This window comes from Psychrobacter maritimus (assembly GCF_904846345.1).
GTDB classification, from domain to species: Bacteria; Pseudomonadota; Gammaproteobacteria; order Pseudomonadales; family Moraxellaceae; genus Psychrobacter; species Psychrobacter maritimus.
Map to the genome: position 1 here is coordinate 173,014 of NZ_CAJHAJ010000003.1, position 57,671 is coordinate 230,684.

The following is a 57,671-nucleotide window of genomic DNA, read 5'->3' on the forward strand; positions in this document are numbered from 1 at the left end:
AAAGCTTAATATGAAAAGTATAAAAGCCAATCCTACTAAAATCCATGCCGTTTCTGGACTGGCAAGATATGTAGAACCTGATAGCCAACTTAGCACCGCTTGTAACCGTTGATCGCCAGATATTTTTACCAGGCTTAATAATCCGCCCATCAATGCGGCAATGGCCACACCAACTAATAATAAATAAGCCGGATTGATACGACGGGCAAGCCATAAGATCAAACTGAGCACGATAAAAGCACCCAATAATCCTGATAATATAATACCTGTATAGCCAAAACTGGGCAGGAAAACAAAGGCCAGTACCACTCCTATCGCTGAGCCTGAGCTAATACCGAGTACTTCAGGGCTGGCCATCGGGTTACGTGTCAAGGTTTGTAGCAGCACGCCAGCAGTGGCTAGCATTATGCCAGTGGCGGCTGCGCTTAAAGTACGAGGCAATCTAAAATCAACAATTAAATGTCCTAGCGTACTAAGCTGCCAGCCATTTGAAGTAGCCGTAAAGATAAGTACGCCTATGAGCAACAGTATTAAGGCGATACTCCAACCCATTAAATGAGTGTCACGGCGTTCTGAAACTAAAGTCGGAATAACCTCATCGGTATGTTGAAGACTTTGGCTCACGATTAACCATATCACCAATGGGGCACCAAGAATGGCCGTCATTGCATCAGCAGGAATATTTAGGCTTAAATAATGTTGTAACAGCGTCGTAGCATTACTGGTGATCCATAACAACAGTGCCCCAAACACATAACCTAATAGCAAACGGTAACCAATACGCCTTACTGAAAACACATTCACCAGTGTAGCAGCCCCTAAGCCAATAAAACCAATAGGCCCCACGCGACTGACGACAAGGGCGGTCAGTAGTGCCACCAATCCCATCACCAATCCACGAATGAGGTTGATAGGAACGCCCAAGCTTTTGGCTTGCCTATCATCTAAGCTCATTATTTCTAATGGTTTTAATAAAGGCATTAAGCTAATAAAGGCGACCACACTAGCGATGCTTAATACGGCAGATACTTGCCAGTTATTCTGCGTGAGACTGCCCGCCGCCCACACCATGACGTTTAAGGTTTCTTCAGCATAATAAATCAATAATAAACCAGTAATAGCGCCCAATAAAATATTGGTCACCAGTCCACCTAGTACCAATACCAAAGGATTCATGCGACTAGGCGCAGCTAGAAGAAAAACAATCGCCATACTACCAAGTGCGCCAACAAAGGCGACCCAGAAACTTCCCCCTAACGCCAAACTAGGCAGGAATAACGTGACAATGAGTAGTGCCATGTTTGCACCGCTACCGACTGCCAATGTTGTGTCTGAGGCCAGAGTATTTTTTACCAGCTGTTGTAATAAAATACTGACCAATCCTAAAAGACCACCAGCGGTTAATGCTACCAACATGGTCGGTAGGATTTGTAGCTGGATACTCATGTCCGAAAGCGATAGCTCAAATGAGGGTATGAATAATTCTAAAAAAGGCAGGTGCCAAAGTTGATGTACGACTGCATAACTGCTCACTACTGCTAGCAGCATTAAGAAAACGACTATCATATAAATACGGTTAGCAGACAAAAAATTATTTTTATTAATCATAAATCGGTATTGCCTACAAAAGTGACATTCGTTAAGCGATCGGCTAAAACATTCATAGAAGCCACGCCACTATTGTTCCATGTCGCAGGCAGTAAGGTGATACAACGGCCTTTTTTGCTAGATGCATGCTCTTGATCAAAGGAATAACCCAAGCGCTGCCACACTAAGCTGTCTTCTAATTCAAGTTTGAGAAGGTCACTAAGAGGTTCAACGACCACAAGGCAAGTATCGGCATCAAGCTGCGCTAAGTCTCCTAGCATAATGGGCGTAAACCCCCATTGATTGCCATCTGCCAATGCCACTAGCTGTAGTCCCATCGTCTCTAAAGCAGGTTGAAACAAGCTATTATACGAAAACATACGCAAATTATTGGTGTCGGCAAATTGCACGACAGCCAATTTTTTGACATGAGGATAACGCGCATGAAAAGTCTGTCCCGCTTGTAAGATTTGTTTCTTACTGGTGTCTAAATAATCTTGCGCGGCTTGCGGTTTATTGATAGATCGGCCCAATTCTAACGTTGGTTCTATAAAGTCCTCCCACTTTGCAGTTTTGTTAGGACTGGTCAATTCAATAGAGTGGATAGGCAAATCGCCGTACATAGGACGCAGGTGCGCATAAAAATCGTTGTCTATGACCAAATCCAAATCTAACTGAGAGAACATTTCAGGGTTGGGCTGATAGCGTGTTCCTACGTCGAGAGTTGTATCAGGTATAAGAGGCTCACCGACCCATTCTCTATAGAAAGGTTTATCGCCCATAGCAACTGGTGGGTATCCCATGGCAGTCAGCGTCGCCGCAATACCCCAATCGGGCGTCATGACTTTAGGCGTTTTTTGACTGTTTTTAGGTGACACTGCTTGTGGTGCTTGTGAGGTGGCGTCAGACGACTGGCAACTGCTTAACAATAAACTTGAGCATAATGCCACACATAGCCCGAACGAAAAGGTGAGCGCTTTCATATAACTGCGACTTTATGAGTAGTGGTAGGATGGGTTAGTAGGGTAAAATCGACACCAAATATCGAGCGCAGTACATCCTTTTCCATGGTGTGTTTGACATCATTCATATGGCACAGCTTGCCTTGTTTTAGGGCGATAAATTCATCACAAAACCTTGCTGCTAGATTTAGGTCGTGCAGGATAATCACAACACCTAAGCCTTGCTCATCGACCAATTGACGAATCAGTTTTAACACTTCTATTTGATAGACCACATCCAGCGCTGCTAGTGGCTCATCCAATAGAAGATACTTTGTTTGCTGGGCAAGGCACATCGCCAGCCAGACGCGCGCACGCTCACCACCTGACAACGTCGATACTTGGCGATCTCTAAAGGCGTCAACTTGAGTGAGGGCGATGGCTTTTTCTACTTGTTGACGGTCGTCGGCAGTCGGCTTTTGCAGCCATTTCTGATGAGGGTATCTGCCTAACATCACAAGCTCATAGACTGTAAAAGCGCCCGCATCAGGTAGGTTTTGCGGTAAATAGGCAAGATGCGTGGCCAGTCTTTTAGCAGAAAAACTTCGCAAATCTTGTCGTTCTATTTCAATGCCACCTTGCGTGGGCGTCATTTCTCCTGCCATGGCTTTTATAAGGCTAGATTTTCCCGAACCATTATGCCCAATGAGCGCATACAGTTTATTTGGTTGGATAATAAAAGAAGTAGGATGAAGCAAAACTTTTTTTTGACGTATTAAGCTTAAATTATTGATGTGCATCATAGTGAGCAGTCGAAAGTAAATGGGGGATTTTAAAGAAAAGTAGATGGTTAATGCAAATGATTTTCATTTTATTTATGAACATACGGCAATTATTGAGCGCGCCAATAGACTTTTATGACCATATCTTGACGAGATAGACCAAGGGTTGCTTTTAATTGTTTTCTTAATGACTTGATGTCCGCCGCTTCAAGCGCACCCCATACCTTGCCAATCTTAAGAGGCAATGTCATTAATCTTGCATTTAGTAAGCTCATGATTTGTTCAGGAATTTCGGTTGTTGGCGTCTTAATGATATGAAGTAGATTGTCTTGTAGAAAACACTCATCATGACCTAAGCACGGGCAAAGGTTTAGAGTATGTAAATAACTGATGTCTTTTGGATCTTCAGTAATAGCAATGACAAGGGGTGGTAACGGATTTTGCCAGTTCTCTAATAGATTGGCGACTGTAGGTAGAGAGGTTTCATCACATATTAATAAGCATTGACCCTCATTGAGGTGTTCTGTTTTCTCAGGATAGTCGCGCACCGTTTTTATTGGCATACCGCAAGCGAGAGAACGTGCCCAATTGCCACCTGGTGTGTCGCCATGGATATAAACATCTATCCAAGCTTGAACAGACAAGCTGATTGGATCTTGCCATGCTTTTCGCAGGGTGTAGTAGCGCTGTAAAGGCTTGTCGTTATTACTTGACTCATCATTTAGGGTGGAGAAAACGTCAGAGTTTAACTCAAATAAATAAGCATACCCGGGATGATTGAGTGGGATATTATCGGGTGCTGTGACCATCAGTCGATACATATTAGAACTGACATAATAACTATCAATCACGCTAAAGTATTGTTCTTGAAGTTTGATTGTACGCTTACCAAGCTTAGTAGCGGATGACTGCAATAACGCTATATATTGTTCATGTAGTGTCTCAGCGTCGCTAATAGGCACAAAAAAGTTGATAAAGTATTGATGATTAATACTAGAAATGTTTTCAGCGAGGCTGTTATCTGTAGAACTGCTATCTTTTAACACATTAGAGTTATTTTGATAGCGATTCATCGTCATAACATCTAACAGAAGACCGTCAGGATACAGTTCTGTTATTGATACTATATCGTACTCGCCGACTGAGGCAGAGGTAAAGGCATTGATAAACATCGCAAGTTCATCTTGATGCTCTTCATTGAGATGATGAATGAACATGGCTTTATCAGCAATGGCTAATGGGGTTTTATCGGTATCATAACGAGTAAGCGTTTCAGCCATAAAGGGTCATCCAAGCCAAAAAATCATATAACGGTTACTTCATATAACCGTCAAATAGATAGCATCTGAAAATATAAGGATGTTACTGATAATCATTAACATCTAGATTATTATTACGTTAATTTGATTGTATGTCAACGTATTTATAATCATAAGCGGGCTATTGTCATAGGATTATTGACATTTTTCTTTCAATGATAAGCGATGGTGATGATTATTTCTGAAATAATACGAATCTTTAAAAGCGTGTTTAGCCGAGTTAAAGTCAGAGATTAGGAGGGTAAGGAGCTGTCTAAATGTTTATTTTAAATTCCCATGAAGTCGCAGTTACCACTGAGTTATCAGGATAGTTTATTTTATTCAAACCCCGATATTAATAACGTTACCTAAGAAAAGTAAATTTCATAATCCAGCCCTCTACACTATATAGATAATAGCATATAGAGCTTTTCTGACTTGTCAGAGTAAGATTTTTTCATGGCATAGGCAGGTATTAATGATATTTTAAACACCATAATATTGAGGGATTTACTAGCTAATAAGTTATAGTTTCAATAAGAACTTAATCTACTTTAGCGTTAACTATTTCTAGTAACGATCTCAATTTCAGAACTGAGTCTTTAGCTTGATTTGAATCCCAATGTTCATCTAGCTACTTAGCAAATATATTTACTCTTACTATAAAACTCATAGCATCAGTGTATTTATACCGACTCTAATACTTGCTGGCAAGCTTGAGCTAAATAAGGATCAACCGTATCTTGTTTAAGCAACCATTTAAGATAGCCAGCACCCTCAAAACTAGTAGCTAAATCCGCAATAGCCTCACCTTTATGTTTACCAAAACTTAGATGCGTAGGTATACGAGCTATTTGACTAAAATTATATAAGCTCTCTACATCACTTATCTCATGACCTTGACTATTGGCTAAATCAATCAAACTACCAAGTACCAGCTCAGTGAAGTAAATATCAGCAATAGCAGCATGAGCATCCCTTGCTTGAGCACGAGCTATATCACGGTGAAAGTGGTAGAGGAGGGATACTAGCTTATGGCTCTCAAGTGTAGGAAGAAGACAGTTAGCCATGGCATTGGTGCAAATCAAATTAGGAGTATGAGTTACGCCCGCATTTTTAAGAACTGCCATATCAAAATCAATATTGTGACCAATCAAGTACTCAACACTGTTAGGTAGTCTAAAATCTGTGTGAGGTGGTTGATCCGCTACATCTTCATCACAGATATGTGATATCGCCATAGATCCCAAACTAATTTCTTTCAGGGGGTTAAAGCGCTTCGCTCTCGGCTCCTGCAACACAGTTACTTTACCATCGTTAATATCAACAATGGAGTAGGCTGCTTCAGTCATGTGCGGTTCGATAAGCCCTGTAGTTTCGGTGTCGAGTATGTATGTGGTCATAATTAGCCTTAGTAAATATGAGGAGCTTAGCAATCTGTTATAAGTGGTCTATTAATAGGTTTGAAGGGTGAAATAAGTGGTTCCCTTGGTGTATAATTTTAACTCAGCCACCGCCTAAACATCTCATTATTTATTCGTATTGAATCTCCGTCGATACTCACTTGATGTCAAACCAACAATGCGCTTAAATATCTTACGAAACGCACTGACATCACCATAACCCACCTTCCACGCAATTTGCTCGACAGGCGTTAAAGAGAACTGTAGATAATCTTTTGCTTCTCCGATGCGTAATCGCTGACAGTATTCGGTTGATGTCATACCCGTTGCCTTATGAAAACGGCGTAGAAAAGTACGCTCTTCTAACTGCGCGCAATTGGCTAAGGTAGATAAATCAATATCTTTGGCTTCTGTTTTTTGTAGCCAATGCTGCACCTTTATTATGGCCGCGTCCCCATGGGTGAGGTTGGGCGAGAATGCGCTGTAATAACATTGTTCGCGCCTTGAGGGATCGATTAACAACGCACGAGCGGTCTCATTCATCACTTGTGAGCCAAGAAAGCGATCTACCATCCTCAGTCCCAAATCTGTCCAAGCCATTGCGCCACCAGCGGTCACAATATCACCGTCTTCGATAATAATGCGATCCACATCCAAATCGACATCAGGGAAACGCTGCTTAAAATCCTCTACATAACCCCAATGCGTGGTCGCCTTGCGTTTGGAGAGTAATCCTGTTTCGCCCAATAAAAAAGCACCGGCACAGACGGATGACATGATTACACCTCCTGAATGCTGATCTCTCAGCCAGTTCAGCCAAGGCGCTGCTGCTTGTTGTTCAATCGGTGCCTCTAACGTTGGCGGGATAATGACAGCCGCTAATTGTCCAACGCTATCGGGATTACTAGAAAAAGTGCAGGTAGGCAGCAGATTAGTATCTTTAATCTCCCAGTGACTCACTTGTAGAGGAAGATCAGTTGTATCTTGGCGCTTGGCGGCGATTTTACTGGCAATGACGAACAGATCAGTCAGACCAAGGATGGCCGCCATTTGTGCCTTCTCATAAACGACTAACCCAATTTCAATAGCATGTTTTTGATTCATATGTCGTTATTAACCTCTTATATGTCGATGCAGCCACTCGTTAGTGTAGCACAGTGCTTGTAAAATATACGTCTATACAGTCACTGCCATAACCAAAGAGGCACTATCATGAACACACAAGCACTGATTGTTGTAGACATCCAAAATGAGTATTTCGCGCAAGGTAAGTTATCACTCGTAGGTATTAACGAAGCCGCTGATAATGCTGCTTTGGTGATTGCGTCTGCTAGAGAAAAAGGCCATACCGTCATTCATGTTCGTCATGAAATGCCTTCTGCTGATGCACCAATCTTTACGCCTGGTAGCGATGGTGTGGTGATTAATGAGAAAGTAAAACCTGTAGAGGGTGAAGCCGTCATCACTAAGCATTACCCCAATTCGTTCCGTGAGACTGCTCTGAAAGAGCTATTGGATAAAGAAGGTATCAAAGAGGTGACCGTGATTGGCGCCATGAGCCATATGTGTGTGGATGCCACCGTTCGTGCGGCGGTGGACTTTGGTTACACCACGACCACCATCCATGATGCATGTGCTACGCTTGATCTTGAATTTAATGGCACGACCGTACCCGCCGCTCAGGCTCATGCCACCATCATGGCAGCGATTGAGTTTCTATATGGCGAAGTGATTGATACCCAAACTTGGATTGCGCGTTAATCCAGAGTTGTTAATCAAATCGTGATTTAGTCATGAAATAGACTCTTAAACCCTATTCTCATTAAGAAGAATTTCCTCAATAAGGTAGCTATTATGAATATAGTAAAATCGCTGACCGGCACCACACTGTTAAGTGGCGTGATGTTGTTAACGGCATGTACCACCTTTGCTAGTCCAGCAGCAAATTCTAACGCGGTAAAACAGACGGCTGCCAACACCGTTCAATTTCAGCAAATCCGTAATGCCACGATCAAGCTTGATTATGACGGCACCACTTTTTTAGTGGATCCGATGCTAGCGGCTAAAAACGCTTATCCAGGGCTTGAAAATACAGTTCATAGTGAAATCCGCTATCCAATGGTAGATTTGCCAATGTCTATTGCAGAGGTACTTAAGGCGGATGCCATTATTTTGACCCATTTGCATGCTGATCATTGGGATGATGCCGCACGTAACCTTGTGCCTCGTGACATGCCAATTTTTACCCAAGATGCAGCTGATGCGGCAACCGTGCGTAAAGATGGTTTTACTGATGTCAGAGTATTAACAGAGCAAGGCGTTGTGTTTAAAGGTACTAGAATCAATAAAACCATCGGACAGCACGGTACTGATGCAATGTACAAAATACCAGCCCTTGCCGAAGGACTTGGCAAAACGATAGGTATTGTATTCCAGAAGTCAGGCTACAAGACCGTTTATGTAGCAGGGGATACCATTTGGGATAAGGAAGTAGAAGATGCACTGACTCGCTACAAGCCTGATGCGGTCGTCCTCAATACAGGTTATGCGAAGATGACTGGTTTTGTCGATGATTCTATCATTATGGGCAAAGACGATGTATACCGTGCGTATCAATTCTCGCCTAATGCCCAGATCATTAGCGTGCATATGGATACGGTCAATCATGCCACGCTAACTAAAGCAGAGCTGCGCCACTTTATTGAGGAAAAACATCTGGATAAACAACGTACGCTTGTTCCTGATGATGGTCAGTACTACAAATTCTAGAATTGGTTTTAGATAAGTCGTTTTTCAAACCTTCCTTGTATGGCAATACCCAAAGTGTGTTGCCATACATCATCAATACGGTATAACTGAGATCGTTTATGAATATTCCAAATAATTCTGGCAACGCCCCTTTTGTTCTTTCGGTGCTCGACAATGCCTTCACGGGTGTTGGTCACACGATAGAGGGCACCATTCAAGAGATGATCGCTCTTGCGAAACTGGCGGATAAAAGAGGCTTTGAGCGGTTTTGGATGTCTGAACATCATGCTACCGAATCATGTGCCTTTGGTAGTCGCTGAACAATTTGGTATGCTCGATGCGATGGCGCCAGGACGAATCGATCTGGGTTTGGGAAGGGCGCCAGGTACGGATGGCGCAACGGCGTCAGCTTTGCGTCGTCATCACGCGGCGAACGATGAGTTTCCTCAGCAAGTCGCAGAATTGTTGGGCTTTTTAGAAAACAGTTTTCCAAAAGAGTATCCTTATAGTGAGGTTCATGCGGTGCCAGGTCCATGGCAAGTCCAGCAAAACCGAGTACCACCATCAAAGACCGCTGCTGATGTCTGGATCTTGGGGTCCTCGACTTACTCAGCTCATTTGGCAGCACAGCTTGGCAGACCATATGCGTTCGCTCTACAGTTTGGCAGTGCCGACATACTAAATGCCATGCGCATTTATCGAGAGAATTTCCGTCCTTCAAAAATTCTAGCCAAGCCATATAGTTTGGTCAGTATTGGTGCGATTGCAGATGAAGATCCTGTAGAGGCACGTCGCCAATCAACATCGTCTGCCATGGCAATGTTAAGAATGTTCCAGCGCAAACCTTTTGCTTTACTGCCACCTGATGAAGTGGCGGCTTTTCAAGGCAATACGTAAGGGCATCAGATTATTGAGCAGTATACCGATCAAACCCTGCATGGCACTGCTGCCAAGGTCGCAAAAAGTTTAGAGAGTCTTCAGGAGCAGACAGGAGTCGACGAGGTCCTGTTGGTTGTTCAAGGTTATTCGCGCCGCGCCCAATCGCGTACTGTTGAGCTAATCGCAGATCACTATGGTATGCCAAGTCACTAGATCCTGTTGAGACTAGCAATATTCAAAGCTTAGCAAAGCGCTTAATGCCTAACTATTAGGCTCAATCGACTCAAGGAGTTTTTTTATGTATGCCCAAAACAGCTGCTAGTCTGTTACTTGAAAAATCTCCTAATTTTCTAAACAAAACGAACGTAGTAATTCCTTCCTATTCCGCCTTTTTCTCATAAGATGTAGGAATAATTATTGTCGTTAAATTATGAATCGTTAATTGAGTTGCCAATAAAGAGGAGTGCCATAAACCTTGGCAAAATAATCAATTAGCGTTCTTACATTTAGAGAAATATGACGAGTATGAGGATAAAGAGCAGCGACATGCTGAGGTGTGGTTTTGACTGCCGTACTATAATTAGGCAGTAGCTTAATAAGCTCACCATTCTTCAAATACTCACCGATAAGCCAATCTGGAAAAAGCACGATTCCCATCCCTTTGAGTGCAGATACCAATAAAGATTCTGCATTATTAGACATCAGTAAAGCAGGCGCTAAGAATGGCGTCCAATCTTCACTTTCTGCTTTGAAAAGCCAACGATTGGGCCCTGTTGAACCTTTATATACTAGACATTTATGATGCGTCAGATCTGCTGGTGTTTGTAGCTTACCGTGTATGCGTATGTATTCCGGAGAAGCGGCAAGATGATAAGTTTGCTCAGCAAAGATACGCGCATGAAAGGCGGAGTCATTTAAGGTGCCAATTCTGAAAATAACATCTGTTGCGTAATGATGAGGATCAATAAAGTCATCAGTTAACGTCAAATCTATCTGTAATTTAGGATATTGAGCACTAAGCTTTGGCAGCCAAGGTGCGATATGTCGTTGTCCAAAAAAGACAGGGGCGTTGATTCTTATTAGACCACCCGGTTCTAATGTCCTATCTTGAAGCTCCTGCTGTGCTGCACTCATGCTTTCGGTTATGGAGTGTGCATAGCGCATAAACACACGGCCCGCTTCAGTTGGAATGACAGCACGTGTATTACGATGAAAGAGCTGTTGCCCTAAAGAGTCTTCTAACTGTTTGATGATACGAGACACTTTAGAAGCTGACACGCCTTCTTTTCGAGCCACTACAGAAAAGTTTTGAGCATTAAAAACCTCTATAAAAAACAGCAAGGTTTTTATATTGATCGTATCTACCGTATTCATTTGTACAACTTATGCAAAGGTCATTTCTGTATTATAGCGTTTTTTAATGGATATAGGCTACGGTACACTACGCCGCATTGCTCATTAAGGATTGCTATATGCAAATTTTATTAATACTCATTGTTGTTTTAGGCGGCATGGGGTTGTCCGTTGAAGCGGGATTATTGGGGCCTTTAGGAAGTGAGGTAGGCGAGCTGTGGGCAACGTTGAGTATTTTTGGCGTTGGCGCTGCTCTGACATTTTTTTTGATGTTGTTTTTTAGTCCGCGAGATAGCCCTTCCTTTTTCTCACAGCCACCTTTACTGCTGGTTGGCGGTATTTTGGGTCCTGTTTATGTGGTGGTATTAACCGTGGTGACACCGGTCATTGGCATTGCGTTGACGATGATTGGCATACTGGCTGGGCAAGTGTTTCAAAGTTTAATAATAGATCATTATGGTTTATTCGAAACTATGGAGCGAAAAATAGACAGTAAACGCATTATCGCTTTATTTTTTATTATTGCTGCACTTATCTTTATGGCACAGGGGTAAAAAACAATGCTTATTTTAATGATTGTATTGTCGATAATTGGCGGCGCGGCTTTGAGCGTTCAAGCGGCATTGAATGGCCGTCTTGGCGGCAATGTTGGCGTATTTAAAAGTGCTTTTTTAACCTTTTCTGTGGGTGCGGTAGTAACTGCATTGCTTATTTTATTTTTTGAGCCAAGTCATACTGTCACGTTGATGGATGTCCCTAAATGGCAACTGCTTGGAGCCTTATGTGGCGTTCCTTATATCGTCATCATGGTGGTTGCAGTCCAGCGTATTGGTACTGCGGTGGCAACGGTAGCGGTTATTTTTGGTCAGCTGAGCATGAGCGTACTGATCGATAATTTTGGCTGGTTGGGTAACGAGGCGATTAGCCTTTCGGTCAGTAGAATGGCGGCTTTGGTTTGCTTAGCTATCGCACTTTGTTTTATTTATGCCAGTAGTAAGTCTGAGCCTAAAGAGGCTCAGTAGTTCATATGTATTGATTATTTCTAGACATATTTTTTACTTTGTAGCTATGAAGAACTGGGTGTATTACTGCTAAACCTTTTTATAATGATAGTCGCACACTGTTCAGGTGCTTCCATTGGCAGAAGATGTCCATTGTCATAAAGCTCAATGAGTCGGTCAGAAGGGACGAGATCTTCCCAAACTTTACGAACCTCATCGCTAATAAACATAGAAGGTTTGCCAACAATAATGGTGTAGGGAACATCAAGAGTGTTCAGATCTTTTAAGGCTTCATTGACGAAAGGGGTATCAAAGTAGCTTGCCATCTCTTGCTCAGGTGTAAACAGCAGACTATATTGACCTTGTTCATTTTCGACAAGACTGTTCTTTGCAAAGACATAAAGATTGTTGTCATCAATACGTTTGAAGGGGCGATGTGCCCGTAGATAGTTGTAATATGACTCAATACTTTCCCAATCCGCTTGTTTGGCTCGTGTGCTTTTAAAAGGCTCTTGATCTACCTTCAACTCGTTAGGTACCGAGTTCATCATGAGGGTCTGTGACTTGGTAAAAGTAACAGGCTCTATTAAATAAAGCTGTGAGAATAGTTCGGGACGCTTTGCCGCCGCAATGGCGGTGGCAGTCGCGCCTTGAGAATGTCCAAGACCGACGATAGGCTTATTCTGTGTATTCTCTAAAAAATCAATCAATATATCGGCATCTTGTTCGCGGGTTAGCTTCTTCACAGTGGGTAAATCATACCAATAGCCACGCATAGCAAGACTGGTGATAGTGAATTGCTCACTAAGCTTGGTTAATAGTGGTAGGTAGACACCAGTCGTAAAGCCATTGCCTCCATAAAAATGCGCAGGAGGCAGCTTTGTATTTTTATTATTATCAACCAAAGCAGACAGGTCATAATAGCGTGCTTTTTTGCTATCTAAAGTCATCGTACGTTCGAATGTTTGCATGGTATTGTTCTTATTATTCGTTAATGATTAAAAGCTTACTTCACCTTTTACGGTATCAACTTTTATAGTAGTGGCAGATACGCCATTATTAGTAGCCACAGCCAGTTAAAATGGCTGTGGCTACTAATGTCGCTATCATAGTTGTTAATAAAGGGCGCTTGAATACAGGTACTAGTATAGGAAGTAAAGTAGTAAACATAAGTGACTCATAATATTACAAACTATAGAAAGTTGATTATTCAAATGACTGCAAAATATAGGATAGCTAGTAAAAAGCCTGTGTAGCTGCATTAATAACGGAGCTCTTCGCAATTAATTTGCCTTCAGGGTTAGTGCTTAGTTCGATTCTCTGAGAAGTCGAAAAGGTGAGCAGCGATTATAGTAAAGGAGTTAATAGTGTATATCAATGAGAATGATTGTCATTATTTAGTTTAATAGGTTGAGATATTTAACTATGTAACAATTTTCAGCTAGTAGTTTCGTTCTAGTCAGCTTTCAGCTTAAACCTATTTAGATAGAGAGGATGATTCGTAAGCGAAAATTAATATCAGAAATATATTTATTAATATTATTGATAGTAGTTATCGTTTGCATTATCATTACAGTTTTATTTCATAAGCTTATTAGACTGATATGAGTTCAACAAGTTTCAATGTGCCATCACTTAAATTAACGTCAACAGTTATGGGTTGTGTTGTCGCAATACATTTGATGACGGCAATTGTATTGGTGATGGTCAAAACCCCTGTGACTACTATTAAGCCACTTAAAATAACGCCGCCTATAGAAATACAGTTGGTGTCAGAAGTTACGACAATTGCAGAGCCGGTGACGGCAGTCGCAGAAGTCGAACCTATTAAAGCCCCTAAACCACAATCTGTTAGCGTAGCTGAGGAAAAACCAGAGCCTAAAAAAGCAGTGCAACCAGTGGTGAAAAAAGAGACAGCAAAGCCTAAAGTCGGCACTAAACCTACTACGACAATAAATACGACAACAAAAATAGTAAAGGACAAGCCTGTCATCAAACAACCAATAAGATCACAAGAATCGGACGCAGCAGCTCAAGAAAGCGCTTTAGCAGCCGATAACGAACGTAAGATATTGGCAGCACAGGCTGAAAAGGCTACTCAACAAGCGCATGCCAAAGCTATGCGAGAGTCTCAGGCTGTAGCGGATGCCAAAGCAAAGGCAGATCGTGAAGCGCAAGCCGAATCCGATGCTAAAGCTGCAAGAGAAGCCGCACAAGCCGCTGCTCGTGAGAAAGCCAATCAACAAGCCGCCGCCGCAAGTAATACCCCCGTCAATTTTACTGCCACTAACGCTAACTGGGCCTCAGCACCGAATTTTAGTTTTCCTGCTCGTGCCAGACGAGCTGCTAAATCAGGCGAAACCTTTAGGGTGGTCTTGATATTACAAGTTAATAAGCAAGGCGGCATTGATAATGTGAGCTTAGCGCAATCTTCTGGCAACGCTGCACTCGATAGAGAAGCTCAGCAACAAGTACGTTCTGGTAAATTTAAACCCTTTACGAAACATGGCGTACCAGTGGTGGGTAATGTGACTTTACCCATCAGTTATGCAGTGCCGTAAAAGTTAGTTATTTACCAAGTCTATTATTTTCAAAGCATCACTATTTATAATTTTTCATGATAAGTCGATATGCGGTACTCGCAACGAACTTATATGATTACATAACCTATTAAGGAGTCTGATATGGACTTTACAAGCTACTGGCAATATAGCGATTTGGTGACCAAAAGCTTGTTTTTCTTGCTATTGGTCTTATCGGTGCTCTCTTGGGTAACTGGTATTATTCGTATATTACAAAGCCGAAAATTGGCCGCCTGTGTTGCTGATGATTTGAGTCAGCAGGTTGAGATAAAACGTTCAGCTGTGAATAACTCTGATGCTGCTATGCGTCGATTAGTCATTGAGCAAGCATTATTAAAGCATATCGGGCGTTACCGTTTTGCTAGCGAACGCGGCCTACCTATTTTAGGCACAACTGCAGCGATCGCGCCATTTATTGGGTTATTTGGTACAGTGTGGGGTATTTTTCACGCGTTACATAACATCGGTACCAGTGGGCAAGCAGGACTTGGACAAGTGGCAGGGCCAGTTGGCGAGGCGCTCATTATGACAGGTCTCGGTATTGCCGTCGCAATTCCAGCAGTGGTGTTTTATAACCTTGCCGTACGTATCAATAGACGGGTAATGTACCATGCCAATGATAGAGCCCATGATTTATTAGCGCAGTCTGTTGATTTAGCAGCAATGCAACCTTCAATGGAGCTTCATAATGTAGCTGAAAAGCAGGGTATAACTACTAATGTCACTGGTAGTAAGAGTGCTCATAGCAATAGTAGTATTTATACTGATAAACAAGAGGCTTATCAACAGTAGCAGTTCTAGCTTTCATTCATAAAACGGTTATAAACGCTAGGGCTACATAGCTTTTGTTAAAAAAAGCAAACGTTTATGACTTTATATAAGACGGATACATGATTGAGAATATTATGGCATTTCAGTTAGGTGATGATGACGTCCAAAGTATGAATGAGATGAATCTCATTCCACTGATTGATATCATGTTGGTATTAATGATTATCTTTTTATTAACAGCGACTGTATTGAATCCAACAGTACCGCTCGATTTACCCAAAACTAGTGCGTTAGTCAATGACCAGCCACCTGAAGTAATCCAAATCAGTATTGATAAAGATGCTGGTATTTTTTGGGATAGTGATCCTATTAGTATGGAAGAAATAGAGAGGCGTTTACAACAACAAAATGATGCTGGTAAAGATCCATCGGTACAACTGCGGGCAGATAAAGACAGTAAATATGACACCGTTGCTCAAGTACTGGCTGCAGCGAGTAAAGCAGGGCTAAGTAAGATAGCATTTGTAAACGAATAGGAGTCATTTATCATAATGTGCTGAGACCATCCTGAATTCTGTGTAACTGCCATTTAGATTAAATGCTTACTGATACGGTCATCAAACATAATAATAAAAAAATGTAACAATAAGCTTTATTTCCCGCTTTGCTTGGATAATATAGCAAGGTTTTTCTTATCTATTATATAAAGCAAAAGTAATAGAGTGATTTCAAATATAGTTATTTATTGAGTCAATACAATTTGCCATTTCAGAACGCTCAATTAAACTATCTTCAATTAAAAAGGGTGTAATTGAATCTCAAAAAGCCTGACTAACATGCTCTACAATAGGGAATAAGCTTGTATCGTTCTCATAAATTCTTTGGTTGAAACCTTGGTCTTTCATAATTTTGAGGAGTTGAAACGATGTAATTGATGAGCGTAAATTATTATCAGTGGGATAATTTTTTAAGTAATCAATTATATTATTAGAGTTACTACTAAAAATTCTTATCGATTTTTCCAATAATATTACGTTGAGATTCAGAGTTAAAAGAAAAAGCAATAACCTCAAAATTTGTCAAAATTGAATAGCTTTTTCAACATCAATCTCTACATTAATGTTTAAACCTAACTTATGACATAAGTCTTCAAATAATTTTTGACGTTTACCGCTCTGGTCAACCTGATGTTCGATAAAATCTTGAGGGTTAGGTGTTGTATTTTTGGCGCTCAAACTTAGTTGGGATAGTTGAGTGAATGATAATGGAGATACGACTTTAAAGGTACAATCTGTTCTCTATATTTGATTAAATGCTTTTATCAATACACCTGAAACCTCTAGTGATGATAAGGTCCATACATCCGAATTGTTGTGACTAGATTTGCATTGATGAAACTCTCTCTGCCCATCTAAACCCTCGACAATTAAATCAACACATGTCTCATCTTCTCCTAAAGGCTCGATAGTGGCAGACCGCACTTCCTCTTCCGCTAGCTTCAATAATTGCTTAGCAACCCAAATTGCTTCGTAGCTATTACCAAATTTATCTGCAAACCCACCACCTTCTACTTTTTAGCATGAATTTTGTCCATTACACCGAAATCTTCAATCAAAAAAACCAGATAGCATATGCGATCTGGTTATTAAGTACTCTTCAAATTATTATCTACCAACGGTAAGCTGCCCACCAGAAAAGCTAATACATGATTCGCAGAACCAAGATGACTGTTTTCTGATATAAGGAATATCAGCTGGTACATCAAGTTGATACGGCCGTCCACAGTACTCACAGTGAACATCATCTAAGTAAGCCTGGCACTCCGCTAATACGCCAAACAGAATATGATAATCGATATGGTATTGTCTGCAGAGTATTTCTATATACTCTACATACCGCCCATCATGCCCGTATGCCCAATAGTCTTCACATAGCTGTATGTCGGACTGATCTACATAAGGGCTAAAAATAAGTTTTAAGCTCATGGTTATCTCCAAACCAAGTGGTTGACATTAATCACAACGAATAAGGGACATCGTAGTGATTCATAATGGCCAAAAATTTGGTCTCAAGATTCGTTAAGGTATAACGATTCAGCGCTAATCCTTCATTTAGCTCACGTTGCACCCATATCCTAACCGCTTCATCATTATAGAAAATGGGGTTAACGCCTAGCATCTTTGCTAACTGTGAACCCTGTTGTATTTGCAGGTTTACCATGAGCTTGGTAGATAGCGATATCGCTTCGGCGCTTAACCAAATTGAAGCGTGCAGCGGTTTAATAAATGTGTTCATGTATAATCTCCTATAGATTAATATTTCTTTCTGCTGATCGTAATGACTTCCTACAGTTGAAATTATACATACATTTTGAGCTATTGCAACTTAAAATAACCTTCTATAGAACTTTTTGCTACTTAACAGGATATTCAATCTATTTGAGAAACTATAGTTTGCTGCATATTATTTGGTGTAATAACTGATAAGCGCAGCGTTATCTTGGGTTCTAAAAGAAGAGAGGTTTATTCTTCTTCCTTAACTATCTCATAAAGGTCGCCCACTTCAATATCCAAATATAAACATAGCTTCTCGACAACTTCTAGATCCACTCTTGTGGCTTCTTCGTTATACATGCGTGTGATTGTGCCTCTGTTGACATCAGTATCTCTAGATACATCAGCAATCTTTAGTCTTTTCTCACCCATAATTCTAGATAAATTGCACTTCACCATAACCTCCTCCATATTAAAATAATCTACTGTAGATAAAAATGTCTTGCAAAAGATTATTTTTAGTGTAAATTATGTTCTATAGCAGGTTATAAAGCTATTAGACAATAACACTTTAATCTTTAGTAAGGATTTTACTATGAGTTATACCTATTTAACAACCGAAGAGCTGTCACAACGCATTAAATATGACAGCAAGACCATACGCAACCAGCTTAAAGATGCGGTATTCATTGAGGGCGTTCATTACATCAAACCATTTGGAGGTAGAAAAATCCTTTTTATATGGCAAAAGATTGAAGAGTTGATGCTGACAGGCTATGACGATAACATTCCGTTTGCAGCGGGAGCATAATCATGGCGAGTATCAATAGCCGAAATGGCAAATTATATGTGGATTTTCGATACATAGGCCAGCGCTGTAGAGAGCAAACCTTATTAACAGACACTAAGCCTAATCGCAAGCGCCTAGAAAACTTCGTTAGCAGAATGGAAGCTGATATTCAATTGGGGAGTTTTCGCTATGAAAACTATTTTCCACAAAGTAAAAAGCTTGAGCAGTTTCAAAGCTTAGAGCTTATGAGGTCAACGAATAGCCATAAGGACTCAAACTCAGGCTTTGATAGTTTTAGCAAAGTTTGGTTAGAGGAGAAAAAGCCAGAATGGCGGGACTCTCAAATAAGTAATGTAGAGGATATATTTAGAATTTATCTACTTCCTCATTTTAGCAATGTACCGCTAAATACCATTAGCAAAGCTAAAATCATGACTTTTCGAGGCAAGTTAGTCAAAGATGGTAATAAGGGACGAACTTTATCAGCGTCTCGCATTAATCATATCATGACGCCATTACGTATGGTGCTGACCGAAGCCTCTGAGCGTTTTAATTTTGACAGCCCTTGGAAGAATATAAAACCACTCAGTGAGCCTAAAAGTAATGTCAGTCCTTTTACCTTAGATGAGGTCATGCTCATTATCAATAATGTGAGAGCAGATTATAAGCCTTACTATATCGTACGCTTCTTTACAGGTATGCGTACAGGTGAGATTGATGGCTTGCCCTGGAAGAATATAGATTTTGAGCGCCGACAAATCATCGTTGATCAAGCAGTCGTTAATGGTGTTATAGGTAAGACTAAAACTACAGGCTCAAATCGTATCATCCAGATGAACCAGCTAGTTTATGATGCATTGCTTGAACAGAAGAGCCTAACTAAACATCAAGGTGGGTTCGTTTTCTGTACAAAAATAGGTACTTCTTTGAATCATCGTAATGTGACAAAGCGAGTTTGGTATCCGTTACTACGATATTTAAAGCTTGATAAACGTAATCCTTATCAAAGTAGACATACCGCTGCGACGCTTTGGCTTGCTGCTGGTGAGTCGCCTGAGTGGATTGCTGCCCAAATGGGTCATAGCAACACGAAAATGCTATTCACAGTGTATTCGCGATATGTGCCGAACCTAACTCGTCAAGACGGAAGTGCGCTGGATAAGCTTTTGAAAGACCGAGGTATACTACAAAACATATGAAAAAGCCTATATTTAACAAAAAGACATCCAAACAGGTGTCTTTTTTTTTGTATTAACGCTGGATGGTTTAAATGAACGGAGCTACAGTTATCTAAATGGCTTGTAACGGTTGCAGAATAATGGCTCATGAAAGTAATATCTCTAATAATATTAAGGATTGGCTAAAGACACATATCCTTGATTTCGCCGATACCAACAAGGTTGAAGGCTTAATAGTTGAGTTGAAATTTCTAATTGATATCTTACCTAAGCAGTATAGATTAGAGTTGCATAGTGAGTGTCATGTTCTATTTGAGTGGATAAAAACAAATTCCATAAATAGTACTTTGACAGAGTTGGAAAAATTAGAAATCTACAAAAACGGAATAAATCACAAGATTTTTCTAAAAAATATTAAAAAACCTCATCAAAACATGAAAGAGTTATATCTAATTACTTTTCTAGTAAACCGTGCAGAGTCTTCTAAAGTAAACGTTATTCGCGCCCTTTACTTTTTTCTATGCCTAAGAATGACTGTGCTAACGGACTATGATAGTCGAATTGAAACTACACTTGATGAGTGCAGGTTTTTGACCAATAAAACTCGCGAATTTCTAATTCCGTTTTTACCTGATGTAAATGAATATAGCTCTATGCAGGATTTATTAAGTGCATTTGAGTCAGTTCAGTCAGAAAACCTATATGAAGAATGGTTAAAATCAGACGACAAGGAATTAGAAGTGTTTGTAGAAAAAATTCGTAGAAAATTGCATCAAGACGAAAAGGATCAAGAATGGACTGATAACGAGCTCGTTAATTACCGATTATGTAAGCACCTTTATGAATTTATTTTACCACTCGAAAATATACTACTCAAAAAATCAGGGATTACTCGAAACATATCTCGATCAGGAAAGCCTACTGTTATATCATCGGATACTTTTGTTGATGAAGCAACAGGAGATAGCACCTCAACAATCTATAGCGTAAATATAATACCAAATGAAAATCAAACTCTAGAAACCTTTGAAGCTGATGAACGGCAAGACGACGATATTGAAGCGGTATTTGAAGTCTCACTTGATAGGCCAATATCTTATCACTTGGACATTGTGAATGCCCAACAACAAGTAAATATGCGACGTAAACGCTCTATGTTATTAAATACAGATGTGCAGGTAGCTAAAAGTTCAGAGATAAAGATATTGTTTAATGAGTTATTTATAGTTCTAGAAAATTGTAATGTTGATTATTCAACCAATAGTAACACTACTAATAAGCTAACTATCGAAGAAATGGAGGCAGTATATATATTGATGACTTTGCTTACTGGGAGTAGTGAATATATTCAATACAATGGTATAAATAAAAGAAATGAGTATTACGATCGACATTGTATTGAGTTCAATTTTTCACCAGCAAGATCAGTGTTAGATCGACAATATAGCAGTGATCTATCAGCAGTTAGTAGTGATAAGCTAGAGTTAACTTTACCAATAGCAGTAGCAGTTTTGATAAAGAATATGGAAAAGTATATTGTTGGTACAAAAAGAGAAAAGAAAAGGTTTTTTAGTGAACTTGAAAAATTATCTGAAAATAGAGTTCGGAAAATTAATAAGAAAAATAATATTCGGTTATCATTGAATAAATTGAGAACTTACTTAAAACATGTGCTTTTTCATTCAGGTACAGATACAGCTGTCGTTGATATTATAACCCTTTCTCCTATACATCACCTATCTGCTTTACCATATTTTAGCATCACGAAAGCTGATATATATTATGCGCAATATCACTACTATGACCATCTTAAAGAAATATTATTTTTGGAACCTAGAGTTTCATTAGAAAAAAAATTAATAGATAATAATAAGCTCTCAAAGGTTGACTTAGTTAATTTTCCAGATGACAGGCATATCTATAAAGCAGGGCTACTAATGGGAACAAAACTAGCTCTTCTAAGCTCTAAAATTAAATCAGAACTAGTGCTTCCTATCATTAATGAGCTCAAGACCTTAAGATCTTATAAGGATTTCACTATAATAAATTTTATAGATTTTCATAACAAATTGATGGATTACTTATATATTATGTTGGGTTTATCATCTGGTTATCGTCCCGTTATTGAGACATTTGGGCGTCTAAAAGATATCGATATTGATACAGGTATGTATTTTATTTCGGATAAAGAAAATAGAATGAATGCGCAGGGACGATTTATTATCCTTCCTGAGATAGTAAGACTTCAATTACGATATTACCAGAGCTACTTATATAAAAATATGAAGCTCTTTAATGTTAAGCATTATCAACTGGGCAAATTAATACAGGCAGTTTATGAAAGTAGTGTTGGCCTTATTATTTATCTAGAAGTCAACGAATATGGCGAATTTAATTTCGTTAAAAATCAAAATAACACCTTTATTTCTAATAGATTCAAATTGTATGCTCATTTACCATTAAACTGGTATCGTCATCATATTAGATCGTTGAAAGACTCTAACCATAGCATATTTAGCAGCAATTTAGCTCAACTGAATGACGAAGTAGTTAGTAGTTGGATGGGACATACTGATCAACTTGGTTTCGATTATTACGACACCTTTAGCGGATTAAAACGTTCACAACAAGCGGAGCTCGCTGAACTGATCGATAAAAAATTAAAAGAATATGGCTTTGAACCCATTGAACTAAATGAGGCGAAAAATGTCAAAGAATAGTTTTTCAGGTATTGATAAACGAAAAGTAGAACGAGAGAAAAAACTGGTAGGGGCAAAAGATAAAGCTCTTAAAATAGCTTTGATTCATATTAGAGTTGATGAGCTTGCCAATAAGCCTAATCCACAAGCAGAGTTCACCAGAAGATGGAACAAATTTGATCAATCACTTAAATCAACGAAAATTTTCCATAATCATACGTTCTATGGGAAGAGCTATAACTACGCTCTTCAAGAGGTTCAAAAAAAACTTGACTGTTATGATTTAGATACCAGTTTTCCTAAATATATTGTCTTTGAACAGCGTCCAAAACTTTTTAGAGATAGTGATTGGTTTCAAGAAGCAAAAAAGGTGAGAACCTTCTACCAGCTATGGATGAATAGTTTTGAGAATCATAAAGAAGTTAATATTTATGACGTTTTTCTATCTTTAGTTTTTCACAATGCCATACTACAAGCTCCTTTGCTTGAATTTATTATTAAAAAATTAATTGCTGGAGATCTAAAGATTCAAAGTATTTATAATCTACCTTTTGTTAGAGCTGATTTTAATAAAAGAGGTTATAGTACTAATGTCAGGAATAGCAAGATAAAAGATGAAAAGTACACGTCACAAAATGTATTTCTATCACCTATTTCAGCCACTTTATTGCGATCATACAGACTAGACGATATTTCACTAATAAATGGTTTTTTAAAGCCTGATGGTTCTATCGACATCAAGGTATTTTATCAAAAATTACTCGATCATCAAAAATTGTATCAAATACTACCTAATAACTTAGAAGACTTTTTGAAAGCTAGCCTTTATGTCTGTGAAAATCACGAAAATTTCAACTTGCCAGAGTACTATCTATACTTATTGTTGGGCATTAAAAAGACATACTCACTACCGGTTGATAATTGGCAATGTATATTATATGAACGACCAAAACCATCTGATATAGACATCTTAGAAGATTTCGATACCCCTCAACAACATCAAAAGAACTCTAAATATAATGAACATAAACAATTGGCATTACAAATTTCTAGACTGTTCAAGCCTGAGAATGAAAAAAAGGATAAGAAAATATCAGGAAGCGTATTTGATAAAAGGTTGAGAGCGAATTTAGTACTATTAAAGCAAGAAAAAGCTCCTATCAATGAAGTCGCACTGCTTACCTGGTTTGTACATAAGCGATTATCCAGCCAACCAAGTAGTATTCAAACCTATAGCAATAACATTACGAATAGGTGGCTAGCGTTAACTTATGGACAGAACATAGATAATTTTGATGAAGCTGACTTTGAATCTCTCTATGCAGAAATTATAGCATTGAGTCGTACTACATCAGCAAAAAATGAAACTGCTAAATTGCTAGACGATTTTCATGAGCACTTAGTCAATGTTTATGGCGCAGAGCCAGTTGAACCAATGTCAGTTGGAGCTGTAGCTCATGTAAAAGCAGGGTATATATCAGAAACTATGTTTCAAGCAATTCTATATGCATGCAAAAACCTAAATATTAATAAAGAGAAAAAAGATGCTATTTATATTGCTTTAATTCTTGGCCAACGATTTGGCATGAGAATAGGAGAGATAGCCAAGCTTAAGCTCACAGAGATATCAGGAACAGTTGAAGATCTTGAAGTTCGTAATAATATTTATGGTGATAATAAAACATCCTCTGCTTTGCGTAGTTTACCTATAGACCTGTTGCTATCAGCAGAAGAACTAAGAGTTTTAACTGCCTTATACTATAGACGTGTTGAGGAAAAAGGACAAACCTTGATTGCTGACGCCAGTGGGCAAACAATTCCTAAGAATCAATTATCACAGATGGTCTCAGGATTAATAAAAAAAGTAACTGGGTTGTCATATTTAACAGCTCACAATCTTAGGCACAGTTGCCTATCTAACATTCAGTTACTGCATTTTTTGTATGATTCAGAAACGTTAAATAATACAGCAGCAAATGAAAGCTTGAAGGACTTACTACCTTATGAAAAAGCAGATGCATGGAACATTTATTACAAACTATTTGGATCAAGGAAATCTATTAGCAACTACATAATCGCAGGTGTTGCTGGCCATAGTGAACCTAGTGTTAGTTTTAATAACTACATTCATTTCACTGATATTCAAATTGGACTCCAGTTGTGGAATATTGATTATCAGTTAAGCGAGAATCAGAAAAGTTATTTACTTCAATTACCTAGACGTAAGCAAGGATTTGAAGTCAAAAAAATTTATGAGTATTTACTTAAAAAGCTAAAAGTTGAGCCATTACCAAGATTCGAGGGTAAGCCCGTAAAATACGCATCTAATTACAAAGAAGTCGAGCGAGAATTTGGTTTTAATGAAGTTGCTAAAATTTTGCGTAGTCATTACATGCATGATGATTTTCAGCATTTACTAAAACTATATGATATATCTAATGATGAATTTAAAAAATGGTATTGTAAAGCAAAACACTTAAAGGAAAGTTCTGAATATCAAACTAAGTTCGGTGGCTCAAGGCTATTTTCATCAGAGCAAGAAAACCTGCTTGTTCCAAGCTATAATTTAGTTGCAGAAGATCAGAAAGTGATGGAAGAAATGGAGTGTAAATTTAAAAGACTATATTTATTAAAAAAACATAAAGAAGGTCTGGATTGGTTTATACGTTATACACTACAAAATTGTGAGTACACTCAAAATAAAATCAGGTTTAAAAATTTTGAGGATTTTGATCGGTTTTTAAATTATACAATCAAGCTTTTGCCAAAAATATTAATTCATATAGATATTCAAGACTTAGAAAGCTGTACTGACAATAGGTTATTGAACAAATGGAAAAACCGACTTAATAAGTTGCCAGAATCCAACGTACACTATGATCTACTGAATGATAAAAAAGGAATAAGATATACTAAGAAAGTAAAATCTAGTATATCTATTGCTAGTTCTAAAGAAAAACATAAGAAATATAATAGTACAATACATTATAACCGCATATTACAAGTTTTTTGTTTTTATAGTTTCATACTTTTAAATGATGTTGAGGGTAGTATATTAAAATAGATGTTCACTCTGTGGCATATAAAATACTTAATAACTTACAGCATGAGCAATATATGAATAAATCTATTATTAAAAGAATTGCGAAAAACTCAAATCTGTCATGGCACCCAATGACAAAAAAGCTGCATAAATGTTTTATGAAGTCTTACAGGGATGAGTTTTATAGTACGATTATTAGAATGTTCCAAGATAACCTACAATTAAGCCAACAAACTATCTATTTGATCTCAAATCGTGAACAGGTGAAGTTACTAAATCAGCCTAAAAAAAGTAAAGAAAAAGAGAATATTGATTATCAGATAGTTGCAGGTTGTTTTAACCCTTGGTTCGATGATGAAGTATTGAGAACGAATAAGCAGTTAGTAGCCATAGAACTCAGTCCAGTGGAGCATCAGAGCAAAAAAGCATTTGAAGATGAGTTGCAAACTTTAATTTTATTAGATTTCTTGAAGTCCTTATCTCAAGCAAATATGTCAGCACTCGGCAATAACTTTCATGAACTTCGAAATATTGTTAAGAGCTCAATACAGTTAGAGCATGTATATCTAGAGCTTATGGGAAATAGGATTAGTGCTGAGCAATTTGCTTATTATTTTGGACGTCAGCGAGATTTTGTCTATAAGCATAAATGTTAAGAGAAATTTAATTTACAGCTTCAACACAAAATAGTCGTTTTACTATATTTTTAATTAAATTAGGCTTGTTGAGCATGGACAATAAAATGCTAGCAAAAAAATATTGAACAAGTGATCTTTAAGTTCTCAAACCAAAAGATACCATTCGTTATGTCTCGCACCATGCTCAAAGATAATCACTGGACCAGACTAATACCGATACTATTAGAACTAAATCTCTATGACAAAGGAAATCTGAGACAGACGGCCGAAGGTGTTGTCTATCAAATGATTTTTGGTCGCCCTTGGCATGACTTACCCTCCCCATATTTTGGTAAGCACTACACTGTCTACAAAGACTATCAGCTTTGGTTTCGCAAATGGAGAATTCTTGAACCGCCTGACTATATTGGATACTTAGCATAAGTCAGGTTAGCATTCAATTATTATAACTTTATGGAATACGTCCGGTGCGCTCTACACGTATCGAACCATTAACATTAGGTATGAATTTAATTACTATGAACTTGTTAGCATGCGTCATTAAGCTATCTGATATAAAATCTCCCGTGTTTAATTTTAAGGATCTGACAGCAGGCCTCAAAACCTACTAAACTATGTAAGGAATACCGTGTAGGACTTTTCCGACTTTTCAAAGTAAAATCCATCTATAGTATAAGCAGATATTAAACCCCGATTTTGACAACCTCACCTGAGTGAAGCACAAAATACAAAGAAGGTTGTGAAGACTATATTATGTATACCTCTGGCAATCTTTTGCACCAATATAAAAATTGAGTTGCTAATAATGTTTAGAGGCTAAATTTATATTTACATTTACATTCCCGTGTTCATAAAGTAATCGTCGTCTAGGATATTATAATCTGGCCTGCGAATGAGTTGATGACCACGTCAGAACCTTAACACTAATAGCCCTCAAATCATTGTTAATACAACTCGGATTTTTGAAGGTGAATAGCATGTTATTCTAGGTTTTGTGCATCTTCCTGCTTCTCAATTTTATGCTGATCTTCTGTACGCTCTACTTTCCAGTAGCTAGATATATATAAATGCGTTTTAGCTATGGACCGGTTGAATTTAAAATAGTCACGCAGTACACGCATACTATGGAATTCACAAGCAGCCCAAACAGCAGGTTGCCCTTCAAGCCAAGTAATGGTTTTAACATGCTCAAGTAAAGGGCTGCTTGCGGAGTTTGGAGTAGGATTTATAACCCAGTAAATGTCAACGTTCTTAGGTTTTTTAAGATTTTGTCGATCTGCCTCGCTGCTGATCTCAAGGATGGCATAGCCGCGTGCATCGTCAGGTAATTGTGCAAGATTGACAGCAATCGCAGGTAGTGCAGTCATGTCGCCTATTAATAAAAACCAATCTGCATCACGGTTGATGAGCTTTTTTGGTCCTGGTCCGCCTACCAATATTTGCTCACCCACTTGGGCGTTACGTGCCCACATTGAAGCAGGGCCTTCAGCGTCGTGCAAGGCAAAATCGATATCTATTTCACCCTCACGTTGACCACTTATAGTATAGGTGCGCATTAGTGGTCGAGTCCCATGGCCTTGAGGAAATATGAGTTTGATATAAGCGCTTTCTTGATCTGTTGGAAAGTCAATCAAGCCAGCACCGCCAAGCGTGACGCGGCACATATGTGGCGTGATGTATTTGGTACAAGTAACATCCAGTATTCTTGGAGCGGGTTTTGCCATTTTATAAAGTGCCTTATTTTGTAGCGGTAAAGACAGTTGCCAATTAAGTCAGGATTGATACTGTCATCTTTGATTTCAGAAAAAATAAAATATTAAGGAGCAGGCTGAATGTCTATTTTAAATTCCCATGAGGTCGCAGTCGTCGCTGAGCTATCAGGGTAATTTATTTTATCCAAACGCACGCGTGCATAGCTATTACCTTCAGCAGATCTAATGAGCGCACCTTGTGCGCTGTCAACTGGTTTGGCATTTAGTTGATGCGTCATGCCATTGTAGGTATACCAGCCAAAGTCTAGGTTCGGGAAATTACCCGTATAAGCAGGATTGAGATCCGAGCCTTTACTATCAATGACCCAGCTTCTGGCACTCATCGGCCTATCGTACACAGCAGTGGTGGTAAGGTTGGTTAAAGTCGCCGCGCTACCATCGGTCGTAAATTGACTGGTAATGGGTTTACCTTGCGCATCATAATATCCGGCTGGCGTGGTGGCGAGGTAACCACCAACTTTGCCTTTTTTAGTGCCAATAGCAGAATCGCCACCATTTAAAATCACATCATTACGCTTAAAGCCGATCTGCCAAGTGCTGTTTTTATCGCTACTACTTTTTCCTGTGGTTAAATCAAAATAGACCCAATTATCATTGTTTGAGGCATCGATAGTTTGAGTCTGTACCTTATTTGGTAGCGCGGTATCAATCCAGCGCAGAGTAGGGTAACCAGAGGCACCAGTTTCATTATAGTAGTTGGTAATCTGTATGGCATAAATAGGCTGCTGGACGCTGCTGTCTGTCATGGCGCTGCTATTATCTGTGGTGACAAGATAGACGCGATTGTTCGGGTAGAGCTGATGGTTGCCTTTTAAATTGTATTCAAACCACGGCTGTGCATCAAATATACCGCCACTACGGTCTTCATGGTAGTGCGTGGTAATATCACGTTTGGTATCAGGGTCTTGAGTTGCATTGCTATAACGGCTCAAATCTGACCAGTCGATCAAACCAAAAACGCCGCCCAAACCTGCGCCAGAATCACCGCTATTTGACCAAAGCTTAACCGAACGCGCTTGGTTATCAAACTTAATATCCCATTTATTCTCGTCACACGAGCTTTCAGCTTTGGCGTCAAAGTCATAACAGGTCATGGCATCAGGCGCTAGATTGGTGACTTGCCAAGTGGCTGTTTCGCTAAAGCTGGCAGCGCTAACAGGCGGCGTGTTACCGCCATTACCAACATTGCCGTTACTGTCACTGCTTGTGCCATCACTGCCGCCACCGCAGCCGGTCATGCTGAGTGCTAAAATGCTGCCACTAAAAAGTAATGCCAATGTGGTCGGCTTGGTGTGAACTGCTGGGAGAATTGGGGTCATATCAGCTTCCTTGATGGTTGTCGTTTTATATAAAAGGTGAAAAACAGCGCTACAAATAGAATGGCTTTAGAATGATTGTGAATCAAAGGCTTACCAATGGTAACTGGCGCCAAGTAACCACTCACGATTATCAATGGGACGATAGTCACTGGTATCAGTGACATCGCGCTGCACATCAAAGATATTATTAATCGCCGCGTATAAGCTCAAGTTTGCAGTTGCGTCATAATTGAGCTTGCTATCGAGCGTCCACCAAGACGGCGAATACGCCTGCTCGCTGGTATTAATCAGCTGTTTGGATTCATAGTTAAGGCGCGGGATAAGCTGTAATTTGTCATTGATTTGATAGTCTAGTGCGAGCATTGCTTTGTGATTGGGCTTATAGGTCAGCTCGGTATCGGTGACATTGTTATGCGTCTTGAGGTAAGCGTAGCTGGCTTGTAGTTTCGCGCGCTCGTCCACTTGCCAGTCAATACCAATATCGCCACCATAAGTTTTGGCGCTATCAACGTTCATATATTTATAAATGGCGATGTTACCGTCAAAGGTGGCGTTGTCCTCGTCGGTTTGGATCAGATCGTTCACTTCATTATAAAAACCATTAACCGTCAAATTGACACTATCGCTCAGCTGACCTTGATAGCCGATTTGGTAACTGGTTGAGGTTTCAGGCTGCAAGTAGGGATTACCCATGACTTTATAACCCAAATTGCTGTGGTCAAAGACGTAGTAGCGTTCTTTTAGGTTGGGCACGCGATAACCACCGCCGATACTACTGCGAAAGACATGGTCGCGACCGCTGGCATCCAAATGGTTGTATTTGAGTGATACCTTTGGTGCCGTATGGCCACCAAAGTCTTCATCGTTTTGATAGCGAATACCGCTCAAAACCTCCCAGTTATCACCAATTAGCCAATCATCTTGTATATATAGCTCGCCGACATCACGGCTAACGTTATCGCTGATAAGCTCGCTGAATTTATTTTTCGTTTGGCTTAACTTGTCTTGCTGAACCTGACCGCCAACTTGAATAAGATGAATGTGCTTATCGGATAGTAATAGCTCAGGTAGGTCGAGCTGCGCTTGCGCCAGCGTGGTACTGATGTCTGTATCACGGGCGCTGGTGATAGTTTGCTGTGTTTTAGTATTGGATTCGCTTTGATATTCCTCATGCAGGGCTTGTGCTGACAACCGATAAGTTTTGCTGCGATTATGCACATGCGGCGTGATATCAGCGCGCGCACCAACACTAAAGCGCTGCTTAGTAATGTGCTCATCTCGTTGCTGTGCCAAATAGCGCGGCGCCACATAATAATTAAAACGGCTAACATCGTCTTCTTTATAGTGGTTGGCCTCTAACCAATATTGAGAATTTTTGACCAGTCGGCTATCGTCATTGTCTGATATGCCTTTACCGTCTGGGTGGTAGCTAAATCGGGCACTGACTTGTGATTGCTCGCTGGCATCTTTTAATCTGGGCCATGCTTCATGGTCTAGGCTCAAACCATTATTATCCAGATACGAGCCTGATAGACGCGCATGAAAGCGCTGGTTTTTATCTAATGCCCCTTCCACGCTGGCTTCTACATAGCGTTTGTTAGCATCTAACTTTTTACCAGATGGATTTTGCCGACCATTGCTGGCAATCTCGGTAGTGATATGTCCTGTTGCCGCGCCAATGGGTTTAGTGATGATATTGATAACGCCGCCCATCGCCGCGCTACCAAACTGCGCTGACGCCGCTCCCTGAACCACTTCTATTTGTTCAATATCCATATTCATATATTGATTTAAGTTTACCGTCGAGCCAGTGCTGGCGGTGATGGGTAAGCCATCAATCAACACCAATACTTGATCACCGGTAAAGCCTTGCATGCTGACCTCGTAACCTGTTTTACCATGGACTTCGCGTAAGTACACATTGGGCAACAAGGCTAGCGCTTCTTTTAAAGTATGAGCATGGTTGTCATCTAGTTGCTGGCGGCTGAGTACTTGCAGGGCAACTGGCGCCTCGCTTAAGGCACGCTCAGAGCGTGTGGCCGTTACCACGATAGGATCTAAACGTGTGCTCGGCATGGCAGCATCGCTTGTAATATCACCATTATTCTCTGCAAGAGGCGGCGCTGCTTGGACGGAAACTGGGGCTAAAGTAAGCAATGCTAACGCCACACTCATGGTTAATCTACTACGACGCAGTTGTGGTGGATGGGTGTGTAATTTTGTATGAGTCAAAAGGGGTTGAGACGCTAAAATCGACATAAATAAAACAACCATCGTAAAAGTAGAAAGTAAGAAAGTCGCGTTGCTTAAAGATCTTTTGCTACAAAAAGAGCAATCTAAAGCGACCGTGTCATAGTTTTAATTGTTAAAGACTTTGTTACTTGATTCACTATCGTCAGTAACAAAGCTTAGACATCATATTTCAAAAGATAATAATTATCAACATGCAAATGATAATTATTACTATTTACAAAGTGAAAAAATGTTGCCATAATAATTTCCGTTCAACATCGCCTAGCAGGAATAATAAACGGTAATGATGAAAAAGACGTGATGACTAATACGTTATGAAAAAGCAGTCTCTTGATCACGTTTTGACAAGCACTAATTTTTCAAACGTCTGTCATATACTTTATCCCTGCTACTCTTAATACATTCATATTTAAGCTGACAACGCCAAGGTGATTGGTTTTTTTATCATCAACTATTTTATGGAGACCATCATGAGTCAACCGTTATCGTTAACCAAAAAAAATACTGAGCTGTGGCAACAGTACCAAGTATTAAAAGCAAAAACGCCGATGCTATTTCCCACAGAAGGAGCGGCTGCATTAGGTATCAGCGAGTTTGAACTGATGTTAGCTTCGCCTTATAGCCAGTATATGGGTGATCAGTGCAAAGCTGTATTAAAGCAATTTGAGAACTTTGGTGACATGGAAAGCATTGTCAGAAACGAGTTGGCAGTGCATGAAAAAACCGCGCCATATCATAATCTTAAGCTTGGCGAAAAGATGGGATTGGCACTCAATGTGGGTGGTCTAGATTTGCGATTTTTTATGTGGCAATGGCAGCATATGCTGGCGGTAACGGATACCAGTCGCGCCGATAAGCCCTCTTATAGTATTCAATTTTATAACGCCCAAGGTGCTGCTATCGATAAAGTGTATCTACGAGAGTTAAGCGCTGAGACTATTGCGCGCTGGCAAGCGATGATTCAGGAGCAGCAGCAAACGGTGAATAATGAGACGCTGACGTTAGAGGTACAAGAGCCACTTAATGACTGGCGTTACAAGGCATTAAGTGAAGAGGAGCGTACGCAGTTACAACAAAGCTGGCAGGCAATGACAGACGTGCATCAATTCCACTCATTATTAAAAAATCTCGATATTGATCGTGCTAGTAGCTACCGCCAAGCACCAGAGCAGATGACGCAGCAGCTTGATATTAGCGCGGTCGAAGCGGTATTTGAGCAAGCGCGTGATGCCAAATGCCCGATTATGATATTTGTCGGTAATAGTGGTCTGGTGCAGATTCAGACTGGCACGGTGCAGACACTCAAGCGCATGGGCGATTGGTTTAATATTTTAGATAAAGACCATAATGACTTTACGCTGCATTTAAAAGATAAAGCATTGGAGCAAGTATGGAGCGTTAAGCGCCCAACCAAAGACGGCATCGTGACTTGTATCGAAGGTTTTGATGGTCACGGCATCAGTATCTTTAGTGTGTTCGGTCAGCGAATTGAAGGCACGCCCGAGCTTGAAGCCTGGCAGCAAATTGTCTCGACGGTCATCGAAGCGCATCCATATGCAGAAGCCTTATCACCAGTGGTTATGGCTGAAGAAGAGAGCGTGTAAACCCGTCATAAAAAATCAGCAAATTTTGCGATATTGACACTCACATAACGGATAAATCATAGCTGTTGTGTGAGTTATTTGGGATGCTTAATACACGTTAATGGTTCTGTTAATAGTATCATTTTTTACGTTAGCAAATTAGGAATGCTTATGTCTTCTGCATTATCAAACACAGTAATAACTCACTTAGTGATAAATAAAAAATTGATGAGTCGTGCTATCAGCACTGCTGCCATTATTGGCGCATTTGCCGCGCCCTCACTTTCTGCCCAAGCTTATGATCGTATTGTCGCGATGAGTCCCGATGTTGCAGACGTCGTGGTGGCACTAGGAGCGACCAATAAGTTGGTTGGTAAAGATGCGACCAATCATAATCCAGCGTTAAAGAGCGTGCCAGCCGTGGGTATGCACCGTAATATTACCGCCGAATCAGTGTTGGCGGTCAAGCCAGACTTGGTGCTTGGTAGTTATATGGTGCAGCCTGCGAGTATTTATCAGCGCTTAAACGGCTTAAAAGTTAAAGCCGTCAATGTCGCGCCCAAAGAAGAGGTAAGCACCTTTGCCAATAGTATCAAAACTATCGGCAGTTATGTTGATAAAAAATCTGAAGGGTCACAGCTTGCTAAGCGTTGGAATGCAGGGATGAGCCCAATGGCAAAAACCGGTAAGCGCTATTTATTAAGTTACGATGGTCGTATCGTTGCAGGTAAGGGCACGGTAGGCGATGAGTTGATTCGTCGTGCTGGTGGAATCAATGCGGCAAACGTATCAGGGCTAAAACCCATGTCACGTGAAGGCTGGCTGGCCGCCAAGCCCGATGTGATTATTATTGCTGATCATAATCAGGAAGTGGTTGGCGGGGTCAGTAAATTTAGCAAACGTCAAGAGATTGCGGCAAGTGCCGCTGGTAAAAATGGTGGCGTCCACTTTTGGCCAGCAGATGACTTTTTACGTTATGGCCTGAATTCACCGCAAGTCTTAAAAAAGCTGAACGCTGTAGCAAAATAGCTTAAGCAATATATAGCATAATCTCTTTTATATTCAATAAAACGATATCTCACATGGCAAATACGATTTCCGCTTCTATCCCTATACAAACTGGAAAATACAGACATAGCATCTATTATGTTGCCGCTACTGTCGCATCTGTGCTGCTAATTTGGTTGGCGCTTGGTATTGGCTTTGGCGAATGGTCAAGCCCTAGCCATCTTGACGATACTATCTGGCAGCTACGCTATCCGCGCGTAGTGACGGCATTGTTGGTTGGCATGGCGTTGTCAGTTAGTGGTGCAGCATTACAGGCTTTATTTGAAAATCCTTTAGCGGATCCAAGTTTAATCGGTACATCAGGTGGCGCAGCGCTTGGTGTTGTTTTGGTTCTGGCATTGGGATTTGGTGGCATTGGGATACCGCTTGCAGCGTTTACTGGAAGCGTATTGGTGTGCTTGTTTATTCTCGCTTGTCATCGGTTTTTGGGTGGTGGACAGATGGGCTTGCTGATATTGGGATTTGTCATCAGCGCTTTTTGTGCGGCGGTGGTCAGCCTGATTTTATTTATGTCTGATGACATGGTGCTACGCTCGGCGACCATTTGGCTGTCAGGTAGTATGGCGGAAGCGGGCTTTGTACCGCTGCGTTATTCGATTGTCTCTATGATTTTAGGGCTGGCTATTTTATTACCGTTAGGTCGGCAGTTAGATGGGTTGATGTTAGGTGAGGCAGCCGCAAAATCTTTGGGTATCAAGGTGGGTGTGGTTCGTTGTTTGGTCGTGATTGCCTCGGCATTACTGACAGGGGCAGCGGTGTCTTTAGCAGGCGTCATCGGTTTTATTGGCATGATGGTGCCAAACCTGCTGGCTATTCTGTTTGGTGGCGGACGTATGCGCCTCATGATTTGGTCTGGCTGGCTTGGGGCGATATTATTACTCGTAATTGATGGCGCGGGGCGACATGTCGCTTATCCAGTGGATGTTCCCGTTGGCATTGTTTTAGCGTTACTTGGCGGTCCATTCTTTATTTGGCTGTTTGTGCGTAGTAGCCGCCGTTAATCAAAGAGAGTGCTTATGTTTCATTCATTTTTTACGGCTACATCAAAGACCTCGCTAGCAAATCGAGAAAGCAATATAGATAGTAGTAATATCAAGAGTAGTAATATCAAGAGTAGTAATATCAAGAGTAGTAATATCAAGAGTAGTAATATCAAGAGTAGTAATGCAGGCGAGCTGTTGTCGATGCAAGATATTCATATCTCGCACGGTCATAAAACATTGTTAAAGATAGACAAGCTAACAGTGCCAAGCCAAAAGCTGGTCGCCTTTATCGGACCAAACGGCGCAGGTAAAAGCACGTTGCTGCATACGGTTTTGGGTCAACACACAGGAACCGCGCTTGAAACAGATGGCCACATTACGATTTACGGTCAGCCGATCAACGAGGTCATGAATGATGGCCATATCGCTTGGGTTGGACAACATGAGCGTTTTGAGCTGCCGTTAACGGTACTGGATTATGCGCTATTGGGCGTTTCACCTAATCTTGCATGGTATCAGCGCCCAAATAGTAATCATGTTGAGCGCGCGCAACGTTTACTACAGGATTTTGAGTTATTAAGTTTGGTCAGTGCTCGCGTGCAAACCTTATCAGGCGGTGAAAAACAGCGCTTGGCTATCGTACGGGCGCTGATGCAAGACACCGATATTATGATGTTCGATGAGCCGACCAATCATCTTGATATTCGCCATCAGCGTTTTTTGCTTCATTACTTGCATAATTTGGTGCAACAGCAGCACAAAAGTATCTTGGTTGTCCTCCATGATTTGACCCATGCACATCGCTATACTGATGAGGTGGTATTGTTAAATAGTGGACAAATTGTTGCACAAGGAACGCCTAGTGAGGTGATGACACGTCCACAATTAAGCGACGTGTATGATGTCGATATTAAAGTGCATCAAACTGAAGATGGCTTGGTGTTTATATAGGTTTTATAATGAGAGCAGAATCATTTTTTCTATAAAACCTTTATTAATGAAGGTTTTTATTTGGCTGAGGTTCGTATCTGCCTTTTTGCAAGCGATGGCCAAGTTTTAACCATAGCAATAGGGAGATGATGTAATGATAGTCTCACATTAACTTAATTTAGAGAATCTGCACATAAAAAGCGCCATCTTATATACAATTGTTGCAAGTAAAAGAACCGCTCTAACCACTGTACAGTAAGCCTTCCTCTGATTATTTATTATGTTTTATTTCTGCAAGACAGGCTGTGTAGCTTAACCGTAATTAACGCTATCTTTCTCTGGATAAGGAAGTAAATAGTTTGACAGTCATATAATTTTAGTTTATAAGAGATAAATAGTATGGTTGTTTTCCTATAGGTACTTTTTAGTATTCAATATTTAAAGCAATACAACTTTTACACATACCAAGGGCAGAGTCTTCTACCCTGATTTTCTACAGTAATTTATCAGCAGTATTCGTATCACAGCTTCTAGGCAGTTAATGCCCACATAATATTGACACTCATTGACGGCTAATAAGCCAGTATTGTCAACCTGACCTCACCCGCGCACGTGAATATTTTGCTCATTTTGCTATCTGTAAGCTAATACCCTGCCTTTCAGGATGATTGGCTAACGATTCAGCGATATGTGTCGCGCTGGGCCTATAAAAAGGTGTTCGACGGAATGACGACTTTATCTCATAAATCTACAGTACAACAGCCTGCTACAGACTCAGGACACCAATTTGATGCCAACCGTCATTGGGCGGCATTTTTGACCTTAGGATTTGGTGCTCACACTGAATCTGAGACTAGCATTACCCGCATGAATATAGCCCGCCATTATGGTCCCTTGCGTGTGCAAAGACCGTTCTATCCTGAAGGCCGCGATGGTTGCTGTCACGTCTATCTGCTGCATCCGCCTGGTGGTATTGCCAGTGGCGATGCACTCAATATAGATGTCACTGTGTCGGCAAACGCCCATACTTTGCTAACGACGCCTGCTGCCAATAAGCTTTATAAAGCCGACAGTAATGGCGTTGCTTGGAACCAGCATACCCACCTAAAAATCGCTAATGACGCTACTTTAGAATGGCTGCCGCAGGAAACGCTCGCTTTTAACGGCTCTCGCGGCGAGCAGACAATCATCATTGATTTAGAAGACAACGCCAAATGCTTGGGGTGGGAGATTCTCGGTCTTGGCCGTCCTGCCAGTAAGCTACCTTTCGTCAGTGGCCGTCTCGAACAGCGCTTTCATCTCACCCGTAATGGTCGCCCGTTATGGATAGAACGCCAATGTATAGACCCAGATCATCCAAGATTTTCTGGCATGTGGGGCCAGGGCGGTGCCACCGTCCATGCGACATTATGGGCGGTTGGATTGGACGATCCGCTAGAGGCCATCACTGCACTACGTGAGCATATTCCAGCTGCCAATCACTGGGCAGTTACCTATCGTCGCGGCGTATTGCTGTTACGCTATTTAGGCATAGAGCGTAACGAAGCTTGGAATATATTTCAGCAAGCGCGAGAAGTGCTACGTCCGCGATTGACCGGACACAAAGCTATTTCCCCACGAATTTGGTTGACTTAACGACTGCTGCTCAAGCTTTTGCTTAGGCGCTGACAAACGCTTTTATCTGTCTATTTATTGATACTTAACAACTAATAACATAAGCCTTCTAATAGCATAGGCTTTCCATAAAACGATAACCATAATATAAGAAGGAGTCAGCGATGGAATTAACGCCAAGAGATAAAGATAAGTTGCTATTGTTTACTGCAGGACTGCTTGCTGAGCGCCGCAAAGCTAAAGGCCTAAAACTGAATTATCCTGAATCAATAGCGCTGATCAGTTGCGCCATTATGGAAGGCGCACGTGAAGGCCGTACTGTGGCAGAGATGATGAGTGCGGGACGCGAAATCCTTACCCGAGATGACGTAATGGATGGCATCGCTGAGATGATTGAAAGCCTACAAGTTGAGGCAACCTTTCCCGACGGCACGAAGCTTGTGACCGTTCATAACCCTATTGTCTGAGGAGACTTGCTATGATTCCTGGTGAATATCAGCTAAAGAGCGATGACATTGAGTTATGTGTCGATCGTGAACCTATCACTATCAACGTCGCAAACACGGGTGACCGTCCTATCCAAGTTGGCTCTCACTATCACTTTGCCGAGACCAACGCGGCCTTAGACTTTGACCGTAAAAAAGCTTATGGGCACCGCTTAGCGATTGCGGCAGGTATGGCGATACGTTTTGAGCCGGGTCAACACCGTGATGTCCCCTTGATTCCTTTTTCAGGCTTACGCCATATTTATGGTTTCCGTGGTGAGGTAATGGGTCCCTTAGATCAGGGTCAGAACCAAAACTCAGACTCAGGAGCGAACTCATGAAAATTACTCGCCAAGCTTATGCAGATATGTATGGTCCAACGACCGGCGATAGAATTCGTTTAGGCGATACTGAGCTGTGGATCGAGATAGAAAAAGACTACACGCATTATGGTGAAGAGGTCATGTTCGGTGGTGGCAAGGTGATTCGTGATGGTATGGGTCAAAGTCAGCGCTGCGACGATACCGTGATGGATACCGTCATTACCAATGCTGTCATTATCGACTGGTGGGGTATCGTGAAAGCCGATGTGGGTCTAAAAAATGGCCGCATCGCTGCTATCGGAAAAGCCGGTAACCCTGATACCCAACCTGATGTCGATATCGTCATTGGCCCCGGTACCGAAATTATAGCGGGTGAAGGTCAGATTCTGACGGCGGGTGGTGTTGATACGCATGTGCATTATATTTGTCCGCAGCAGGTTGACGAAGCATTAATGAGTGGCCTAACGACTATGATTGGTGGTGGTACGGGGCCAGCGACTGGCTCAATCGCAACTACCCATACCCCCGGCCCTTGGCATTTAGGCAAAATGATGCAAGCCGTAGATGACTTGCCCATTAATATTGGTTTTCTTGGTAAAGGTAGTGCCAGTACTCCTGAAGCGCTGATACAACAAGTAGAAGCTGGGGCGATGAGTCTAAAAATCCATGAAGATTGGGGCGCGACCCCAGCTTCTATCAGTAATGCACTAGATGTGGCAGACCGCTACGATATACAGATTGCTATTCATGCCGATAGCTTAAATGAGTCTGGTTTTGTAGAAGACACGATAGCAGCATTCAAAGATCGCTGTATTCATACTTACCACACTGAAGGTGCTGGTGGTGGTCATGCGCCTGATATTATCGTCGCTTGTAGTTTGCCCAACGTATTGCCATCGTCTACTAATCCGACACGTCCTTATACGATTAATACCGTCGATGAGCATCTCGATATGTTGATGGAGTGCCATAATTTAGACCCAAGTATTCCAGAAGACGTTGCCTTTGCCGATTCGCGTATTCGCCGCGAGACTATTGCTGCCGAAGACATCCTCCATGATATGGGTGTGATTTCGATGATTTCGTCTGACTCGCAAGCGATGGGTCGTATCGGTGAAGTTGTATGTCGTACTTGGCAAACTGCGCACAAAATGCGCCTGCAACGTGGTCTGTTACCAGAAGATGAAGAACGCGGTACGGATAACTTCCGCGTGAAGCGCTACATTGCCAAATACACTATTAATCCAGCCATCACTCACGGTGTTGGTCATGAAGTTGGCTCTGTCGAAATTGATAAACTGGCGGATTTGGTGTTGTGGAAGCCAGCCTTCTTTGGGGTTAAGCCATCAATTATTATCAAAGGTGGCATGATAGCGGGCGCTGCAATGGGCGATCCCAATGCCGCTATTTCTACGCCGCAACCCGTACATTATCGCCGTATGTTTGGTGCGCTTGGTCGTGCTGCCGCCGCAACTCGAATCACTTTTGTTAGTCAAGCAGCAATGAATACCGGATTAGAAGAAAGACTTGGTCTAAAGAGCAGGCTGGTGGCGTGTAAAAACGTCCGTCAAATGCGTAAGAATGATATGAAGCTCAATGATGCCTGCCCAGAGCTGACAGTAGATCCACAAACTTATGAAGTTCGTGCAGATGGCGTGTTATTAACTTGTGAGCCATCGTCTGAATTGCCATTAGCCCAACGTTATCATTTGTTTTAAAGCGTTTGCAAGGATATCAATATGCTTGAATTAATAAAAAGAATCGACGGCAGCACTCAGGTCGATGTACACGACACCCTGACTTTACCTTATGAGCTACGCATACGTGGCCGTCTAAAAGCGGTGACAGATAGCGGCCTCGATGTTGGCTTGTTCCTTGATCGTGGTCCGGTACTGCGTCATGGTGATTTATTACAAGCGAGCAGCGGCGAGATCATCCAAGTATGTGCCGCTGATGAGCCAGTCACTACCGCTTATGTTAAGGGCGGTTTAGCATTGGGACGACTTGGTTATCACTTAGGTAATCGTCATGTATCGCTCGCCCTTGGGAGTGATAAAGATGGGCGTCATTGGGTGCGGTTCCCGCCAGATCATGTATTAGAAGAGTTGGCGGTTCTGTTGGGCGCAACCTTGAGTCATCACCAAGCGCCATTCGATCCCGAATCTGGTGCTTATGCGCAAGCTGGCCGTGAACACTCTCATGCACATGAACATGCAGATGAGCATTCTCACAAACACAATCATGCCCATGGACATTCCCATAATGACGACCATAACCATGCACACTGACGCACAGCCAAAGGCAACCAGCGATTTGGCGCTGCTGGGACTGATGCAACTGATTAGCCCTGCATTGCCAATCGGTGCATTCGCTTGGTCGCAAGGCCTAGAGAGTGCATTTGAGCTAGGCTGGGTATGTAATGAGGCTGAGCTTGGTGAGTGGTTAGAGGGCGTACTTGACGATGGTATGTCGCGCTGCGAATTACCGGTATTGGCACGTTTGCAAACCTGCTGGGAGCATGCTGACAGTGAAGGGCTTGCTTTTTGGAATGACTGGATACATGCCAATCGCGAGACCGCTGAGCTCAGCGATGAAGACACACGTTTGGGCCAAGCATTGATGCGTTTGCTCAACAGTTTAGAGTTGCAGCCGCAGACAGCGTTAGGTCATGCCAAGCTACCAGAAGAGCCTGGTTATGTGACCGTTTTTGCTTGGACCGCTCATCAACGCCAAGTGCCTATACGCCAAAGTCTACTCGGCTTTGCTTGGGGCTGGCTGGAAAACCAACTGGCGGTCGCATGTAAAGCGATGCCATTAGGTCATACCGCTGCGCAACGTTTGAACGAGCAATTGCGCCCGCAACTGGTCGCTGCCGTTGATACTGCGCTGGCATTAACTGATGAGCAGTTAGGTCCGATTTTACCGGGGTTAGCACTCGGTAGTGCTCAACACGAAACCCAATATTCAAGATTATTCAGAAGCTAATCATTTTTATTTTGCAACCGTTTCTATTTTACGATCGCTTTAATTTTATAACAGCTTCGATTTTATAACAGCTTTTACTAATATATAAGGAAAGATAGCCATGAAACATTGTTTAAGAATAGGTGTCGGTGGGCCCGTTGGTTCTGGAAAAACGGCCTTGTTGCGCCAGTTATGTAGCGCTTTAAAAGATCACTACGACATTGCCGTGGTCACCAATGATATCTACACCCGTGAAGATGCTGATTTTTTACTTAAGCACGACGCCTTGCCTGCTGATCGTATTCTTGGTGTGGAAACGGGCGGTTGTCCGCACACTGCTATCCGAGAAGATGCTTCTATGAATCTGGCCGCAATCGATGATTTGCAAACGCGTCATCCTAATCTAGAGCTGGTGTTAGTAGAATCTGGCGGCGATAACCTAGCGGCGACCTTTAGCCCAGAGCTTTCTGATTTAACCCTATACGTCATCGACGTCGCTGCTGGTGACAAAATCCCTCGTAAAGGCGGCCCAGGTATCACCAAATCAGACTTGCTAATTATCAATAAAATTGACATCGCTGAATATGTACATGCCTCCCTAGATGTGATGGAACGTGACTCGAAAAAAATGCGCGGCGAGCGTCCTTTTATATTCACCAACTTGTATGACGGTGTGGGCGTAGAAGAAATCATTAGCTTTATTTTAAAGCAGGGCATGTTACCTGAGCGTCGTCCTGGCAAGCTAAGGGCTGATGCTTAATTATCAGTGCCTTGTTATCAGTGCTTTACTGCCAGTGCTGATACGCCTTTATAGTACAAGTAAGATATAAATAACAGTTATATACCAGTTAACAATAAACAAAAAGAACAGAGGGAGAACACCATGAATAAAATGACTAAGTTGCCAGTGGCGAAGCTATTAATGACCATCGGGCTGATGCTGACGGCCACTTTAGCCATTGCCCACCCTGGCCATGGCGAGCACGTGAGCAATGGTTTTCTGAGCGGTTTACTGCATCCAATGATGGGTCTTGACCACTTATTAGCCATGGGTGCGATTGGTTTTTGGAGTATTCGCCAAAACACCACGATGAAACGTGGCACGCCTTTATTCGTCGTCGGCGGCATGATAGCGGGCGCAGGTCTTGCTTGGGCTGGTGTCAGTTTGGCTGGAATAGAGACAGGTATCGCTATGTCAGTATTGCTAGTCGGTGTACTAATCGCGACGCTCGCAAAACTGCCGACGGCTGTTGGCGGCACTTTGGTTGCGCTGTTTATGGTCGCCCACGGTTATGCTCACGGAACTGAGATGACCCAAGGTTCAAGCTTACTGCTTTATATGGCCGGCTTCGTTGTCGCAACTTTAGCCATTACCTTTGTTGGTCGCGGTCTAGGCACAGCGATGCTCAAAGCCGATAACCGTATTACTCGTGCATTAGGCGGCGTGGTTGCTATCATTGGTGGGGTATTGGCTGCTGGCTAATCGCTACTAGCTGATCTTCACTAGCTAGTCTCTACTAGTGCTGCAACCCAGTTATCATGATAAATCTAAAAAGCCGCACAGATTTCTTGCGGCTTTTTGAGTTTAATTTTCTCGTCTTGTTCCACAACTAGCTTTTTATAGAACACGATAAAACTTCATCAAACTGAGACTTATATAAAAACACATATCAAATAGGGAATACCGATATGAACGACACTATTAATCATGCTATTAATGACACTATCATAAAAGTATCAAGAAACACGGACATTGCCCCACAAAACTTACTATCTACCCAAACTGTTGCTTTTTCACATTACAATTATATCTCAGCGCAATTACCTGTCAATATTACCACTGGTGATTTGGTCGCGAACGATATAAAAGTACAAGCCGCGCAGTGCTTAAAAAACATCAAAACCATTGTAGAAAGCATCGATCATGACATGAATGATGTAATCAAAATTAATATATTTTTAAAAAACATCGAAGATATTAAAGATATAGATACAATTTATCCCGCATTTTTTCAAGGCTATCTGCCGACACGGACGGTCATAGCAGTAGCAGCACTACCCATGGAAAATGCTCTAGTACAAATGGACGCTGTAATCTCAAACGGTGAAGGTACTTATCCGCAAGCACCCGTTGAGCTGGTAAAAGTGCCAAAAAACAATGAAAAAGTACACAAGGATTCAGTATCGCCGCATACGATCGCTTTTTCTCATTACAACAATATCTCAGCGCAACTGCCTGTAGATATTGAAACTGGTGAGCTGGTCGCTGGTGGTATCAAAGAGCAGACGCAGCAATGCCTACAAAATATCAAAGCGATTTTAGAAAGTATCGACGTTCCTCTCCATGAAATTGTCAAAGTAAATATCTTTTTAAAGAATATTGCTGATGTGGACGTGGTAAATGATGTTTATAAAGAATTCTTTCCAGAGTCAATCAGTGATGGAAGCGCTGCCTATTTACCAGCACTGACGATGGTTATAGCATCAGATTTACAGTTGGATGCTTTGGTACAGATTGATGCTATCGTGTCTCATGGAAATGGCACGCCGCCACAAGCTGTTGAAGATAAACATGGCATCACTATTGAAGCTAACAATACGGATAAAGCGCCTAAAAACCCATTATCAACACAAACGGTAGCCTTCTCTCATTACAATCACCTCTCAGGTCAATTACCTATCAATCCTGAAACGGGCAAACTAATCGATGGTGATATCAAAGCGCAGACCAAGCAGTGCTTAGAAAATGTTAAAGCCATTGTAGAAAGTATCGACCATGTCATGGATGATGTGGTAAAAATGACCATCCAACTCAAAGACATTACAGATGTCGATGCAGTAAACAATGTCTACAAGACCTACTTTAGTAGTGATCTGCCAGCAAGAACTGTGATTGGCGTCGCCGCTATTCCTATGAATGCGTTAATCCAGATCGATACTGTCGTATCCAACGCCGAAGGTACGCCACCAGCTTGAGAATAGTGATTCATGTTTTTCAGCAATAATTACTTTGATACTCACTTGCTAACGTCTCGCAATAGAGTTGTAATCAATAATTTACCTCAAATAGAAAAGGCCTTTAGATACTTGAAGGCCTTTGAATACTTAATTCGGTTGGATTGATTTCCATATTGTCAAACCCATATTAAGTGAGTCGCCTATATAAACTTAAAAATAGTAGATATCTCATAAGCCACAGTAGATGAATATCATCGATAAATTTGTAATATCAGAGATCCTAAATTAATCGACCACAACACTTAGTTACTAGGTGTGATTTATCGCTTTATAAGATGGATTAGTAATTATGATTGACAGTAAAGATGATTGATAATAAGAAGGTAGTTTCAACTTCTTAAAAAAGGGTAGTATTATTTTTAATACATTAATTTTATAGTTCTGTATTAAAAATAATACATTAATGCGACCAAAAATGATTATGTATACTCGGTAAAAGGCTTTAATAGACGCTAAAGGTCATTGCTATATTTTAGACTAAACCTTTTGCTAGTAAGGCTTTGGGTGTTAATATATATTAAGGGTGTTTAAGATAGTTTGTTGTGTCTAGCCTGTCACGCCGGGGGTCGCGGGTTCGAGTCCCGTCCGCTGCGCCATATTTAAAACTTAGTTTTAATACAAAAGTTTCAACCTCAAGTATTAGTTTGCTTGAGGTTTTTTTGTGTCTGATGGTTTTTTATATACTTTTCATTAAAAGCCCACTCATTATTTTGTTAATCCTATTCATTGTTGATGATTAATCGAATAAGAAATATCGCCTGTTTTCCATGTTAAGTTTTATACTGGCTTTAAGGTAGCAGACAGCACAGCTCACTCTGCTTTTGTGGCTGTGCCAATATGCAAATTTTAGATAAATAATATAATAGGGATAAAATAAAATATGGACTATAACCACCTACCTAGAGAGCCGTTAGGTTTCTTCCCAACCCCGCTAATTGAGCTGAAACGATTAAGTAACGCCTTGGGCGGTCCCAAAATTTATATGAAAAGAGATGACAATACGGGACTGGCATTGGGTGGCAACAAAACCCGCAAGCTTGAATTTATCCTTGGTGATGCGCTTGCCAAAGGTGCTGATACGATTATCACCGCAGGCGCGATACAGTCAAACCATTGTCGTCAGACAGCAGCGGCGGCGGCAAGCTTAGGGCTGGAATGTCATTTAGTCTTGGGCGGCGAAGAGCCGGCGCTGGCAAGTGGCAATCTGTTGCTAGATAAGCTATTCGGTTGTCATATTCACTGGGCGGGCGCCAATCGTAAAGGTGAAGATATTCCTCGCATCGTTGAGCAATTAACCAGCCAAGGCAAAAAAGTTTATGTGGTGCCGTACGGTGGCTCAAGTGAGCAAGGTGCGTTAGCCTTTGTAGAAGCGTTTAAAGAGCTAGAGTTGCAGCGTCAAAGCATAGGCATCTCCTTGACGCATATCGTGTTTGCGTCGAGCTCTGGCGGCACGCAGGCAGGTTTGATGCTTGGTAACAAAATCTTTAACTCACCTTATCAAATCGTGGCCATCAATATTGATAAAGGCGAAACCGATAAAGTCTCTTTTGATCAATATACACTGGCGCTTGCCAATAGCACGGCAAAATTAATCGGCGCAGATTGTGAATTTACCGCGTCAGATTTGATTCTTAACTCAGATTATGTTGGTGAAGGTTATGGCGTGGTGGGTGCATTAGAAAATGAAGCGATTGCCATGACTGCCCAAACGGAGGGAATATTGGTAGATCCTGTTTATACCGGTCGCGCGATGGGCGGGCTCATAGATATGATTCGTACGGGGAAAATCAAAGAAACCGATAGTGTTTTATTTTGGCATACTGGCGGTGCACCGGCTTTATTTGCTTATGCAACCGAGTTGGATTTGGCGAAAAAGACCAGTAATCCAGAAGTTTGATTTTTGACATGAGAAATTTGATTCGTTATTAATTGATGAGTTGAGTTAATTGATTAATTAAATGGTTATGGACGTTGATTGAGCCGGCTGACACTAGCAATCAGCGCCACCATAATAATACCCATAATGATAAGAATCCCCGACATCATGTGCGCCGCCTCATAATTTAGCGCTTCTACTTGCTCGTAGATAGCAATAGAGACAACCTTTGTCTCACCTGAAATGCTGCCGCCTATCATAAGCACGACGCCAAACTCGCCAATCGTATGAGCAAAGCTGATTAAACTGCCCAAAATAATACCAATACGCGCCTGTGGTAGGGCGACTCTTATAAAACGTCTAAGACGGCTGGGTTCTAATAAATGCGCCACTTCCATCACGCTTGCTGGAATACGTAAAAACTGGGCGTAAACGGGCTGAATATAGAAGGGTAAGGAGTAAATAATAGAGCCGATAACCAGTCCTTCAAAGGTAAAAACCAAGGGGCTGATGTTGTGCTCGATAAGCCATTTACCAATACCAACGCTGGGGCTTAGCAGTAATAATAAATAAAAACCAATCACGGTAGGCGGTAAGACCAGCGGCATGGCAATGATGCCCATCAGTAGAACTTTAAGACGAGATACCGTTTGCCCACGGCTGGGTTTGGCAAGCCAATAGGCCACAGGAGTAGCGAACACCAGTAAGCATAAGGTGGTGATAGCAGCAAGCTTGATACTTACCCAAACGGGGCTTAGCATGTCTACTATCAGAGATTGAGCAATCATAGCGTCACTTATCAACTGGCTTAGTCCATGCTAACCGTTTCATTTATCCTAACCGTCTACTTAATCACTTTATTTGCAAGTGTATCAATAAACGCATGTATTTAATTTATTAATCAATCCGTCAATCCGTCAATCCGTCAATCCACAAAGCCTTATCGGTCAACCACAAGATAGCCGGCTTTAGAAAAATACTGCTGTCCAGCAGGCGCGCGCAGATAGTTGGAAAAATCTGTCGCAGCAGTAGCATCACTAAGCACTATTCCATCTTGCAAAATAGTTGGATAAGACTCTGGTGCTAATGTATAAAACTGCTCAGGCGTGGCTTTAATCGCCGTCAGCTGTGATTGGGCGACAAAGCCATAATCGACATTGCCAGTATGCGCATATTGAAACGCTTGCCCGATATTTTCAGCTTGTATAATACGATTTTGCTCAGTGAGCGTGTCAAAGATATTTTGCGCTTGTAGATACGCTTGTGCTGACTGGCCATAAGGGGCAAGTTCTGGATTGGCAATGGTGATTTTACTATCAGAACCCATCGTCAATAACTCATTTAAGGCAGTAGGGTTGAGTCCTTGTAGAGATTTAGTCGTGCTATACAGTGCCAGTTGGCCTTGGGTATAGGTAAACGGCTGATAAGTTGTTTTGTCAGCAGATTTTGCGTTATCTAATTTTTCTTTGGCAAGTTTGGCAGGAAATTCTTGATTGGCAGATAAAAATATATCGTAAGGTGCGCCAGAGATAATTTGCGCATATAGCTTACCTGAAGAGGCATAGGTCACCTCAATCTCTTGTGCAGGCAAGTTTTTATCCGTTTTATAAGCGGCTATAATCTCAGGCAATACATCAGATAAGTTGGCAGCAGCAGCGATACGCAGCGTTTGATTCTGCTCAGTGGTGTCGTCGACATCTGATTGGATAGGCTGAGTGGTTTGCTCTTTGCTACAAGCAGTTAGCATTAATGCTAAGCAAGCTGAGGTTATTATTTTAGTCATTATTATGGAACCTTCCTATTATTGCTCGCCATTATTGCTCACTGTTATTGCTAAAGGTTAGCTATCGCCTTGAGCAGTTATTTGAAGCGCATTTTTAACCGTTATTGCTAAGCCATTTTGAAGAGTCATCTTGGTAATATTCTTGCTTCCAAACTGGAATATCGGCTTTGATGGTATCCAATATCCAGCGGCAAGCATCAAAAGCAGGGTAGCGATGCGCTGAGACGACGCCAACCCAAACGGCGACATCACCAATCTCTAGCGCGCCGATACGATGGATAGCAATCGCATGGGTAATCTCAAAGCGCTTTTTGGCTTCTTTAATAATGGCGCGACCTTGATTGATGGCAAGGTCTTCATAACCATAATAGGTCAAACGATTGACGCTACTGGCATTATTATGATTGCGAACGCGGCCCTCAAAGCATACAAACGCGCCGCAGCTGTCATCATCAAGGGTGCTTTTAAGCCGACTTTCATCAATATCGGTATCTAAAAGTGCAAAACCATCACGTTCAGCGATGAGATACGCCTCATCGATGCTACGCTTGATGCTCATCGACTGCCCATGTACATTGTCTGTCATTTTTTCTGCCTATTATTTAACAATATTGTATAACGAGGTTTTTAACTTTGAAGCATCGCGAAAAGTAACGCTGCTTATAAGGAAGTGGGTTGATAAAGGAATAGGTTAATAAAAAGCTATTTTAAATTAACCACCAGCCACTGGGGTGATAAAAACCACGCTATCGCCGTCATAAATCTCATCCGTCCACTTGGCAAAATAATCATTTACCGCCACGCGCAGCTCTGACTGCGGGCGACTAAAGCGATGCTTTTGGCGCAGCTGCTCATATAGCTCTGTTAGTGAAGTCGACTGTGGCACCTTGATTTTTTCTTCATGACAATTGGCTTCATCGGCTAAGCTGGCAAAATATAAGACGTTAATATTCATCAAGGCATCTATCTCTGAATTTGTATTGCTTTCTACTAAAGTGCTCATAGAAATCTCCATTATTTATTCATTACTAAGCTTTTTGTAGATGGTATTCATAAAGCCAATTTAAGCATGTTGATAGTCGGACTTACCGCCGGTTTTTTTCATGAGATGGATATTATCAATCACAATGTCATGCGAGATGGCTTTGGTCATATCATAAATGGTTAAGCAGGCGACGCTAACAGCGGTTAATGCTTCCATTTCCACCCCAGTTTTATGAGTAACTTTAACCGTGGCAGTCACGGTAATGCTATGCTTTGCATCATCGTATGCAAAGCTTAAGCTGATTTTATCTAAGGGCAGAGGATGGCAAAGTGGAATCAGGTCATGGGTGCGTTTGGCAGCCATAATGCCAGCGATATGAGCAGTTTGGGTGATGCTGCCTTTTTTGGTCATACCGTCCGCGGCTTTGATTTGCGTATAAATGTCTGCAGGAAAAACCACTTGTCCGCTTGCATGTGCTTTTCTGGTGCTCGCCGTTTTGCCACTTACATCGACCATGGTAATATCACCGTCGCTGTCTAAATGGGATAAGCCAGATTGATTGGTTGCTTGCTTGCTTGGCTGCTTGCTTGGTGGATTACTGTTTTTTTGACTGTCGCTATTCATTCTTTATTTCTCTTAAATGGCCAGTTTTTCTTAAAGTTAATTTCTTTAACTAAACCTTTAAATAAACCTTTTTATAAGTTGTTTAAGGCTAAACAAGCACTTGCAAAATCTTTAGGCGTATTGAAATTGGTTAAATTCTGCCACTTTTTCACGAAAGCTACAGGCTGCACAATCGGCTTAATAAACTTCATTACTTGCCGCTGCTCATCGGCAATATAACGCTTTAAATCAGGCTCCATATCCAAGCGGTATAGACCTAACAATGGATATAAATGACTGTCATCGGTCAGGCAAATGACAGATTTACCGTCAGCTTGCGTGATATAAGGTTGCAGTTTTTGCCATAAATCGGTGATAGGAATCAAACTATCACAACTAATGACCAGCAGCCAAGATTGCTGCCAGCTTGCGTCTTTTGTTAATTGGTTTGACCTTGCCAAACTCTTTAATGATTGCAGTGCTGCTTCAATCGCTACCAACGCACCGCCGGTTTTAATCGATTTGTCATCTTTATTAGAAAGATTTTTGCCAGATATATTTTTGCTAGAAAAAGTGTTAGCAGAAAGATAATCCCTAATATGAAAGATTGGCGACTGCGCTTCTTTCTTAGGCAAATCTGCATTAACGCTAAAACCACGTCCGTTATCGGCAAGCATGATAGGCATATTACTCATCATCGCGGCACTTAATTCAAGCGCTTGTCTGACATGATAATCAAGCAAACGCTCACCTGTTGGTAAGATAAGCTCAGCTTTTGGCGACCCCATACGTTTGGAGGCGCCGCCTGCCAAAATTACGATACCTGCTAAATGATTGAATCCATCTGCTTTGATTAAGCTATCTGCAACTTCAAGCATGAATTAATCGTGACCTGGATTGGTGCGCATAAAGTGCGGGACAAAATTACAAGGACGTGTGCGGCTATCGAGCTGCTCTTGTAAGATACCTTCCCAAGCAGTGCGGCAAGCACCTGATGAACCGGGTAGGCAAAAAATACCCGTACCATTTGCCATGCCAGCCACGGCGCGAGATTGGATAGTCGACATACCGATATCATCTTTTGAGATTAAGCGGAACATTTCACCAAAACCATCGACTGATTTATCAAATAAGACGCCAACCGCCTCTGGCATGCTGTCTCTAATATAAAAACCGGTACCACCAGTGGTGATAATAGCGTGCACATTTGGGTCGGCAATCCAGTTACTGATGACGGCTCTAATTTTATAAATATCATCAATAATCAGCTGACGATCGGCAAGTTGGTGCCCTGCGGCGGTCAGTTGGTCAACCAAATATTGCCCTGAGGTATCTTCTGCAATAGTACGACTGTCAGAAACCGTTAAAATAGCGATATTAAGCGGGGTAAAGGGGGCTTGCAGCTTACTCATGGATATTCCTTAATAAATACGCTTGCTGTGAAAATAAAAGTTTTTATTATTAATAAATCAACCGCCAATCATCGACAAGTTATTCATCATGCCACTGTTTGATTCGTGAAGATGATGATGCTCAGGTTTAATCGGCATAAAGCTATGCAGGGTATTAACCAGCCCTGCCACATCGTCTTGTTCGAGATACTGACGAATATCGTAGTTACCTTGGTCGAATAGACACAGATGCACCTTGCCTTGACTACTTACCCGCAAACGATTGCAGCTATCACAAAAATGAGCAGCATAAGGGGCAATCATACCGATACGCCCTTGATAATCTGGATGGCTATATTCTATCGCTGGACCGTCGTTGCTGCCACGTATATGGGTTTGCCAGCCGTGTTTAATTAAATAATTGGTAATGATATCGGACTGTGCATGCTGGGCAAAAAACAAATCGCTGTTGTCACTGGTCTGCATAAATTCAATAAAGCGATAAGTAACCGCTCTGTCTTTGACATAGTCGATGGCATTCATTAGATTTTCAAAGGCGGTTTCAGCCATTAAAATACTGTTAATCTTTAGCTTAATATCTGTGGTTGCCAGTAAAGTATCCATATCAGCCAAGAGCTGGGGCAACATGTCAAAGCCAGTCATCTTATGGAATGTCGCGGCATCAAAGCTGTCCATACTGATATTCAGCTGATTCAGTCCAGCGGCTTGCCAGTTAGCTAGATGTTTGCCAAGCTTATAACCATTACTGGTCATGGCAACCGTTTCAATGCCTTCGGTGTTTTTGATGGTTTTAATAATGTCGACCACGTCACGGCGTATAGAGGGTTCACCGCCAGTAATTCTGACTTTTTTAGTACCGACTTGGGCAAAGCCGCGGACTAAGGTAGCAATTTCAGTAACACTGAGCTCATTTTGTGGTGGTTTACCTTGATAGCCATCTGGTAGGCAATATTCACAGCGGAAATTACAGAAATCAGTAATCGATAGACGCAAATAGGTGAGACGTCGTGCGAAACCATCGGTTAATGGTTGAGAGAGCGTGGCCGGAGAATACGTCGACGTGATAGCAGTTTTCGATGAGTCACCATCAAAAATAGCGGGTGCAGCGGCAGGCGAATACAATTGCGCATTACCTACGGTAGGGGCAAGATGGTTCATAGATGATTACCATTAATATTAAGTATAGTGTGTACTTTTAGGCGTTGCCTCAGGTTGTGAGTGGGAAATCCATTTAAATACGATTATGACAGCTTGCTAGCAAATAACCATTCACCATAAGTGAGCTGAAAACTACCACCAAAGTAGTAGATGCTCATTGGTTATGGTTTTTAAAATCAAGATACGCCCTAAGCAGTTTCTCATGATTCATGGCTAATCAACAGTATAAAGAGTTATTAACTGTGTAACTCTTTATACTGTTGATTAGCCATGCAAATTTTTAACTATACCGTTATTAATGATTCAATTATTTAGCGGTTGTTTAGCTGTTATTCAGCTATGCAACCAAGGGAAGGGCTGCACTTTTACGGTTTCACCGGCAGCTATATTGCCAGAATCTTGCGCCAAGACAATAAAGCAATTGGCGTGGCTAAGCTGTTTGATACGGTGCGATTGTTGCTTGCTAAAGCTCTCAACGTGAAATTCGCCAGCGTCATTCTGCGATACAATTCCCCTTTGGAAATCCATCCGTCCTGCTGATTTTTTAATATCGTTTTTAAGCGTTGCGGTTAGGCTGAGCGGCATGGGGCGCTCTTGTGGCGCAGCGCCTGCCATCTGCCATAAGGCTGGAATGACAAATTGCAAGCTGCCAACGACGGTCGATAGCGGATTACCGGGTAAGCCAAAATATAATACCGGCTTGGCAAGATTTTGCGTTAGCTCGCCAAACACAAACGGTTTACCGGGTTTCATCGCCACTTTATAATGATTAATTTGCCCAAGCTGTTCAATGACCGTGGTTAAAAAGTCATAATCGCCAACCGATACGCCAGCCGTAGAGATAAGGACGTCGCACTCTTGCATCGCTTGGGTTACGGCAGTGGTGGTTTTGTCTAAATCATCAGCAATGATGCCATAATCACGAATAGTGACGGGCAAATCAGCGAGTAAGCTTTTCAAAGTAGGGGTGTTGGAGTTATAGATTTGCGCCAAGCTGGTCAGCTCATTACCAATTGCAACGAGCTCATCACCCGTTGCCAGTACACCAACGGTTAAAGGCTGATAAACATCGACTTTATCAAAACCTAAATTCGCTAATAGGCTGATATCCGAAGGATTTAAGCGCTTACCCTTTAATAAAACCGCTTCGCCAGTTTCAATCTCTTCGCCTTGCTTGCGGATATTGTCATCAGGTTTAGCGTCTTGACTGAGGGTAATGGCATAAGGCTGTGATTTATCAATGCTGTCTTTTATGGCGGCAAAGTTGGTGTTCTCTTGCATAATGACCGTATCACAGCTATCAGGAACGACCGCACCAGTAAAAATGCGCACCCCTTGTCCTGCTGTGATGTCACCATCATAAGAGCTGCCAGCTTGTGACTCACCGACGATATCAATCGTGCTGTCTGCTGCAAGCACGCTGTCTTTAGCAATCGCATAACCATCCATCGCCGATAGATTTTGCCTTGGTATCGCAAAAGGCGAGACAATATCTTCTGCCAATATATGATTACGGCTGTCTAATAAGTCGTAGCACGCGACCGCTCTTTTATTGAGCGGATAGTCGTTGGTATTATAAGTTTCTATGCGCTGCTGTATTTCAGAGATAAGCTCTGCAACCGTAATCATAAACGTCTACTCATTTTATTAATATTGAACTGTGTTATTGATATCGAACGACACATAGCATAAGAGGTGGCTTATATCTTAAGAACCTTTATACCATAACAGCTATTTCATAACATAAGAATTAAGTGACCGACAGCGGATTGCTTAACCGCGGAAGATATTCTCTTGCTCAAGCGTCATCTCGATACCTTCGATATCTGCCTCATTCGCTAAGGTAAACAAATAATCGCATAATGCTTGGTGAAAGGCTTGCTGGCTCAGCTTATTGTGAATAGCAGGGCTGACTTGCTCATAAGTCATCTGAATACCAGATTCTTTATTGAGCACCTCAACGATATGAAAACCGTAACGGCTCTCGATAGGGCTTGGGGCAAGTCCTTTATCTAGCTTAAATAACGTACTTTCAAATTCTGGTACGGTTTGTCCTTTGCTAATAACCCCCAATTCGCCGCCTTGCTCTTTTGAAGGGCAAGCCGAATGCTGGCGTGCCAATTGGATAAACTCGGCATCAGGATTGGCGTTATTTTTGATTTGTTCGATAAACTCGTACGCGGTCTTTTTAAGCTTTAAGCGCTCATCGCCATCTTCCGGCGGGCAGGCTAATAAAACATGGCGTACCGTCATGATGGGATCGGTCTTAAAATCAGTAATATTCTGGCTATAATAGCGCTCACAGGTTGCCATATCTGGCATCGTTGCTTGAACGTTTTTGTCTATTAAAGTAGAAATCGCTTGCTCTTCATCGTTTTCCCATGCCGTCTCACCAAGACTTGGCTCATCTAAAACAGCCAGTCTGAGTAATTCACGCACCACCAGTGCTTGCGTCGCTAAAAATACCGCATCTTCTTTGTTCTCCGCTGGATGATATTGCAGCTCTTGGGCGATATTGGTTCTATCTATCATCACACCATTGACCGTCACTGAAGGCAGCTCATCACGGCTAGAGGCAATCAGGTTTTTATGGTTGCTGCGTTCTTCCGCCATCGCTTTTTCGATAAATTCTTGATCAGAATGTGGTTTTTGCAAGTCGGATAGGGTTGGCATGACCCGCAGAATATCATCCCCATTACCAGTTGCTATATGATGGGCAGCAGTAGAGGCATGAGCGTTTTGGTTGCTGGTATGATCGGCTGGATTGTAGGTACTAACAGTCATGGCTTTTGCTCCATTAAGGGTTCTGATAAAAGGAATCGGATGATAAATATCGTTAAATACGATTAAAGTTTTACGTCAAAAATTAAATAAAAAAATAGAGCCGCCTTTAAATTGTTTACGCACTGATGAAGCGTTTAAAGGTGGCTCTATGGCTGTTGCTAATTGACTTTATATTATCTTTAACCAAGTATTGAGCTCGTTTTCTATCTTACTCAATGCTTAAATACTTAGTTAGACTGATAATATTAAGCCAACTCTAGGCTCATCTTCGGACCAAAGGGTTCGTAATGAACGCTATCAACGCCATGGTCGAGGGTCATTAAACCGTCGATGATGCTTTCCATAAACATCATAGAACCACAAACATAAATATCGGCAGGCTTCGGTAAAGTAGCAAGCCATGCTTCGTCTAGAATTTGCCCTGACTCAAAGTAGAAGATATGCTTTTCTACGTTTTCAGCGGCGGCAAGCAACTCATTAACCTTGCTGTCAAAGGCATGATGTTCCTTATTCTGACAAGCATAAACCCAAATAATAGGGCGTAGTGGATTGGCCGCTACTTGCGCCTCTAACATTGATAAAATTGGCGTGACGCCAACACCGGCACTGACCAATACCAATGGGATTTCGTTTTGTTGTACTAGCTCTTGGTTAAGCTCAAAATCACCGGCAGGGGCAGATAGTAAAATCGTATCGCCAACGTCTAAGTGGTCATGTAAGTAGTTCGACACTAAGCCATTATGCTCATTGCGGTTGTCGCGTCTGACGGCAAACTGAATGCCTTTATCGCTATTCGCTGAAAATAAAGAATAATGACGGAGGGCAATATGCTTACTGTCTTTTGGGTCAGTTTTAACCGTGATGTATTGACCAGCAGACAATTTGAGTTTGCTTAAATCAATATCAGCATTTACGGGAACGACGGTAAAGGCAGCAATGTCAGTCGCGGCTTCTGCTTTTTCGGTAATTTTAAACGGCGCAAAACCTGACCACATTTCTTGCTCGTACATGCCATGTTCGATTTGGATAAATACTGAAGCGATTTCATCATAAGCTTCTGTCCAAGCATTGATGATGTCATCGTTCGCAGCGTCACCCAGTACTTCTTTAATCGCACCCAATAGATGATGACCAACAATCGGGTAGTGCTCTGGCAAAATTTGCAAAGCGCGATGCTTATGGCTGATTTGGGTAACTTGCGGCAATAATGTCGCCAATTTTTCCAAATGCTTGGCTGCGGCCAAAACAGTCATAGCAAGTGCGGTTTGCTGACGACCTAATTTTTGGTTGGTTTCATTAAAAATATCCAGTAGTTCAGGATGTTCGTTAAACATATTTTTATAAAATACGGTAGTAATCGCGGTTCCATGTTCTTCGAGTACAGGAACGGTTGCTTTCACGATTTCTAGGGTTTTTGGTGACGCCATGGTGGATCCTTTAGTGATATTTCACATTGATAAGTTTTGGGATTGAAGTTCAAGTTATGAATCTGACAACTGTCATTAAGAAAACCATCACTAAACTGTTAAAAAAGCGCTGGGATTAAGCATTTAACCGTCTAATAATTGAGTGGTTTCTATAAGATTCATTAAAAATGAATCTTATAGTATCGTAACTTCATCCAAACATCAATGCTGTATCGCTATTGTGGCTATTTCTATTGGCAACGTTTCTATTGCGAACGTTTCTCTCTGACAATCTGGTAACGGCGACCGAAATACCAGATTGGTGCGCTGATAATATGAATAAGCCGTGTGAATGGGAATATCGCAATCAGGGTGATACCAAGCGCCATATGTAGCTGATAAATCAAGTCAGTTTGCTCAATACGTGCTGCTGCCTGCCAAGGTCTTAAAACGGTGATATCCTGTGCCCAGCCTGCCAGATTCATCATGGTGTAGCCATCTAAATGCTTTACTGAGGTAAAGATGGACAGCAGCCCTAAATTCAGCTGAATGAATAACAGCACCAGTACCAATTTGTCCGAGAACGATGAGGTGTTTGAGATGCGGTCATCGGTAAAGCGTCGCCACATCAACATGACTAAGCCAAACCAACAAAACACCCCCGCGATACCACCGACGACCACCGCTAAAATCTGCTTATGACCCGCGCTGATAAAACGATCATAAAGAAAATGCGGCGTCAACATGCCAAATAAATGCCCGAGCAATACCACGATAATACCGACGTGGAAGAGGTTGCTGGCAAGGCGCATGTTTTTGGTTCTGAGCATCTGGGTCGAACCTGCCTTCCATGAATACTGAGATAAATCAAAACGCACCCAAGTACCGATGATAGCGATGGTCAAGGCTACGTACGGATAAACGCCAAAAAGGAAAATTTGCAGCCAATTGAGGTTGGCTAAAGACTGTACACTAGGATCTGCGATATTCATGTCCTTTCTCCTTATTAGGGTTTAACCGGTTGGTTGGTTTTAAAGTCTACCCAGTGCACAGGGGCATCGACCGCATTTGTAGCAGCGGCGTTTTTTATGCCCGCTTTTGCCGCAAGGTTTTGGGTACTCGTCTGTGACGGGCAGCGCTCTTCTTGTTGCGCATCCAAAAACGTCACCACTTCTTCTTCCCATTCTTTATCTAACGCTTCAAAGCTGTCATCGCGCTTTTCTTTGCTGATTTTTTCTTGATACTCTTCAACAATCTCAAGCGGTTTACCAGCGATTTGCAATAGCGCATTAAAGCAGCCTTTATACAGGCTACCGCGATCCTCTAATCTGGCAGCAAGCAGCGCGATGATATGGCTGACATCAGCGATATCCATACGAATTTGAA

General features: G+C 41.6%; 54 protein-coding genes and 1 pseudogene (2 of these 55 only partly in view). 29 read left to right on the plus strand and 26 right to left on the minus strand.

Annotated features, from left to right (window positions below; translation table 11 throughout):
* From fhuB to JMX50_RS05865, 6 genes are all read right to left on the minus strand, one after another.
* Positions 1–1,608, minus strand: partial view of a Fe(3+)-hydroxamate ABC transporter permease FhuB gene (gene fhuB, locus JMX50_RS05840; protein ID WP_201562908.1) — the 5' portion only. It extends 366 nt beyond the left edge of the window; the window shows 1,608 of its 1,974 coding nt (coding positions 1–1,608); it begins with the start codon at positions 1,606–1,608; its stop codon lies off the left edge, out of view.
* Entirely contained in the window at positions 1,605–2,570 is a 966-nt protein-coding gene (locus tag JMX50_RS05845; protein WP_201562907.1) for an ABC transporter substrate-binding protein, read from the minus strand. The genes fhuB and JMX50_RS05845 overlap by 4 nt, the downstream gene beginning before the upstream one ends.
* Positions 2,567–3,331: an ABC transporter ATP-binding protein gene (locus JMX50_RS05850; protein WP_201628805.1), complete on the minus strand. Its 765-nt coding sequence runs from the start codon at positions 3,329–3,331 to the stop codon at positions 2,567–2,569. The genes JMX50_RS05845 and JMX50_RS05850 overlap by 4 nt, the downstream gene beginning before the upstream one ends.
* An 89-nt stretch (positions 3,332–3,420) precedes the next feature.
* Positions 3,421–4,590, minus strand: a complete 1,170-nt coding sequence (locus JMX50_RS05855; RefSeq protein ID WP_201628806.1) for a siderophore-interacting protein — start codon at positions 4,588–4,590, stop codon at positions 3,421–3,423.
* A 704-nt stretch (positions 4,591–5,294) separates the two neighbouring features.
* The gene (locus JMX50_RS05860) at positions 5,295–5,960 is read right to left on the minus strand and encodes a 3'-5' exonuclease (RefSeq protein WP_227670934.1); all 666 of its coding nucleotides are present in this window, start codon (positions 5,958–5,960) and stop codon (positions 5,295–5,297) included.
* A gap of 177 nt (positions 5,961–6,137) precedes the next feature.
* On the minus strand, positions 6,138–7,115 hold the full coding sequence (locus JMX50_RS05865; protein WP_201628808.1) for a GlxA family transcriptional regulator: 978 nt from the start codon (positions 7,113–7,115) through the stop codon (positions 6,138–6,140).
* Positions 7,116–7,223: 108 nt separating this feature from the next.
* Between JMX50_RS05865 and JMX50_RS05870 the strand changes: the two genes are divergently transcribed.
* From JMX50_RS05870 to JMX50_RS13270, 4 genes are all read left to right on the plus strand, one after another.
* Positions 7,224–7,772 carry a cysteine hydrolase family protein gene (locus tag JMX50_RS05870; RefSeq protein ID WP_192529618.1) on the plus strand — a complete coding sequence of 183 codons (549 nt, stop codon included), beginning with the start codon at positions 7,224–7,226 and terminating at the stop codon, positions 7,770–7,772.
* 93 nt (positions 7,773–7,865) lie between these two features.
* On the plus strand, positions 7,866–8,780 hold the full coding sequence (locus JMX50_RS05875; protein WP_201628809.1) for an MBL fold metallo-hydrolase: 915 nt from the start codon (positions 7,866–7,868) through the stop codon (positions 8,778–8,780).
* A 98-nt stretch (positions 8,781–8,878) separates the two neighbouring features.
* Positions 8,879–9,079, plus strand: coding sequence for a hypothetical protein (locus JMX50_RS13265; protein ID WP_265088584.1), 201 nt, complete (start codon positions 8,879–8,881; stop codon positions 9,077–9,079).
* Positions 9,045–9,656, plus strand: coding sequence for an MsnO8 family LLM class oxidoreductase (locus JMX50_RS13270; protein ID WP_265088585.1), 612 nt, complete (start codon positions 9,045–9,047; stop codon positions 9,654–9,656). The genes JMX50_RS13265 and JMX50_RS13270 overlap by 35 nt, the downstream gene beginning before the upstream one ends.
* Positions 9,657–10,076: 420 nt before the next feature.
* Here the strand turns inward: JMX50_RS13270 and JMX50_RS05885 are convergent, their stop codons facing one another.
* The gene (locus tag JMX50_RS05885; RefSeq protein WP_201628810.1) at positions 10,077–11,012 is read right to left on the minus strand and encodes a LysR family transcriptional regulator; all 936 of its coding nucleotides are present in this window, start codon (positions 11,010–11,012) and stop codon (positions 10,077–10,079) included.
* A gap of 98 nt (positions 11,013–11,110) precedes the next feature.
* Between JMX50_RS05885 and JMX50_RS05890 the strand changes: the two genes are divergently transcribed.
* Both JMX50_RS05890 and JMX50_RS05895 read left to right on the plus strand, forming a co-directional pair.
* Positions 11,111–11,545, plus strand: coding sequence for a DMT family transporter (locus tag JMX50_RS05890; RefSeq protein ID WP_201628811.1), 435 nt, complete (start codon positions 11,111–11,113; stop codon positions 11,543–11,545).
* 6 nt (positions 11,546–11,551) lie between these two features.
* A complete protein-coding gene (locus JMX50_RS05895; RefSeq protein ID WP_201628812.1) occupies positions 11,552–12,013 on the plus strand; it encodes a DMT family transporter in 462 nt (153 codons plus the stop codon).
* Between the two features lie 44 nt (positions 12,014–12,057).
* Here JMX50_RS05895 and JMX50_RS05900 read toward each other — a convergent pair whose 3' ends face one another.
* A complete protein-coding gene (locus JMX50_RS05900; protein ID WP_201628813.1) occupies positions 12,058–12,963 on the minus strand; it encodes an alpha/beta fold hydrolase in 906 nt (301 codons plus the stop codon).
* A 684-nt stretch (positions 12,964–13,647) separates the two neighbouring features.
* On the opposite strand from JMX50_RS05900, the gene JMX50_RS05905 reads away from it, so the two are divergent.
* From JMX50_RS05905 to JMX50_RS05915, 3 genes are all read left to right on the plus strand, one after another.
* On the plus strand, positions 13,648–14,553 hold the full coding sequence (locus JMX50_RS05905; RefSeq protein ID WP_227670935.1) for an energy transducer TonB: 906 nt from the start codon (positions 13,648–13,650) through the stop codon (positions 14,551–14,553).
* Positions 14,554–14,676: 123 nt separating this feature from the next.
* A complete protein-coding gene (locus JMX50_RS05910) occupies positions 14,677–15,366 on the plus strand; it encodes a MotA/TolQ/ExbB proton channel family protein (protein ID WP_192529611.1) in 690 nt (229 codons plus the stop codon).
* Between the two features lie 113 nt (positions 15,367–15,479).
* Positions 15,480–15,881 (plus strand): ExbD/TolR family protein, encoded by a 402-nt coding sequence (locus tag JMX50_RS05915; protein ID WP_192529620.1) that lies wholly within the window; start codon positions 15,480–15,482, stop codon positions 15,879–15,881.
* Positions 15,882–17,361: 1,480 nt separating this feature from the next.
* On the opposite strand, the gene JMX50_RS05920 is transcribed toward JMX50_RS05915, so the two are convergent.
* Both JMX50_RS05920 and JMX50_RS05925 read right to left on the minus strand, forming a co-directional pair.
* Complete coding sequence (locus JMX50_RS05920) at positions 17,362–17,640, minus strand: hypothetical protein (RefSeq protein ID WP_201628814.1); 279 nt, start codon at positions 17,638–17,640, stop codon at positions 17,362–17,364.
* 227 nt (positions 17,641–17,867) lie between these two features.
* Positions 17,868–18,077 carry a helix-turn-helix domain-containing protein gene (locus tag JMX50_RS05925; RefSeq protein WP_045445187.1) on the minus strand — a complete coding sequence of 70 codons (210 nt, stop codon included), beginning with the start codon at positions 18,075–18,077 and terminating at the stop codon, positions 17,868–17,870.
* A 136-nt stretch (positions 18,078–18,213) separates the two neighbouring features.
* Between JMX50_RS05925 and JMX50_RS05930 the strand changes: the two genes are divergently transcribed.
* From JMX50_RS05930 to JMX50_RS05955, 6 genes and pseudogenes are all read left to right on the plus strand, one after another.
* Positions 18,214–18,429: a hypothetical protein gene (locus JMX50_RS05930; protein WP_021813684.1), complete on the plus strand. Its 216-nt coding sequence runs from the start codon at positions 18,214–18,216 to the stop codon at positions 18,427–18,429.
* 2 nt (positions 18,430–18,431) lie between these two features.
* On the plus strand, positions 18,432–19,607 hold the full coding sequence (locus tag JMX50_RS05935) for a site-specific integrase (protein WP_201628815.1): 1,176 nt from the start codon (positions 18,432–18,434) through the stop codon (positions 19,605–19,607).
* Between the two features lie 119 nt (positions 19,608–19,726).
* On the plus strand, positions 19,727–22,306 hold the full coding sequence (locus tag JMX50_RS05940; protein ID WP_201628816.1) for a hypothetical protein: 2,580 nt from the start codon (positions 19,727–19,729) through the stop codon (positions 22,304–22,306).
* Positions 22,293–25,349: a tyrosine-type recombinase/integrase gene (locus tag JMX50_RS05945; protein WP_201628817.1), complete on the plus strand. Its 3,057-nt coding sequence runs from the start codon at positions 22,293–22,295 to the stop codon at positions 25,347–25,349. Before JMX50_RS05940 ends, JMX50_RS05945 begins: the two co-directional genes overlap by 14 nt.
* Before the next feature lie 53 nt (positions 25,350–25,402).
* The gene (locus JMX50_RS05950) at positions 25,403–25,984 is read left to right on the plus strand and encodes a hypothetical protein (RefSeq protein WP_201628818.1); all 582 of its coding nucleotides are present in this window, start codon (positions 25,403–25,405) and stop codon (positions 25,982–25,984) included.
* Between the two features lie 150 nt (positions 25,985–26,134).
* A pseudogene (locus JMX50_RS05955) lies at positions 26,135–26,356 on the plus strand (transposase); the annotation flags it as partial.
* 590 nt (positions 26,357–26,946) lie between these two features.
* Here the strand turns inward: JMX50_RS05955 and JMX50_RS05960 are convergent.
* The 3 genes from JMX50_RS05960 to JMX50_RS05970 form a co-directional block, all read right to left on the minus strand.
* A complete protein-coding gene (locus JMX50_RS05960) occupies positions 26,947–27,690 on the minus strand; it encodes a siderophore-interacting protein (RefSeq protein WP_201562876.1) in 744 nt (247 codons plus the stop codon).
* A gap of 92 nt (positions 27,691–27,782) precedes the next feature.
* A complete protein-coding gene (locus JMX50_RS05965) occupies positions 27,783–29,057 on the minus strand; it encodes an HmuY family protein (RefSeq protein ID WP_201628819.1) in 1,275 nt (424 codons plus the stop codon).
* Between the two features lie 90 nt (positions 29,058–29,147).
* The gene (locus JMX50_RS05970) at positions 29,148–31,289 is read right to left on the minus strand and encodes a TonB-dependent receptor plug domain-containing protein (protein WP_227670936.1); all 2,142 of its coding nucleotides are present in this window, start codon (positions 31,287–31,289) and stop codon (positions 29,148–29,150) included.
* Between the two features lie 491 nt (positions 31,290–31,780).
* On the opposite strand from JMX50_RS05970, the gene JMX50_RS05975 reads away from it, so the two are divergent.
* From JMX50_RS05975 to JMX50_RS06040, 14 genes are all read left to right on the plus strand, one after another.
* On the plus strand, positions 31,781–32,914 hold the full coding sequence (locus JMX50_RS05975) for a ChuX/HutX family heme-like substrate-binding protein (RefSeq protein WP_201628821.1): 1,134 nt from the start codon (positions 31,781–31,783) through the stop codon (positions 32,912–32,914).
* 150 nt (positions 32,915–33,064) lie between these two features.
* Entirely contained in the window at positions 33,065–33,922 is an 858-nt protein-coding gene (locus JMX50_RS05980; protein WP_265088586.1) for a heme/hemin ABC transporter substrate-binding protein, read from the plus strand.
* Positions 33,923–33,975: 53 nt separating this feature from the next.
* Positions 33,976–34,962 carry a FecCD family ABC transporter permease gene (locus tag JMX50_RS05985; RefSeq protein WP_201628822.1) on the plus strand — a complete coding sequence of 329 codons (987 nt, stop codon included), beginning with the start codon at positions 33,976–33,978 and terminating at the stop codon, positions 34,960–34,962.
* Positions 34,963–34,977: 15 nt separating this feature from the next.
* Positions 34,978–35,895, plus strand: coding sequence for an ABC transporter ATP-binding protein (locus JMX50_RS05990; protein ID WP_201628823.1), 918 nt, complete (start codon positions 34,978–34,980; stop codon positions 35,893–35,895).
* Positions 35,896–36,600: 705 nt separating this feature from the next.
* On the plus strand, positions 36,601–37,509 hold the full coding sequence (locus tag JMX50_RS05995) for an urease accessory protein UreD (protein WP_201628824.1): 909 nt from the start codon (positions 36,601–36,603) through the stop codon (positions 37,507–37,509).
* Between the two features lie 143 nt (positions 37,510–37,652).
* Positions 37,653–37,955, plus strand: coding sequence for an urease subunit gamma (gene ureA / locus JMX50_RS06000; protein WP_201562860.1), 303 nt, complete (start codon positions 37,653–37,655; stop codon positions 37,953–37,955).
* An 11-nt stretch (positions 37,956–37,966) separates the two neighbouring features.
* Entirely contained in the window at positions 37,967–38,314 is a 348-nt protein-coding gene (locus JMX50_RS06005) for an urease subunit beta (protein WP_068037174.1), read from the plus strand.
* Positions 38,311–40,014, plus strand: a complete 1,704-nt coding sequence (ureC, locus tag JMX50_RS06010) for an urease subunit alpha (RefSeq protein ID WP_201628825.1) — start codon at positions 38,311–38,313, stop codon at positions 40,012–40,014. Before JMX50_RS06005 ends, ureC begins: the two co-directional genes overlap by 4 nt.
* A 21-nt stretch (positions 40,015–40,035) precedes the next feature.
* Complete coding sequence (gene ureE, locus JMX50_RS06015; protein ID WP_201628826.1) at positions 40,036–40,584, plus strand: urease accessory protein UreE; 549 nt, start codon at positions 40,036–40,038, stop codon at positions 40,582–40,584.
* Complete coding sequence (locus JMX50_RS06020) at positions 40,559–41,281, plus strand: urease accessory protein UreF (RefSeq protein WP_265088587.1); 723 nt, start codon at positions 40,559–40,561, stop codon at positions 41,279–41,281. The genes ureE and JMX50_RS06020 overlap by 26 nt, the downstream gene beginning before the upstream one ends.
* 100 nt (positions 41,282–41,381) lie before the next feature.
* Positions 41,382–42,020 carry an urease accessory protein UreG gene (gene ureG / locus JMX50_RS06025; protein ID WP_201628827.1) on the plus strand — a complete coding sequence of 213 codons (639 nt, stop codon included), beginning with the start codon at positions 41,382–41,384 and terminating at the stop codon, positions 42,018–42,020.
* 123 nt (positions 42,021–42,143) lie between these two features.
* The gene (locus tag JMX50_RS06030; RefSeq protein ID WP_201628828.1) at positions 42,144–42,743 is read left to right on the plus strand and encodes a HupE/UreJ family protein; all 600 of its coding nucleotides are present in this window, start codon (positions 42,144–42,146) and stop codon (positions 42,741–42,743) included.
* Positions 42,744–42,949: 206 nt separating this feature from the next.
* The gene (locus JMX50_RS06035; protein ID WP_265088588.1) at positions 42,950–44,236 is read left to right on the plus strand and encodes a RidA family protein; all 1,287 of its coding nucleotides are present in this window, start codon (positions 42,950–42,952) and stop codon (positions 44,234–44,236) included.
* Between the two features lie 922 nt (positions 44,237–45,158).
* Positions 45,159–46,175, plus strand: a complete 1,017-nt coding sequence (locus JMX50_RS06040) for a D-cysteine desulfhydrase family protein (protein WP_201628829.1) — start codon at positions 45,159–45,161, stop codon at positions 46,173–46,175.
* A gap of 65 nt (positions 46,176–46,240) precedes the next feature.
* Here the strand turns inward: JMX50_RS06040 and modB are convergent, their stop codons facing one another.
* The 13 genes from modB to narJ form a co-directional block, all read right to left on the minus strand.
* The gene (gene modB, locus JMX50_RS06045; protein ID WP_201628830.1) at positions 46,241–46,942 is read right to left on the minus strand and encodes a molybdate ABC transporter permease subunit; all 702 of its coding nucleotides are present in this window, start codon (positions 46,940–46,942) and stop codon (positions 46,241–46,243) included.
* A gap of 152 nt (positions 46,943–47,094) precedes the next feature.
* On the minus strand, positions 47,095–47,937 hold the full coding sequence (gene modA / locus JMX50_RS06050) for a molybdate ABC transporter substrate-binding protein (RefSeq protein WP_201628831.1): 843 nt from the start codon (positions 47,935–47,937) through the stop codon (positions 47,095–47,097).
* Positions 47,938–48,031: 94 nt separating this feature from the next.
* Entirely contained in the window at positions 48,032–48,523 is a 492-nt protein-coding gene (locus JMX50_RS06055) for a molybdenum cofactor biosynthesis protein MoaE (RefSeq protein WP_201628832.1), read from the minus strand.
* A 126-nt stretch (positions 48,524–48,649) separates the two neighbouring features.
* Complete coding sequence (locus tag JMX50_RS06060; RefSeq protein ID WP_055125092.1) at positions 48,650–48,940, minus strand: MoaD/ThiS family protein; 291 nt, start codon at positions 48,938–48,940, stop codon at positions 48,650–48,652.
* Positions 48,941–49,000: 60 nt separating this feature from the next.
* Positions 49,001–49,546 carry a cyclic pyranopterin monophosphate synthase MoaC gene (moaC, locus tag JMX50_RS06065; RefSeq protein WP_201628833.1) on the minus strand — a complete coding sequence of 182 codons (546 nt, stop codon included), beginning with the start codon at positions 49,544–49,546 and terminating at the stop codon, positions 49,001–49,003.
* Between the two features lie 71 nt (positions 49,547–49,617).
* Complete coding sequence (locus JMX50_RS06070) at positions 49,618–50,403, minus strand: molybdenum cofactor guanylyltransferase (RefSeq protein WP_201628834.1); 786 nt, start codon at positions 50,401–50,403, stop codon at positions 49,618–49,620.
* Between the two features lie 3 nt (positions 50,404–50,406).
* Entirely contained in the window at positions 50,407–50,937 is a 531-nt protein-coding gene (gene moaB / locus JMX50_RS06075) for a molybdenum cofactor biosynthesis protein B (RefSeq protein ID WP_087814488.1), read from the minus strand.
* Between the two features lie 57 nt (positions 50,938–50,994).
* Positions 50,995–52,095: a GTP 3',8-cyclase MoaA gene (gene moaA, locus JMX50_RS06080; protein WP_201628835.1), complete on the minus strand. Its 1,101-nt coding sequence runs from the start codon at positions 52,093–52,095 to the stop codon at positions 50,995–50,997.
* A 333-nt stretch (positions 52,096–52,428) separates the two neighbouring features.
* Positions 52,429–53,724, minus strand: coding sequence for a gephyrin-like molybdotransferase Glp (glp, locus tag JMX50_RS06085; protein ID WP_201628836.1), 1,296 nt, complete (start codon positions 53,722–53,724; stop codon positions 52,429–52,431).
* Positions 53,725–53,868: 144 nt separating this feature from the next.
* A complete protein-coding gene (locus tag JMX50_RS06090; RefSeq protein WP_201628837.1) occupies positions 53,869–54,879 on the minus strand; it encodes a peptidylprolyl isomerase in 1,011 nt (336 codons plus the stop codon).
* Positions 54,880–55,124: 245 nt separating this feature from the next.
* Complete coding sequence (locus JMX50_RS06095; RefSeq protein ID WP_201618815.1) at positions 55,125–56,306, minus strand: globin domain-containing protein; 1,182 nt, start codon at positions 56,304–56,306, stop codon at positions 55,125–55,127.
* 245 nt (positions 56,307–56,551) lie between these two features.
* Positions 56,552–57,277: a respiratory nitrate reductase subunit gamma gene (gene narI, locus JMX50_RS06100; RefSeq protein ID WP_201562832.1), complete on the minus strand. Its 726-nt coding sequence runs from the start codon at positions 57,275–57,277 to the stop codon at positions 56,552–56,554.
* 14 nt (positions 57,278–57,291) lie between these two features.
* On the minus strand, positions 57,292–57,671 hold the 3' portion of the coding sequence (gene narJ / locus JMX50_RS06105) for a nitrate reductase molybdenum cofactor assembly chaperone (protein ID WP_227670948.1). It continues 430 nt past the right edge of the window; 380 of the gene's 810 nt are visible here — the last part of the coding sequence; the start codon falls outside the window, past its right edge; the stop codon is at positions 57,292–57,294.

What these genes read in the sequence shown, in the direction of transcription:
- JMX50_RS05900 (WP_201628813.1), bottom strand. Translation starts at nt 12,963, where the DNA reads ATGCAAACATTCGAACGTACGATGACTTTAGATAGCAAAAAAGCACGC.
- JMX50_RS05930 (WP_021813684.1), top strand. Translation starts at nt 18,214, where the DNA reads ATGAGTTATACCTATTTAACAACCGAAGAGCTGTCACAACGCATTAAA.
- JMX50_RS05985 (WP_201628822.1), top strand. Translation starts at nt 33,976, where the DNA reads ATGGCAAATACGATTTCCGCTTCTATCCCTATACAAACTGGAAAATAC.
- JMX50_RS05865 (WP_201628808.1), bottom strand. Translation starts at nt 7,115, where the DNA reads ATGAATCAAAAACATGCTATTGAAATTGGGTTAGTCGTTTATGAGAAG.
- JMX50_RS06035 (WP_265088588.1), top strand. Translation starts at nt 42,950, where the DNA reads ATGAACGACACTATTAATCATGCTATTAATGACACTATCATAAAAGTA.
- glp (WP_201628836.1), bottom strand. Translation starts at nt 53,724, where the DNA reads ATGATTACGGTTGCAGAGCTTATCTCTGAAATACAGCAGCGCATAGAA.
- JMX50_RS05980 (WP_265088586.1), top strand. Translation starts at nt 33,065, where the DNA reads ATGTCTTCTGCATTATCAAACACAGTAATAACTCACTTAGTGATAAAT.
- JMX50_RS05845 (WP_201562907.1), bottom strand. Translation starts at nt 2,570, where the DNA reads ATGAAAGCGCTCACCTTTTCGTTCGGGCTATGTGTGGCATTATGCTCA.
- JMX50_RS05940 (WP_201628816.1), top strand. Translation starts at nt 19,727, where the DNA reads ATGGCTCATGAAAGTAATATCTCTAATAATATTAAGGATTGGCTAAAG.
- JMX50_RS06060 (WP_055125092.1), bottom strand. Translation starts at nt 48,940, where the DNA reads ATGAGCACTTTAGTAGAAAGCAATACAAATTCAGAGATAGATGCCTTG.
- JMX50_RS05910 (WP_192529611.1), top strand. Translation starts at nt 14,677, where the DNA reads ATGGACTTTACAAGCTACTGGCAATATAGCGATTTGGTGACCAAAAGC.
- JMX50_RS13270 (WP_265088585.1), top strand. Translation starts at nt 9,045, where the DNA reads ATGCTACCGAATCATGTGCCTTTGGTAGTCGCTGAACAATTTGGTATG.
- JMX50_RS05915 (WP_192529620.1), top strand. Translation starts at nt 15,480, where the DNA reads ATGGCATTTCAGTTAGGTGATGATGACGTCCAAAGTATGAATGAGATG.
- JMX50_RS05920 (WP_201628814.1), bottom strand. Translation starts at nt 17,640, where the DNA reads ATGAACACATTTATTAAACCGCTGCACGCTTCAATTTGGTTAAGCGCC.
- JMX50_RS05945 (WP_201628817.1), top strand. Translation starts at nt 22,293, where the DNA reads ATGTCAAAGAATAGTTTTTCAGGTATTGATAAACGAAAAGTAGAACGA.
- modB (WP_201628830.1), bottom strand. Translation starts at nt 46,942, where the DNA reads ATGATTGCTCAATCTCTGATAGTAGACATGCTAAGCCCCGTTTGGGTA.
- moaC (WP_201628833.1), bottom strand. Translation starts at nt 49,546, where the DNA reads ATGAATAGCGACAGTCAAAAAAACAGTAATCCACCAAGCAAGCAGCCA.
- JMX50_RS05990 (WP_201628823.1), top strand. Translation starts at nt 34,978, where the DNA reads ATGTTTCATTCATTTTTTACGGCTACATCAAAGACCTCGCTAGCAAAT.
- JMX50_RS05905 (WP_227670935.1), top strand. Translation starts at nt 13,648, where the DNA reads ATGGGTTGTGTTGTCGCAATACATTTGATGACGGCAATTGTATTGGTG.
- ureC (WP_201628825.1), top strand. Translation starts at nt 38,311, where the DNA reads ATGAAAATTACTCGCCAAGCTTATGCAGATATGTATGGTCCAACGACC.
- JMX50_RS06095 (WP_201618815.1), bottom strand. Translation starts at nt 56,306, where the DNA reads ATGGCGTCACCAAAAACCCTAGAAATCGTGAAAGCAACCGTTCCTGTA.
- JMX50_RS05885 (WP_201628810.1), bottom strand. Translation starts at nt 11,012, where the DNA reads ATGAATACGGTAGATACGATCAATATAAAAACCTTGCTGTTTTTTATA.
- JMX50_RS05890 (WP_201628811.1), top strand. Translation starts at nt 11,111, where the DNA reads ATGCAAATTTTATTAATACTCATTGTTGTTTTAGGCGGCATGGGGTTG.
- JMX50_RS05965 (WP_201628819.1), bottom strand. Translation starts at nt 29,057, where the DNA reads ATGACCCCAATTCTCCCAGCAGTTCACACCAAGCCGACCACATTGGCA.
- narI (WP_201562832.1), bottom strand. Translation starts at nt 57,277, where the DNA reads ATGAATATCGCAGATCCTAGTGTACAGTCTTTAGCCAACCTCAATTGG.
- JMX50_RS05925 (WP_045445187.1), bottom strand. Translation starts at nt 18,077, where the DNA reads ATGGTGAAGTGCAATTTATCTAGAATTATGGGTGAGAAAAGACTAAAG.
- ureG (WP_201628827.1), top strand. Translation starts at nt 41,382, where the DNA reads ATGAAACATTGTTTAAGAATAGGTGTCGGTGGGCCCGTTGGTTCTGGA.
- ureE (WP_201628826.1), top strand. Translation starts at nt 40,036, where the DNA reads ATGCTTGAATTAATAAAAAGAATCGACGGCAGCACTCAGGTCGATGTA.
- JMX50_RS05975 (WP_201628821.1), top strand. Translation starts at nt 31,781, where the DNA reads ATGAGTCAACCGTTATCGTTAACCAAAAAAAATACTGAGCTGTGGCAA.
- moaB (WP_087814488.1), bottom strand. Translation starts at nt 50,937, where the DNA reads ATGAGTAAGCTGCAAGCCCCCTTTACCCCGCTTAATATCGCTATTTTA.
- JMX50_RS06005 (WP_068037174.1), top strand. Translation starts at nt 37,967, where the DNA reads ATGATTCCTGGTGAATATCAGCTAAAGAGCGATGACATTGAGTTATGT.
- JMX50_RS05860 (WP_227670934.1), bottom strand. Translation starts at nt 5,960, where the DNA reads ATGACTGAAGCAGCCTACTCCATTGTTGATATTAACGATGGTAAAGTA.
- JMX50_RS06020 (WP_265088587.1), top strand. Translation starts at nt 40,559, where the DNA reads ATGACGACCATAACCATGCACACTGACGCACAGCCAAAGGCAACCAGC.
- JMX50_RS05895 (WP_201628812.1), top strand. Translation starts at nt 11,552, where the DNA reads ATGCTTATTTTAATGATTGTATTGTCGATAATTGGCGGCGCGGCTTTG.
- moaA (WP_201628835.1), bottom strand. Translation starts at nt 52,095, where the DNA reads ATGAACCATCTTGCCCCTACCGTAGGTAATGCGCAATTGTATTCGCCT.
- JMX50_RS05995 (WP_201628824.1), top strand. Translation starts at nt 36,601, where the DNA reads ATGACGACTTTATCTCATAAATCTACAGTACAACAGCCTGCTACAGAC.
- JMX50_RS05850 (WP_201628805.1), bottom strand. Translation starts at nt 3,331, where the DNA reads ATGATGCACATCAATAATTTAAGCTTAATACGTCAAAAAAAAGTTTTG.
- JMX50_RS06030 (WP_201628828.1), top strand. Translation starts at nt 42,144, where the DNA reads ATGAATAAAATGACTAAGTTGCCAGTGGCGAAGCTATTAATGACCATC.
- JMX50_RS06070 (WP_201628834.1), bottom strand. Translation starts at nt 50,403, where the DNA reads ATGCTTGAAGTTGCAGATAGCTTAATCAAAGCAGATGGATTCAATCAT.
- JMX50_RS13265 (WP_265088584.1), top strand. Translation starts at nt 8,879, where the DNA reads ATGAATATTCCAAATAATTCTGGCAACGCCCCTTTTGTTCTTTCGGTG.
- JMX50_RS05935 (WP_201628815.1), top strand. Translation starts at nt 18,432, where the DNA reads ATGGCGAGTATCAATAGCCGAAATGGCAAATTATATGTGGATTTTCGA.
- JMX50_RS05870 (WP_192529618.1), top strand. Translation starts at nt 7,224, where the DNA reads ATGAACACACAAGCACTGATTGTTGTAGACATCCAAAATGAGTATTTC.
- JMX50_RS06040 (WP_201628829.1), top strand. Translation starts at nt 45,159, where the DNA reads ATGGACTATAACCACCTACCTAGAGAGCCGTTAGGTTTCTTCCCAACC.
- JMX50_RS05855 (WP_201628806.1), bottom strand. Translation starts at nt 4,590, where the DNA reads ATGGCTGAAACGCTTACTCGTTATGATACCGATAAAACCCCATTAGCC.
- JMX50_RS05950 (WP_201628818.1), top strand. Translation starts at nt 25,403, where the DNA reads ATGAATAAATCTATTATTAAAAGAATTGCGAAAAACTCAAATCTGTCA.
- JMX50_RS06090 (WP_201628837.1), bottom strand. Translation starts at nt 54,879, where the DNA reads ATGACTGTTAGTACCTACAATCCAGCCGATCATACCAGCAACCAAAAC.
- JMX50_RS06055 (WP_201628832.1), bottom strand. Translation starts at nt 48,523, where the DNA reads ATGACAGACAATGTACATGGGCAGTCGATGAGCATCAAGCGTAGCATC.
- ureA (WP_201562860.1), top strand. Translation starts at nt 37,653, where the DNA reads ATGGAATTAACGCCAAGAGATAAAGATAAGTTGCTATTGTTTACTGCA.
- JMX50_RS05960 (WP_201562876.1), bottom strand. Translation starts at nt 27,690, where the DNA reads ATGGCAAAACCCGCTCCAAGAATACTGGATGTTACTTGTACCAAATAC.
- modA (WP_201628831.1), bottom strand. Translation starts at nt 47,937, where the DNA reads ATGACTAAAATAATAACCTCAGCTTGCTTAGCATTAATGCTAACTGCT.
- JMX50_RS05875 (WP_201628809.1), top strand. Translation starts at nt 7,866, where the DNA reads ATGAATATAGTAAAATCGCTGACCGGCACCACACTGTTAAGTGGCGTG.